General features: G+C 42.9%; 51 protein-coding genes, 5 pseudogenes and 1 riboswitch. Of the genes and pseudogenes, 33 read left to right on the top strand and 23 right to left on the bottom strand.

Going from position 1 to position 57,671, the window contains the following annotated elements; genetic code table 11:
• Positions 1–106: 106 nt before the first annotated feature.
• Entirely contained in the window at positions 107–1,051 is a 945-nt protein-coding gene (tsf, locus tag LC653_RS14275) for a translation elongation factor Ts (RefSeq protein ID WP_229495099.1), read from the bottom strand.
• A gap of 220 nt (positions 1,052–1,271) precedes the next feature.
• Positions 1,272–2,066 carry a 30S ribosomal protein S2 gene (rpsB, locus tag LC653_RS14270; protein WP_229495098.1) on the bottom strand — a complete coding sequence of 265 codons (795 nt, stop codon included), beginning with the start codon at positions 2,064–2,066 and terminating at the stop codon, positions 1,272–1,274.
• Between the two features lie 129 nt (positions 2,067–2,195).
• Between rpsB and LC653_RS14265 the strand changes: the two genes are divergently transcribed.
• From LC653_RS14265 to LC653_RS14230, 8 genes and pseudogenes are all read left to right on the top strand, one after another.
• Entirely contained in the window at positions 2,196–2,345 is a 150-nt protein-coding gene (locus LC653_RS14265; RefSeq protein ID WP_229495097.1) for an MAPEG family protein, read from the top strand.
• Entirely contained in the window at positions 2,312–2,626 is a 315-nt protein-coding gene (locus LC653_RS14260; RefSeq protein WP_229495096.1) for a hypothetical protein, read from the top strand. Before LC653_RS14265 ends, LC653_RS14260 begins: the two co-directional genes overlap by 34 nt.
• Positions 2,627–2,898: 272 nt before the next feature.
• Positions 2,899–3,411, top strand: a pseudogene (locus tag LC653_RS14255) (BMP family ABC transporter substrate-binding protein); the annotation flags it as partial.
• Positions 3,407–3,886 (top strand): annotated as a pseudogene (locus LC653_RS14250) (ATP-binding cassette domain-containing protein); the annotation flags it as partial. The pseudogenes LC653_RS14255 and LC653_RS14250, both read left to right, overlap by 5 nt.
• 1 nt (position 3,887) lies before the next feature.
• Complete coding sequence (locus LC653_RS14245) at positions 3,888–4,451, top strand: ATPase (protein WP_229495095.1); 564 nt, start codon at positions 3,888–3,890, stop codon at positions 4,449–4,451.
• 2 nt (positions 4,452–4,453) lie between these two features.
• On the top strand, positions 4,454–4,645 hold the full coding sequence (locus tag LC653_RS14240; RefSeq protein WP_229495094.1) for a hypothetical protein: 192 nt from the start codon (positions 4,454–4,456) through the stop codon (positions 4,643–4,645).
• A gap of 343 nt (positions 4,646–4,988) precedes the next feature.
• A pseudogene (locus LC653_RS14235) lies at positions 4,989–5,699 on the top strand (ABC transporter permease); the annotation flags it as partial.
• 136 nt (positions 5,700–5,835) lie between these two features.
• Positions 5,836–6,774, top strand: a complete 939-nt coding sequence (locus LC653_RS14230) for an ABC transporter permease (protein ID WP_229495093.1) — start codon at positions 5,836–5,838, stop codon at positions 6,772–6,774.
• A 237-nt stretch (positions 6,775–7,011) separates the two neighbouring features.
• On the opposite strand, the gene LC653_RS14225 is transcribed toward LC653_RS14230, so the two are convergent.
• The gene (locus LC653_RS14225; RefSeq protein ID WP_229495092.1) at positions 7,012–7,809 is read right to left on the bottom strand and encodes an HAD family hydrolase; all 798 of its coding nucleotides are present in this window, start codon (positions 7,807–7,809) and stop codon (positions 7,012–7,014) included.
• 104 nt (positions 7,810–7,913) lie between these two features.
• On the opposite strand from LC653_RS14225, the gene LC653_RS14220 reads away from it, so the two are divergent.
• Positions 7,914–8,732, top strand: coding sequence for a hypothetical protein (locus tag LC653_RS14220; protein WP_229495150.1), 819 nt, complete (start codon positions 7,914–7,916; stop codon positions 8,730–8,732).
• A 563-nt stretch (positions 8,733–9,295) separates the two neighbouring features.
• Here LC653_RS14220 and LC653_RS14215 read toward each other — a convergent pair.
• From LC653_RS14215 to LC653_RS14200, 4 genes are all read right to left on the bottom strand, one after another.
• Entirely contained in the window at positions 9,296–10,006 is a 711-nt protein-coding gene (locus tag LC653_RS14215) for a DevA family ABC transporter ATP-binding protein (RefSeq protein ID WP_196525879.1), read from the bottom strand.
• 125 nt (positions 10,007–10,131) lie between these two features.
• Positions 10,132–11,286, bottom strand: coding sequence for an ABC transporter permease DevC (gene devC / locus LC653_RS14210; RefSeq protein WP_229495091.1), 1,155 nt, complete (start codon positions 11,284–11,286; stop codon positions 10,132–10,134).
• A 107-nt stretch (positions 11,287–11,393) separates the two neighbouring features.
• Positions 11,394–12,818 carry an HlyD family efflux transporter periplasmic adaptor subunit gene (locus tag LC653_RS14205; RefSeq protein ID WP_229495090.1) on the bottom strand — a complete coding sequence of 475 codons (1,425 nt, stop codon included), beginning with the start codon at positions 12,816–12,818 and terminating at the stop codon, positions 11,394–11,396.
• 1,208 nt (positions 12,819–14,026) lie between these two features.
• On the bottom strand, positions 14,027–14,764 hold the full coding sequence (locus tag LC653_RS14200; protein WP_229495089.1) for a phycocyanobilin:ferredoxin oxidoreductase: 738 nt from the start codon (positions 14,762–14,764) through the stop codon (positions 14,027–14,029).
• Positions 14,765–15,769: 1,005 nt separating this feature from the next.
• Between LC653_RS14200 and LC653_RS14195 the strand changes: the two genes are divergently transcribed.
• On the top strand, positions 15,770–17,590 hold the full coding sequence (locus LC653_RS14195; RefSeq protein ID WP_229495088.1) for a beta strand repeat-containing protein: 1,821 nt from the start codon (positions 15,770–15,772) through the stop codon (positions 17,588–17,590).
• A 611-nt stretch (positions 17,591–18,201) separates the two neighbouring features.
• On the top strand, positions 18,202–18,498 hold the full coding sequence (locus LC653_RS14190; protein ID WP_229495087.1) for a hypothetical protein: 297 nt from the start codon (positions 18,202–18,204) through the stop codon (positions 18,496–18,498).
• A 281-nt stretch (positions 18,499–18,779) separates the two neighbouring features.
• Here the strand turns inward: LC653_RS14190 and LC653_RS14185 are convergent, their stop codons facing one another.
• Positions 18,780–19,373 carry a Maf family protein gene (locus LC653_RS14185; RefSeq protein ID WP_229495086.1) on the bottom strand — a complete coding sequence of 198 codons (594 nt, stop codon included), beginning with the start codon at positions 19,371–19,373 and terminating at the stop codon, positions 18,780–18,782.
• A gap of 124 nt (positions 19,374–19,497) precedes the next feature.
• On the bottom strand, positions 19,498–20,043 hold the full coding sequence (gene psbP / locus LC653_RS14180; RefSeq protein WP_229495085.1) for a photosystem II reaction center PsbP: 546 nt from the start codon (positions 20,041–20,043) through the stop codon (positions 19,498–19,500).
• 460 nt (positions 20,044–20,503) lie between these two features.
• On the opposite strand from psbP, the gene tnpA reads away from it, so the two are divergent.
• The 4 genes from tnpA (at position 20,504) to LC653_RS14160 (ending at position 24,513) form a co-directional block, all read left to right on the top strand.
• Positions 20,504–20,947, top strand: coding sequence for an IS200/IS605 family transposase (tnpA, locus tag LC653_RS14175; protein WP_229495084.1), 444 nt, complete (start codon positions 20,504–20,506; stop codon positions 20,945–20,947).
• Between the two features lie 816 nt (positions 20,948–21,763).
• On the top strand, positions 21,764–22,600 hold the full coding sequence (gene dapB / locus LC653_RS14170) for a 4-hydroxy-tetrahydrodipicolinate reductase (RefSeq protein WP_190943690.1): 837 nt from the start codon (positions 21,764–21,766) through the stop codon (positions 22,598–22,600).
• 32 nt (positions 22,601–22,632) lie between these two features.
• A complete protein-coding gene (locus LC653_RS14165; protein WP_229495083.1) occupies positions 22,633–23,319 on the top strand; it encodes a DUF8619 family protein in 687 nt (228 codons plus the stop codon).
• Between the two features lie 978 nt (positions 23,320–24,297).
• Complete coding sequence (locus LC653_RS14160) at positions 24,298–24,513, top strand: hypothetical protein (RefSeq protein WP_229495082.1); 216 nt, start codon at positions 24,298–24,300, stop codon at positions 24,511–24,513.
• Here LC653_RS14160 and LC653_RS14155 read toward each other — a convergent pair.
• From LC653_RS14155 to LC653_RS14125, 7 genes and pseudogenes are all read right to left on the bottom strand, one after another.
• Complete coding sequence (locus tag LC653_RS14155; RefSeq protein ID WP_229495081.1) at positions 24,507–26,561, bottom strand: serine/threonine-protein kinase; 2,055 nt, start codon at positions 26,559–26,561, stop codon at positions 24,507–24,509. The genes LC653_RS14160 and LC653_RS14155 overlap by 7 nt on opposite strands.
• A gap of 426 nt (positions 26,562–26,987) precedes the next feature.
• A complete protein-coding gene (locus LC653_RS14150) occupies positions 26,988–28,040 on the bottom strand; it encodes a serine/threonine-protein kinase (RefSeq protein WP_229495080.1) in 1,053 nt (350 codons plus the stop codon).
• A gap of 316 nt (positions 28,041–28,356) precedes the next feature.
• A pseudogene (locus LC653_RS14145) lies at positions 28,357–29,534 on the bottom strand (RNA-guided endonuclease InsQ/TnpB family protein).
• A 287-nt stretch (positions 29,535–29,821) separates the two neighbouring features.
• A complete protein-coding gene (locus LC653_RS14140) occupies positions 29,822–32,056 on the bottom strand; it encodes a glycoside hydrolase family 57 protein (protein WP_229495079.1) in 2,235 nt (744 codons plus the stop codon).
• A gap of 77 nt (positions 32,057–32,133) precedes the next feature.
• Entirely contained in the window at positions 32,134–32,364 is a 231-nt protein-coding gene (locus tag LC653_RS14135; protein WP_100897064.1) for a NifU family protein, read from the bottom strand.
• 1,136 nt (positions 32,365–33,500) lie between these two features.
• Entirely contained in the window at positions 33,501–35,264 is a 1,764-nt protein-coding gene (locus LC653_RS14130; RefSeq protein ID WP_229495078.1) for a sensor histidine kinase, read from the bottom strand.
• Positions 35,265–35,435: 171 nt separating this feature from the next.
• Positions 35,436–35,672 (bottom strand): hypothetical protein, encoded by a 237-nt coding sequence (locus LC653_RS14125; protein WP_229464388.1) that lies wholly within the window; start codon positions 35,670–35,672, stop codon positions 35,436–35,438.
• Positions 35,673–36,268: 596 nt separating this feature from the next.
• Here LC653_RS14125 and lepA point away from each other — a divergent pair.
• The 6 genes and pseudogenes from lepA to LC653_RS14100 all read left to right on the top strand — a co-directional run bounded on the left by lepA (position 36,269) and on the right by LC653_RS14100 (position 43,052).
• Positions 36,269–38,080 (top strand): translation elongation factor 4, encoded by a 1,812-nt coding sequence (lepA, locus tag LC653_RS14120; protein WP_229495077.1) that lies wholly within the window; start codon positions 36,269–36,271, stop codon positions 38,078–38,080.
• A gap of 296 nt (positions 38,081–38,376) precedes the next feature.
• Positions 38,377–38,583, top strand: a pseudogene (locus LC653_RS46220) (PAS domain-containing protein); the annotation flags it as partial.
• On the top strand, positions 38,563–39,183 hold the full coding sequence (locus LC653_RS14115; RefSeq protein ID WP_308189087.1) for a PAS domain-containing protein: 621 nt from the start codon (positions 38,563–38,565) through the stop codon (positions 39,181–39,183). The pseudogene LC653_RS46220 and the gene LC653_RS14115, both read left to right, overlap by 21 nt.
• Positions 39,184–39,243: 60 nt before the next feature.
• The gene (locus LC653_RS14110) at positions 39,244–39,615 is read left to right on the top strand and encodes a GGDEF domain-containing protein (protein WP_229495076.1); all 372 of its coding nucleotides are present in this window, start codon (positions 39,244–39,246) and stop codon (positions 39,613–39,615) included.
• A 394-nt stretch (positions 39,616–40,009) separates the two neighbouring features.
• A complete protein-coding gene (locus LC653_RS14105) occupies positions 40,010–41,197 on the top strand; it encodes a glycosyltransferase family 4 protein (RefSeq protein WP_229495075.1) in 1,188 nt (395 codons plus the stop codon).
• A 793-nt stretch (positions 41,198–41,990) separates the two neighbouring features.
• Positions 41,991–43,052: a cyanophycinase gene (locus tag LC653_RS14100; RefSeq protein WP_229495074.1), complete on the top strand. Its 1,062-nt coding sequence runs from the start codon at positions 41,991–41,993 to the stop codon at positions 43,050–43,052.
• A gap of 622 nt (positions 43,053–43,674) precedes the next feature.
• Here the strand turns inward: LC653_RS14100 and LC653_RS14095 are convergent.
• Positions 43,675–43,980 (bottom strand): SDR family NAD(P)-dependent oxidoreductase, encoded by a 306-nt coding sequence (locus LC653_RS14095; RefSeq protein WP_229495073.1) that lies wholly within the window; start codon positions 43,978–43,980, stop codon positions 43,675–43,677.
• Between the two features lie 560 nt (positions 43,981–44,540).
• On the opposite strand from LC653_RS14095, the gene LC653_RS14090 reads away from it, so the two are divergent.
• Positions 44,541–44,744: an aldo/keto reductase gene (locus LC653_RS14090; RefSeq protein WP_229495072.1), complete on the top strand. Its 204-nt coding sequence runs from the start codon at positions 44,541–44,543 to the stop codon at positions 44,742–44,744.
• Here the strand turns inward: LC653_RS14090 and LC653_RS14085 are convergent.
• The 6 genes from LC653_RS14085 to bcp form a co-directional block, all read right to left on the bottom strand.
• Positions 44,692–45,900 carry an IscS subfamily cysteine desulfurase gene (locus LC653_RS14085; protein WP_229495071.1) on the bottom strand — a complete coding sequence of 403 codons (1,209 nt, stop codon included), beginning with the start codon at positions 45,898–45,900 and terminating at the stop codon, positions 44,692–44,694. The genes LC653_RS14090 and LC653_RS14085 overlap by 53 nt on opposite strands.
• Before the next feature lie 5 nt (positions 45,901–45,905).
• Positions 45,906–46,532, bottom strand: a complete 627-nt coding sequence (locus LC653_RS14080) for a type I restriction enzyme HsdR N-terminal domain-containing protein (RefSeq protein WP_229495070.1) — start codon at positions 46,530–46,532, stop codon at positions 45,906–45,908.
• A gap of 72 nt (positions 46,533–46,604) precedes the next feature.
• Positions 46,605–47,261 (bottom strand): type I restriction endonuclease, encoded by a 657-nt coding sequence (locus LC653_RS14075; protein ID WP_229495069.1) that lies wholly within the window; start codon positions 47,259–47,261, stop codon positions 46,605–46,607.
• Between the two features lie 99 nt (positions 47,262–47,360).
• Positions 47,361–47,786, bottom strand: a complete 426-nt coding sequence (locus LC653_RS14070; protein WP_229495068.1) for a hypothetical protein — start codon at positions 47,784–47,786, stop codon at positions 47,361–47,363.
• Between the two features lie 3 nt (positions 47,787–47,789).
• Positions 47,790–48,179, bottom strand: coding sequence for a hypothetical protein (locus LC653_RS14065; RefSeq protein WP_229495067.1), 390 nt, complete (start codon positions 48,177–48,179; stop codon positions 47,790–47,792).
• A 73-nt stretch (positions 48,180–48,252) separates the two neighbouring features.
• Positions 48,253–48,744, bottom strand: a complete 492-nt coding sequence (gene bcp, locus LC653_RS14060; protein WP_229495066.1) for a thioredoxin-dependent thiol peroxidase — start codon at positions 48,742–48,744, stop codon at positions 48,253–48,255.
• Positions 48,745–49,256: 512 nt separating this feature from the next.
• Between bcp and LC653_RS14055 the strand changes: the two genes are divergently transcribed.
• The 11 genes from LC653_RS14055 to arsB all read left to right on the top strand — a co-directional run.
• Complete coding sequence (locus tag LC653_RS14055) at positions 49,257–50,144, top strand: FAD-binding domain-containing protein (protein ID WP_229495065.1); 888 nt, start codon at positions 49,257–49,259, stop codon at positions 50,142–50,144.
• 179 nt (positions 50,145–50,323) lie between these two features.
• Entirely contained in the window at positions 50,324–50,782 is a 459-nt protein-coding gene (locus LC653_RS14050; protein ID WP_229495064.1) for a putative universal stress family protein, read from the top strand.
• Positions 50,783–51,207: 425 nt separating this feature from the next.
• Positions 51,208–51,300, top strand: a riboswitch (adenosylcobalamin-variant (AdoCbl-variant) riboswitch).
• A gap of 1 nt (position 51,301) precedes the next feature.
• Positions 51,302–52,873, top strand: coding sequence for a precorrin-3B synthase (gene cobG, locus LC653_RS14045; protein WP_229495063.1), 1,572 nt, complete (start codon positions 51,302–51,304; stop codon positions 52,871–52,873).
• A gap of 201 nt (positions 52,874–53,074) precedes the next feature.
• The gene (locus LC653_RS14040; protein WP_229495062.1) at positions 53,075–53,701 is read left to right on the top strand and encodes a precorrin-8X methylmutase; all 627 of its coding nucleotides are present in this window, start codon (positions 53,075–53,077) and stop codon (positions 53,699–53,701) included.
• A 2-nt stretch (positions 53,702–53,703) separates the two neighbouring features.
• Positions 53,704–54,408, top strand: a complete 705-nt coding sequence (locus LC653_RS14035) for a precorrin-2 C(20)-methyltransferase (protein ID WP_229495061.1) — start codon at positions 53,704–53,706, stop codon at positions 54,406–54,408.
• Positions 54,409–54,738: 330 nt separating this feature from the next.
• Positions 54,739–54,864, top strand: a complete 126-nt coding sequence (locus tag LC653_RS46820; protein WP_308189086.1) for a type II toxin-antitoxin system HicA family toxin — start codon at positions 54,739–54,741, stop codon at positions 54,862–54,864.
• On the top strand, positions 54,854–55,174 hold the full coding sequence (locus LC653_RS14025; protein WP_229495060.1) for a type II toxin-antitoxin system HicB family antitoxin: 321 nt from the start codon (positions 54,854–54,856) through the stop codon (positions 55,172–55,174). The genes LC653_RS46820 and LC653_RS14025 overlap by 11 nt, the downstream gene beginning before the upstream one ends.
• A 203-nt stretch (positions 55,175–55,377) precedes the next feature.
• Positions 55,378–55,704 (top strand): ArsR/SmtB family transcription factor, encoded by a 327-nt coding sequence (locus LC653_RS14020; RefSeq protein WP_229487029.1) that lies wholly within the window; start codon positions 55,378–55,380, stop codon positions 55,702–55,704.
• 295 nt (positions 55,705–55,999) lie between these two features.
• Positions 56,000–56,203: a hypothetical protein gene (locus LC653_RS46215; protein WP_267923054.1), complete on the top strand. Its 204-nt coding sequence runs from the start codon at positions 56,000–56,002 to the stop codon at positions 56,201–56,203.
• A 124-nt stretch (positions 56,204–56,327) separates the two neighbouring features.
• The gene (locus tag LC653_RS14010) at positions 56,328–56,465 is read left to right on the top strand and encodes a hypothetical protein (RefSeq protein WP_229495059.1); all 138 of its coding nucleotides are present in this window, start codon (positions 56,328–56,330) and stop codon (positions 56,463–56,465) included.
• 42 nt (positions 56,466–56,507) lie between these two features.
• Positions 56,508–57,671: ACR3 family arsenite efflux transporter (arsB, locus tag LC653_RS14005; protein ID WP_308189085.1), on the top strand; the 1,164-nt coding region annotated here is incomplete at its 3' end.

Genomic DNA, 57,671 nt, shown 5'->3' with positions numbered 1-57,671 from the left:
GGAGTTAAGAATTATGAGTTATAAATTATGAAGCAACTTCCTATTAACTCCTAACTCCTGTACAGACGCGATTAATCGCGTCTCTACTCTTAACTCCTAACTAATATTACTTAGTACCCATTTGTGCAGCGACTTCATCAGCAAAGCTAATTTCTTGCTTTTCAATGCCTTCGCCCAGTATATAGCGGACAAAGCGGGTCACTTGAATCTCTTCGCCTAATTGCCCCTTCACTTGCTTGACCAAGTCTTCCACGGAAATACTCTGATCGCGAATGTAAGGCTGATCGAGCAAAGTCAATTCTTTCAGGCGTTTTTCAATTCGTCCCTGAACAATTTTTTCTTTGATGTTATCTGGCTTGTTCGCCAAATCATCCTTGCCCATTTCAATGTCTTTTTCTTTTTGGGCAATTTCGGCGGGGATTTGGTCTACGCTCACATACTCGACATTCGGACAAGCCGCAACTTGCATTGCAGTGTTCCGTGCCAAGCTTTGGAACTCTTGATTAGAAGCCACTGACTCAGTTTGAGAACCCAGTTCTACCAATACACCAACTCGACCGCCAGTATGAATGTAACTGTCTACTACACCTTGGGTGCCTTCTGCTAGTGCAAAATTGATAAAGCGACGCACTTGGATGTTTTCACCGAGCGTTGCAATAGTTTGCTTGATGAATTCTTCTACAGTTGCAGTTTCATGTTCAATATAGTGTTGAGCCAACAAAGACTCAACACTATCAGCAGTCGCTGCTTGCTTTGCTAGGTTCTTAACTAAAGCTTTAAAAGCCTCGTTACGAGCAACAAAATCGGTTTGGCAGTTGACTTCTATGAGTACACCCACCCGACCACCGGGCTGAATGTAAGTGTCCACTAGACCTTCTGCCGCAACGCGATCGCTTTTTGCGCCCGCCTTAGAGATGCCCTTTTTCCGTAGCCAGTCTACGGCTTCTTCTATGTTGCCATCAGTCTCTATCAGCGCCTTTTTGCAGTCCATCATGCCGGCACCAGTTTTTTGGCGTAGCTCTTGGACGAGTTTTGCAGATATTTCCGCCATGTTGCCTCAATTCCTAACTTGACCTCGAGTTGTAATCGCTCACGGGTGTTGAGTATTTATATCTTACTCAGGGCTGGGGTAGAAAAAATAATGAAGTTATGAGGTATGAGTTTTTTCGCCTCTACCTTAGCCTACGATTTGCCGCAGGCAAGGGCGGCTTGCTGCTACTCTGCCAGCCACCGCCCTCCTTCGGACACTACTTACTTCACCCCTGCTTTACTTATTCCTCTGTTTCCTCGTCGGGAATTACGGCGTCAGTATATTCGGTTTCTTCGTAGTCTTCGTCATACTCACCACCGTCGTAATCTTCGTAATCCTCTTCAGCATCCAGCTGACCGTGACGACCTTCATAAATGGCATCTGCCAATTTTCCGACTATCAGCTTAATTGACCTGATAGCATCGTCGTTTGCTGGGATGGGGATATCTACTACATCTGGGTCACAGTTTGTATCCAGCATGGACACAATCGGAATACTTAGCTTTTGGCATTCTTGAACTGCGTTATATTCCCGGCGTTGGTCTACAATCACCACGATATCGGGTACTTTCCGCATTGTTTTAATGCCGCCCAAGTATTTCTGAAGCTTCGTCATTTCCCGACGTAGCATTGATGCTTCTTTTTTCGGTAATAAATCTAGTGCGCCAGTTTCCTCACGGCGTTCTAAATCTTTGAGACGGTCTACCCGTGTTTTGATGGTTGCCCAGTTGGTCAACATTCCACCCAACCAGCGTTGGTTAATGTAGTGGGAACCACAACGGCTAGCTTCTTGGGCAATAATTCCAGCCGCTTGGCGCTTAGTGCCGACGAAAAGAAATTTCTTCCCTTGTTCAGCGTGCGATCGCATGTAATTGTAAGCATTATCCATCAACTGGGCAGTTTGCACCAAGTCGATAATATGCACACCATTGCGGGAAGTATAAATGTAAGGAGACATTTTTGGATTCCAACGCCGGGTCTGATGCCCAAAGTGAACCCCTGACTCCATCATTTGAGCCAATGAAACTACTGGCATATATTTTCTAACTCCGATTCGGGTTAAACCTCCATCCAAGTGCATTTCCAACTGGAAACACCCGAATTCTCAGATGTGCGAGATTAGTTAACCATACTAGGTTAGCATATTCCGAAGAGTTGTAGTTGGTTGACACTAGCTCGGGTTGCCCATGCCTGGGGATTAATACAGACCTATGGCCCATCACCGGGCAGGGCGATTGGTTTTTTCGGAACTTGGCTAGTTTATATCGTCGGCAGTCTGGCTTGTCTTTACTACAGCGTGCAGCAATTTTTATAGCCCAGCCAGCGATTTCATCTTTAAGTGAAACTGCTCAAGAAATAGCTGAACGAACCAGAGGATACTGGGGTGTTGAAAATAAAGTCTACTACGTTCAGGATGTGACTCAAGGTGAGGATGCATCGAGAATTCGCACTACTCCCCTGACTCAAGTTTTTGTGCTTGCTAGCAATTTTTCACTCAATTTATATCGGGACAATATCTTTAAAAACATGGCACAAGCTCAACGTTTATGTTCTTTTGGATTGGACATACCTAAGCGGCTTTTTAGAATGAAATAGCCCTGCTCATAATGGTCTTTCATTTGGAAGTACTAAGTGATAAACTTAGGAACCAATAAGGTTTGGATAAGACTTGATCCCCCCAACCCACGCCAGTCGCTCCACTTGGGGAGACCCCAAGACCGCGCTGGCTCCCCTTAAAAAAGGGGGCTAATAATGGCTCTATTTCCCCCAATTTATCGGGGGACTAAGGGGGATCTTTAAGGACTATGCACCTTAACCGAACCGTATTGACTTAGTAACTATAATGACTAAATATCGAAAAGCAGTAGATGATCCTAAATTTTAATAGACGTAAATTTATTTTGTATGGTTCAGCTACTTTTACTACTAGCCTATTGCTGAAAGCTTGCAGTAGTAATCAAAGCACGACACCAACAGTTAGTAGTAGTGGAGAAGGTTTTAAAATAGCGATCGCACTCCCTGGAGTCATCACTGATAAAGCTTGGAATCAGTCTGGTTACGAAGGCATAAACCTAGCTAAACAAAAGCTGGGTGCAGAAGTTGCATATCTGGAACAAGTCGCCCAAGCAGATCAAACGGAAGCATTAACAGATTTTGCCCGCCAGGGTTATAATCTTGTATTCGCCCACGGAGGACAATTTGATGCAGCAATAGAACAAGTTGCTGCACAATTTAAGAATACATTTTTTGTGGGTGTAAATGGTAATTCCAAGGGAGAAAATATTGCCTCTTTGCGTTTAGATCACTTGCAAGGTAGTTATTTATGTGGAATTATTGGCGCAGCGATTACTAAATCTAATAAATTAGCTTATATTGCTGGGGTTGCAATTTAGCATTGGCCAAAACTTGATTTTGAATGCTTTTAAAAACTTGCCATTCTGCCGCAATTTTTTATTACAATCACCAGCAATAAAAAATCATGCCCAAGTTGCAATGCAAGAGTTTGATATTCGGGCGACTGGGGAAGATATCAAGGTAAGCCAACTCTCAGGGGGAAATCAACAAAAGGTAGTTTTGGCGAGGGAACTGGCGGGAGAACCAGATTTAATTGTAGCGATGCAACCCACGCGGGGATTAGATGTAGGGGCGACAAGTGCAGTTCATTCTCGGTTATTAGCAGAACGCGATCGCGGTGCCGCAATCTTGTATATTTCTACTGAGTTAGAAGAAGTGATGGCTATGAGCGATCGCATTGCCGTAATCTACAGAGGTGAGTTTGTCGCTATTTTGGATGCACAGACAGCAACAGTAGAGGAGATTGGTTTGTTGATGGCTGGGGGGACACGCAGAGGATAAAATGCCAAGCCTTTATATCATCGGTGGTGCAAATGGTTCAGGAAAAACTACCGTTTCCATGAGTTTATTACCAAATTTTTTAGACTGCTTTGAGTATGTGAATGCAGATGCAATAGCTGCTGGTTTATCCCCATTAAATCCAGAGTCGATGGCTACAGAAGCAGGAAGATTAATGATTACACGCCTGCGGACGTTATCTAACTCTGGTAGTGATTTTGCTTTTGAAACCACATTAGCTGCGAGAACTTTTGCACCTTTTATAATTGAATGTAAAGCTAAAGGCTACATAATTAATTTAATTTATTTTTGGTTACAAAGTCCTGATTTGGCAGTAGAACGGGTAGCACAAAGGGTTGCTAGCGGCGGACATTCGATTCCAGAAGATGTGATCCGAAGACGCTACCACAGAGGGAGAGTAAATTTAATTTCTTTGTATTTACCGTTGTGCGATCGCTGGATTATTTATAATAACTCTAGTAATGATGCTAGCTTAGTAGCTGAGTATAGCTATAGTCAACAGCTTATTGTATATGAAAGTAGAATTTGGAATCAAATCAGAGGATAAAAATGGCTGATCAAGAATTAGAACTTTTATCGAGTAAAATTGATGCTGGAGTTAAAGCCGCAATTGCAGCAGCCATAGAACGACATCGCAAGCTAGGTCAATCAATTAGTATTATGCAAAATGGGAAGGTGGTAATTTTAACTGCTGATGAGATTTCAGCAACAAAGCCTCAACATAATAATATAAATCACTGATCAGTAAGAGCGATCGCATTGCCGTAATCTACAGAGGTGAGTTTGTCGCTATTTTGGATGCACAGACAGCGACGATAGAAGAAATTGGTTTATTGATGGCTGGCGGGACATGTAGAGGATAAAATGCCAAGTCTTTACATTATCTGTTGTTTGCTTTAATGCCCACTTAAACGTCGAAGCTGATCTCGAAAATAGCAAAAACTTGGTGATTGATTATTGTCAATGTCCATAAGGGGAGAGATGAGATCCTTTCTGCCCAAGTTGCCTTCTCCTTACCAATTCCCTGCCAACCAAGTTTAGACAATTTTTGAACACCACCGGAATATACTGCATCGGCTAACTTCTAGCACTGATTGCTGGGTTTGGGTTTGGTGCGGTTTGGGGTTGGATACCGGGTTATCTCAAAGCAATACGGGGAATCAATGAAGTTATCACTACCCTATTACTGAATTACATAGCAGTGAATTTAGTTAGTTACTTGGTGCAAAATCCCCTAAAAGCACCAGCCGCGCCTAGTCCTTATTCACCATTAATTGCTAAATCTGCACAGTTGCCGATTATTCTACTCCAAAGTCTTGCCCATGCTGGCATAATACTTGCGTTAATGGCTGCTGGAGTATTGTGGGTGTTATTGGTGCGATCGCCTCTAGGATACCAAATTGCCGCCGTTGGTTTTAACCCCACAGCAGCCCATTATGCAAGGATTTCAGTAAAAAATACCATTATGCTTGTCATGTCCTTAGCAGGTGGTTTAGCCGGGTTGGCGGGTGCATCTGAGGTAATGGGATTGAAGTACCGCTTATTTGAACAGGTTTCCCCTGGTTATGGATTTGATGCCATTGCGATCGCCTTTTTAAGTCGCGGTAGTATTAGCGGTGTAGTATTGACTTCTCTATTTTTTGCCGCCTTGCGTAGTGGTGCCAATGTCATGCAACGTAGTGCTGGTGTACCTGTGACTGTAGTTTATGCAATTCAAGGATTAACTGTCTTATTCATTGCCATCAGCCTCGCCGTAGAAAGACGAATAAAAACGCAAAGTAACGCTGAGGTTTAACGCGAAACTTTCTCTGCGATACTCTGCGCTTCCCTTAGCGTAGCCTTCTCCTTCGGAGACGCTACGCGAACGGCAAGCCGCTTCTCTACGAGACGCTCCGCGAACGCGTCTACCTCTGCGTTAAAAAAAAATAACTATGAATAACCTTAACTTCCTCTCTGATTACTTAATTGCTAGCTTAAACTTAGCCGTACCCCTAGCATTTGCTGCCCTTGGGGGAATGTACTCAGAACGTTCAGGAGTATTAAATATTGCCCTAGAAGGGATGTTATTAACTGGAGCTTTTACCAGTGCAGCCGCTACCTTTTATACAGGCAACCCTTGGCTTGGTGTTATCTGTGCGTTGATTGCTGGGGGATTAGTCGGTTTACTCCACGCTTTTTTATGTGTAACTTTATATGTTAATCAGTTGGTATCAGGGTTAGCGATTAATCTGGTCGCTGCGGGCTTAACATCATTTTTAGCGCGGTTAGTATTTAATGGCAGCAATACTCAAAGATTACCAGGAATTGAGCCTATAGTCATTCCTGGTGTTGCGAATATACCTATACTTGGAGCGATGTTGTTCCAGCAAGATATTTTTGTATATTTACTGATAACTCTAGTTGCTACAAGTATCTATTTCTTATTTCATACTAGCTTTGGGCTGACTTTGCGGGCGGTAGGGGAATATCCCCAAGCTGCTGCGACGGCTGGGGTTTCAGTATCAAGGGTGCGATATGGGGCTGTAGTACTCAGTGGCTGTCTTGCCAGTTTAGGAGGGGCTTATCTCACCTTGGTACAAATCAGATTTTTTACCGAAGGGATGAGTGCAGGTAAAGGATTTATTGCGATCGCAGCTTTAATTTTTGGTAGGTGGCATCCTTTAAGTACTACTCTAGCTTGTTTTTTATTTGGCGCTACGGAAGCTTTACAGTTACGAATTCAAGCTTTTGGTGCAAATATTCCTTATCAGTTTCTAGCCATGCTACCGTATGCGATCGCTTTATTTGCACTAGTGGGATTAGCTGGGAAATCTACACCCCCCCAAGGGTTAGGTGTTCCTTACTCGCCAGAAAATCGCCAAGACAATTAAATAATTCGTAATTCGTAATTCGTAATTCGTAATGGGCAACTCTTAGAGACGCTAAACGCGAACGCCCCGCAACGCTTTCGTAAATTTTGTTTTGTAATGGGGATTTAACCCCAACACAAAACTTGCGTGATTTTTGAACCGGGGGACTTAAACCCACGGAACTAGTTAAAATAATTCGTAATTCGTAAAAGGTAAAATCAGTGCTACGAGATTATTGTAGAACAACTCTACTTTTCCCTAACTTGAGATGTGCAAGCTTTTCAAAATATAACTAGATAACTCACAAAATCCTTCCCCTTCGGCAGCGTTAGTAATATAAGCAGGGTGATATTTCAACTGATTCACATATTCCAGCACATTTGCCACGCCTACAGAAATAGGAAAATAACGCCGATCAAATAAACTTTCATCATTGGGGCTATCGCCAACAGTGACAATTTGTTCTGGTGAATACTGGGGCAAATATTCGCCCAATACCTGCAACAATCCCACAGCTTTATCTTGCCCTTGGGGTTTAATGTGACATTGCACGTTGCTATAGGTAAATCCCCAACCCATTTGTTGACAGAGATTCTCTAGGGTTTGTAGTTCCTCTTGACGCAAACCAGCTACATCAAAAGTCCAGTCGGTGATGCGAAAGCGATTATCAGCAGATTTTTGGATTTGGGGAAATTTGGTTTGTAAATTCTCAAAAGTTGTAGCCAAGTGCTGGCGATGTTTTGCTAAATCGGGAATGGGTGTTAAAACTACTGGTTTCTGGTTCCCAGGTGGAAAGTACAAACCGCCATTTTCTGCTATAGCACCTGCCACTGGCATAATCGCACTCAATCCACTCACCCACCCAGCAGAACGTCCTGTGACAATCAGCACCTTAATATCAGCTGCCGCTAAATCCTCTAAAGCTTGCAGCAGTGCAGGAGTAAATTTTCCTCGTCTAGTCAGGGTGCCATCCATATCTGTGGCTATCAGACGAATATTGCTCAAGGTTGTAGATGAAAACTCAGACAGGGCAGGGATACTGTGGTGTCTGGACATAGGTGGTTTGTGAAAGGCTGTAAAAAATATTAATGATACAGCAAGATGACATTGAAGATTTGGGCATCCTAAACATCAGGAGTCAAGTTTTTCAGTTTCCAACCATGTTCACTTCGATATTTCTTGCCCAAACCCCAGGAAAGCCTAAAAAAGCATCCCAGGAAGTGCCAGCAAGTAATCCTCAAATACCACCGTTATTGTTGGTAACTTCAGGAGGGCTGGCTTTAGCGGTGATTGCAATGATAGTGTATAGTAAGCTCCAGATGAATAAGCTGGAGAAAAAACTTAAGTTTGAACAATTCCGTGCGCGAGAATTAGAGAAAAAGTTTAAGCTGGCGCTGGAAACGATTCGCAAAATGGAAACTAATCCCGATTTGGTCAACTCACGGGACTTTAACCTAGATTATCTGCGAATGCGGATGTCAGAGGAGGTGTTTCATTTTGCAATCCTTAATCAAATCAAGATTCAGATCAAAGAAAAAGTTACTCAAGCCCTGCGTCCAAATCAAGCACAACTTGGATCAGTCGGAATTGCTAATAGCGCTGGACGGCAAGTAGATGAAATTTTTGATGTAGAGTATGAAACTGGTACTCCAGGGAACTCTGCTAAACGAGTGCTGTTTCGCATTCAAGTCCGGTTAATGAAGTTACCAACGCAAGCAACTTCTGCGACTATTAGTCAAATTATTGACTGTATAGAAACTTACCTAAGCCCCATAGAATCCGAAGATAGTTGGCAACCAACAATTCAAGGTCGGATTGCTACTATGCATTGGGATCAAAAGGCTAAACCTACGCCTCTACTGGTGCTGGAGCAATCAAATGAAGGCGTGAATGTGACTTTTCGTACTAATCGCCAACCAAATGCTCCAACTCCACCAAACCAACCTGGAATGAAAAAATCAGGCTCGGCTAGACAATAAATTATGGCTGTCAAAATAATTCGTAATTTATAATTCGTAATTCGTAATTATTACCCCACGACTGAAGTCGCTTGCTCTGAAATAAGGAATAAATTTATTTGTCTCCATAAACTTTAGTTAATTGCTCTGTACCTTTAATTACGAATTACGTTAGCGTAGCGGTAGCGAGGAACGAGCGTCATTACGAATTAGTAATTATTTGGTCATTGGTCATTCATAGTCATTCAGAAAAAACAAATGACCACACACATTGCGGCGTGCAGAGCAACTAAATTTATTTATGGGGGTAGTACTAGTGCGAATTTATGACGCTCGTTCGCCCTTGGCGTGCCGTAGGCAAGACTCGCTAACGCTGCGCTATCGCCGTCCAAATCACTCGATTAATTCGCTAGCACTAATCCCACGAAAAGCCGCTTCGGTTTTAATATTTTGCCAAGCTGTAGGTGTTAACACTGCGGTTCTTTTTGTCTTCACTTCATCGTGTAAAACTGGTATATTTTTTAATCATTTTTTACTTGGAATCCCCCACCTAAAGGCGTGGGGAGTGTCAATAAGAACTAAAATCATGACTGAATAGCGGCATTGGGAGAATTACGGGTTAAAAGGCCATCTTCCATTTCTACGATGCGATCGGCTATATCTAAAATGCGGTTGTCGTGTGTCACTAATAAGATAGTAGTTCCCTGATTTTTGGCTAAACTCTGCATTATTTCCACGACATCGCGTCCTGATTGCTTGTCTAATGCAGCTGTCGGTTCGTCTGCTAACACTAGTGGGGGACGATTCACTAAGGCGCGAGCGATCGCAATTCTTTGTTTCTGTCCACCAGAAAGATTATCTGGGTAGTAATCAACTCGTTCTTCTAGCCCAACAGACCCCAGCATAGCTTTTGATTTAGCTACTGCTTCTGTTTGAGAAATATTATCATTCAATTCTACCGCCATTTGCACATTTTGCTTTGCTGTTAAGAACCCTAGCAAATTGTGAGCTTGGAAAATATAACCAATGTTGCGTCGCATCTGCACCAGTTTGTTTTGACTGACGCCAACGAGTTCTTCACCTAAAAATTTTAAACTTCCTTCTTGTACAGACCGCAAACCACCAATTAAGCTCAGTAATGTTGTTTTACCTGAACCTGATGGGCCGGTCATAATTACAATCTCACCTGGATAAATTTCTAGGTTGATGTCAAATAATATCTGTTTTCTCAGTGCCCCTTTGCCATAATAGTGGTTGAGATTTTTAATGGCAATTACAGGTTCTTTTTCTATCATATTCTTATTACTTCAAATTAACAGTTTTGAAACGTAACTGTAGTGCCTATCAAAAATCAAGCTTTCTTAATTATTGATTATAAACTATAGTTATCAATAATTTATTTTAATTAATATTGACTTAATTAAAATATATCTGCTGGATCGGCAGAACGTAATTTTCGGACTGCGATCGCACCAGAAATAATACACATTAGCATAGTCAAAATCAACACCATTACCGCCCGATCAAAACTCATGAAAACTGGTAAAAGTGTTGCTTCTCTGGCACTTTTATACATAAACAAAGCAAAAACTATCCCAGGAAAATATCCTAAAACTGCTAACAGCAAAGCCTCTTGAAGAATGACGGTTAATAAATAATTTTGTGTATAACCTATTGCCTTGAGAGTAGCGTACTCAGCTAAATGATCTGCAACTTCTGTGTAAAGGATTTGATAAACAATCACAGTTCCCACAATGAAGCCCATGACAGTCCCTAATGTGAAAATAAACCCGATAGCTGTACTATTTGCCCAATAATTCCGCTCAAAATCAATAAATTCTTGTTTAGTTAAAACATTTACTTCGTTAGGTAAATATTTTCGTAATTCTTGGGCAACAACGTTAGCATTGGCTCCGGGTTTTAATCTAATTAGCCCAATATCAATTAATCCTTTTTGACGATTGCTAAATATTCGCAGAAAGTTAATATCACTTGTAATTAAATTACCATCTGCGCCAAATGATGCACCTAATGTAAATAGTCCTTCGACTTTAATTCGCCGCCTTCGCACTTCTGCTGTTACAGTCTTTCTTTGGTCATAATTAGCAGCAATTGGGCCATATTCCACTCTAGAAGAACGATCAAATAGAACTACATCAGGCAGTTTAAGTTTATCTAAATTTTCCTGAACTCCAGGTAAGTTAACTATGTTAGTTTCTGGGTTCATTCCAAATATCAGGATACTACGAGGGCGGCCTGTTACAGGATTTTTCCAGATTGTAAAGTCCAAATATATCGGATGTACCGATTGTACTGCGGGTAACTCTAAAGCTTTATATAACCGTCTTTGAGAAAAACTCCTCATAGCCAGAACAGCACTGGATTGACTATTGATTAAAACAATATCGCCCTGCAAGCTGTTATGAAATCTAACGTTACTATAATATAAGGCATCTCGGAAACCGAGTTGCATAAACATTAAAATATCAGCAAAGGAAATTCCTGCTAAAGCCACAGCTAGGCGAGTTTTTTCTCTTGTCAGTTGTAGCCACGACAGAGGTATTTTTTGACTCATTTTATAGGCATCCAAGCACAGCTAAAATAATTCGTAATTCGTAATTCGTAATTCGTAATTCGTAATTCGTAATTCGTAATTCGTAATTCGTAATTCGTAATTCGTAGTTAGTTATTAATATCGACAACAACTTTGGCGTAAGTTAAACCAGAAACTTTCTGGCTATCTTCTGGGGACAGAGCAATTTTCACTTCTACGACTCTGGCATCCACATCTGCTGCTGGATCTGTATTCAGCACATCTTTTTTACCAATTTTTCTGCCAATTTCAGTGACAGTTCCCTTTAATTCGCCGCTAAATGCTCCATTATCGCTGCTGATAGTGGCGTTTTGACCAATACGCACTTTACCAATACTGTCTTCGGCGACTTCAGCAATTACAAACATTTGGCTAGTTTGTCCAATTTCAGCAATGCCATTTGCACCGATCGCTTCGCCTGATTTGGTGTAAACTTTTAAAATCTCTCCAGCGATTGGTGCTTGAACGTAGCTTAACCTTAGTTCTGCTTCGGCTTTTCTGATATTTGCGATCGCATTACTAACTTGGGCTTGCGCTATTTGCACATCGGTAGGACTAACATCTAAAATTCTGCTCAGTTTGGCCTTTTCTTCATCGATTTGTCTTTGCAAAGTTGCTACGGTTTTATCACGGTTAACTTTGGCTTCGATTAGCTGCTGTTGCAAAGTTGCTAAATTTTGTATTTGGGTAGCTCTGGCTTCGGCAAGTTGCTGTCGTAGAGTTGCCAATGTCTGTTTTAGGGTAGCTTGGCTTTCGGCCACCTGTTGATTAGAAGTTACTGCACTCAAGCGTCTTCTGTCCCGCTCTTGCTGAGAAATAGCACCTTCTCTGTATAAAAAATCATAGCGTCCGGCATCGACTTGAGCATTGCGCTGTTCGGCTTTAATACGTGCAAGCGTTGCTCTGAGAGCATCTCTTTGCCCACTGAGTTCAGCTTCTAAGCGATTCACGGTTGCTTGCTGGACAAGTTTATCACCACTTAACTGGGCTGCAATCCGCGCGATCGTGGCTTGCCCTGCATTCCTTTCGCCAATTAACTGCGCTTGTAGGCGAGCAATAACTGCTCTTTGGGCTTGAATATCTCTTGGAGATCCAGCCCTAACTTGCGCTAAATTCGCACGGGCTTCTTGCACTTTGGCTTTTGCCTCTTGTAGTCCGGCTATTTGGGTATCGCGGTTATCCAAAATTGCGATAATTTGGCCTTGCTTTACCTGTTCACCCTCTCTCACCAGAAGTTGCTGAATTCGTGACGATGGTGCTAATCCTGATGATGGGGCAGACAATTTAACAACTTCGCCTCGCGGTTCCAAACGCCCTACAGCACTAATGCTATTGGTAGATGGCATTACGGGGACGGATGTAGTTAGTTTTCTTAACTGCTCGATTTTAGCTGTACCTAGTATCCCAGCAGCGATTACTATTGGCACGGCTACAGCGATACCCCACCAAATCTTAGGTTGTTCTTGATTAAATGCCTGCTCACTTGGCTTTGGCTTTTCAGTCACCCTTGACATAGTATGTTGCCCATTTACCTGAATTGTGCTGATGGAAGTAAAAATAAAAAGGTTTTTAATTAACAGCCAGCCGCTTAGGACAAACAACAGTGGTTTAAAGCTGGGTATGGCTTAAAATCCATTGCGTGATGAACGCTTAACACTATGGCTTTACAAAATGGTGTTTTCTATAGTGCTTCTCGTTTGTATGCAATACATTTTGACCTCATTTCCATTCCTCTCTCCTTTTAGGAGAGAGGCTTTGAATATTACTCCCCTTCTTTTGCAGGGAAGGGGCTGTTCTTGTTAGGTCTGTATTGAAACTAAGAAACGCTATAGTAGCTGGCTATTCAATAACTCTGAGTATTATTGAGACATGAGTGCAATGGGAGTTAGCAGAATTCACAAGCAGTATGAATCTAGATGTAGAGACGCGATGTATAGTGTCTCTACACAAAATCTTAAATTGGTATGATGCGGTACTATACTGCTACATTCACTATGGCTACAGTTAGTCACAAAATTGAAAAGAAACATCAAAAATAGACTATTGCCTTTGTTGGATACCAGGGCTATTTCGTTCTAGACATAAACCGCCCAGAACTGAAGTTCCGGCCTAATAGTCCAAGTCCACTAAAGTGGACTAAAAGCCTTTCTTAGTCCACTTTAGTGGACTTTTGTTATTAGCCTCAGAATTCATTCTGAGGCGGGCTAGATGAGAATGAAATAGCCCTAGTTGGATACAATCTTGGTACAAAAGTTAGTCTTCCTTAAGTGAATCAGCTAAAAAATATCTGTCAACTTGAGCATTCCTAACATCAGAGTTTTCTTAACTTTCTGGTCAATGAGTTAGCAGGGCCACTTGCTTGCACCTACCAAGACAACAAACCATTTTGTCATATTCGCTTCAAAGACTTTATTATTCTCCCTGCTGCTGTTTTTGGACTCCATTAAACTCTCGTTGAATGAATTCTACATTTATCCATTACGCGAAAACGTAACAGAGCCTACAGATGGGGGAGATCGGGGAAATGGGGGTGTTTAAGTTAAGAGCAACTAACAAGCGGCAAGTTTTGTGGCGGAGTGTAAATCCCCATTACAAAACTTAATTACGTTAGCGATAGCGAGTCAGACGCTCCTACGTCGTTAACGCAACGCTTACGAGCGTCGGAACGAGTGTTATTACGAATTACGAATTACGAATTACGAATTACGAATTACGAATTATTTTAAGTTGGGAGGTCGAATAAAACTGTGGTCATGTAATGTTCTGCCCAAGCTGGGCCAAAGGCTTTTTCTAGTACGCGGCGGGTTTTATCGTTTTGCTGCTGTTTGGTGCAGTAGTTGTGTTGTCCGGCGAGATTTTGTGTAACTTGTTCAGCTGAAACAGGATGTGAGGCGATCGCTTGGGTGCAATGAATGTCTAAAAATTCTCGCACACGCGAGAGAAACATTGTTTCTTCTTCTGGGGAACTGGGGCGCACAAAGATGCAAAAATCCGAAAAAATATCTCCCCATTCAGGTAATTCACGGGGTTGGGAAAAGTTAAGCACTGTTAGCTGTGTCAGTGCATAAGTATAAGATTCTGGTAAGGTACGCTCTAATTGGATAGGAGAAAGGTCGGCGATCGCTGCACTAATTTGCCCTCTACCCCCAACTAAATCGCAACCAAACATCGGCAGGTTGTATTCTGGACGAGGAAACATGACGCAGTGCAAAATATCCAGCATATTTCCGATTTTTGCCAGTTCCAAATGCATTTTTCGGAACTGGGGGGTTTCATAGCAACGGTTTTCAATCGTCAGTTTTTCGCCTTCTAGTCTACCTTCCACATACCCCAACTCATCAGGCAAATGGTACGGCGATAGATCCAGGTGCTGATGCCAAGCTGCCTCAATACAATCAGCTAGCTGACGAATTAGGGGATGTTGTTGCTCACGCAGCGAGGGTATAGAAGTAAATGACATATTCTAGTTGGGAATGCGATCTAGTGGCCAGTCTACAACCTGTCGTGCCGTTTCAACAGATAAGTGGTTAGCCTGGGTTCCAGTTCATATTAGACTTTTCAAACAACCTCTTACTAAAGCTGTGGTTTAAGTCGTGTTGAAAAAGAAGCAGGGGAGCAGGGAGCTCTTAGCTGGGGGGATAGAAAAGAATTGGGATTCGACCCCACCCTCACTTGAACCACTGGTGGAGAAGTGGGGGACTCAGACCCCATTGGTGTCAACTTAACGTAAAAACCATGTCCCGCAAGGAACTGAAGTTCCTTGCTAATAGCGAAAGTCATCTAAAGATGACTAAATAATCCGAAAAATCTTTAGTCTACTTTAGTAGACTTTAGCTATTAGCCTTGAACTTTAGTTCGAGGCGGGTAAGGAAGCTAACAGTTAAGCTACTTTTAGCTTAAGTTGACACGTATGCTCAGACCCATGTTCCCCCCTTCATTCCACCGCAGGAGTCAGGGGTCATTTCCCCCTGCTCCCTGCCTCTTCGTTGAACTCAAGCTTTAGCCAACAAACGCGCAAATGTTGGGTTTTGTTCCTCAACACACTAAAATTGAGTCTCACTTTACCACAATAACGCCCAGTTTATTGACAATTTTAGATATTCATCAGAATATTTAGGTGGTTTAACGGTTATCAAAGTAATTTTTGTTTACAAAGTCAAATCAGTTGACTAGGTGACACCAAAAGACCGCTATCAATACAATTCGTAATTTTAAGCTTTGTAACTCATGATTAAATTTCCTAATTACGAATTACGAGTGCTTTAAATGGACGGTTAGAAACCATATCTGCACAAACAAAACCTGCGTTTCCTTGCCTATGGAACGCAGGTTTCAAAACTTTAATTTGTGAGTCCGCGCAAGCCCAAAGAGTTTGTGCAGTCGTCAATTCCATTTACCAAGGCTGTGGACTGACTCAATAGTACAGACGCGATTAATCGCGTCTCTATAAACATAGGAGAAAATCATGGTTATTTCATCATTTAATCTCTCTAACCTCGACGGCACTAACGGCTTCACCATCAACGGCATCGCAGCGGGTGACTACTTAGGCTATTCTGTCAGCAGTGCCGGAGATGTCAACAATGACGGCTTCGACGACTTGATTATCGGGGCAAGACTTGCCGACCCCAACGGCACAGATTCTGGGCAGAGCTACGTGGTGTTTGGCAGCAGCAACGGCTTTAGCTCCACTCTCAACCTCTCTAACCTCAACGGCACTAACGGCTTCACCATCAACGGCATCGCAGCGGTTGACTACTCAGGCTGGTCTGTCAGTAGTGCCGGAGATGTCAACAATGACGGCATCGCTGACCTGATTATCGGGGCACCCTATGCCTCCCCCAACGGCTTATATTCTGGGCAGAGCTACGTGGTGTTTGGCAAGAGCACAGGCTTTGACGCCACTCTCAACCTCTATAACCTCGATGGCACTAACGGCTTCACCATCAACGGCATCGCAGCGGGTGACGGTTCAGGCATTTCTGTCAGCAGTGCGGGAGATGTCAACGACGACGGCATCGCTGACCTGATTATCGGGGCATCCGGTGTCGACCCCAACGGCTCCGCTTCTGGGCAGAGCTACGTGGTATTTGGCAAAAGCACAGGCTTTGATGCCACTCTCAACCTCTCAGACCTCAACGGCGCTAACGGCTTCACCATCAACGGCATCGCAGCGAGTGACTACTCAGGCTATTCTGTCAGCAGTGCCGGAGATGTCAACAATGACGGCATCGCTGACCTGATTATCGGGGCACGCTATGCCGACTTCAACGGGTACTCTTCTTCTGGGCAGAGCTACGTGGTGTTTGGCAAGAACACAGGCTTTAGCGCCACTCTCAACCTCTCTAGCCTCAACGGCTATAACGGCTTCACCATCAACGGCATCGCAGCGTATGACGAATCAGGCGTGTCTGTCAGCAGTGCCGGAGATGTCAACAGTGATGGCTTCGACGACCTGATTATCGGGGCATATATAGCCGACCCCAACGGCTCAGGTTCTGGGCAAAGCTACGTGGTGTTTGGCAACACAGGCTTTAGCTCTACTCTCAACCTCTCCACCCTCAACGGCGCTAACGGCTTCACCATCAACGGCATCGCAGGGAATGACTTATCAGGCTATTCTGTCAGCAGTGCCGGAGATATCAACAGCGATGGCTTCGACGACCTGATTATTGGGGCACCCGGTGCCGACCCCAACGGCTCAGAATCTGGGCAAAGCTATGTGTTATTTGGCGGGACGAATATCGGCGGCACTCCTGAAGTCACAGGAACTCCCCGTGCAGACACTCTCCCAGGCACAATTAACAAGGATATCATCGACGGCAAAGCTGGCAATGACACCATCGACTGCAAAGCTGGCAACGACTTGCTGCAAGGGGGTGCTGGCAATGATATCCTCATTGGCGGTGCTGGCAATGATACCCTTGTCGGTGGCATCGGTGCTGACAAATTCCTTTACGATACCAATGCTCGCTTTGACAGTTCTGCTATTGGTTTAGATACCATCTCTGATTTCAAACAGTCCCAAGGTGACAAGATTGTACTGGATAAGACTACCTTTAGTGCAATTACTTCTGCTGTGGGAACCGGTTTTAGTAATGCTAATAATTTTGAAGTCACTTCTTTAGGGGCAGCCAGCACTGCTGCGATTGTCTACAACCCTGTAACTGGGCAGTTGTACTACAACTCTAATGGTAGCGTCGCTGGTTTTGGCATCGGTGGCCCATTTGCGGTTCTAACTGGTGCTACAACTCTGGCGGCATCAGATTTTGTGTTGCAAGCATAGTTCGCCTAAAATACCGATTTCCAAGCTTGGAACAGCTAATACCAATTCACAATACTTCATTCACAATACTTCGGCTACGCCCTTACTTCGACTGCGCCCTTACTTCGACGCCGCTCAGTACAAGTCGGCTACGCGGTAATCGAGCGAAGTCGAGATTCAGGACAAGCTCAGTACAAGTTCGCAATTAAAAACTTAGATGCAGCAAAGCTTTCAGGGGTTACATCTGTATCAGATTTTTCGTGAAATGGTAAGCTGTTCCACAAATAACCTTGCATATATTGGGCAGGGCTATTTCGTTCTAAACATAAACCGCCCAGAACTAAAGTTCACAGGCTTTTAGCTTAAGTCCACTAAAGTGGACTAAAAGCCTTTCTTACTCCCTTCTCGCCAGAAGAATACCTAATTTAACGAACCGCAAAGACGCGAAGAACACGAAGGAAGAAGAAAAAGAAGATAGGTAATCTTAGAGCGGGAAGGGAGTAGTCGTCTTTAGACGACTTTTGCTATTAGCCTCAGAATTTATTCTGAGGCGGGCTAGATGAGAATGAAATAGCCCTAATATATTGGGCGGGCGAGACGCCCACCCCACAAGAAATGTACAATTTTAGATTATGCAAACTAGATGTGGTTTAGCTTATAACGTTAAGCCGGGAACCACTAACGTTAAGTCGGGAGCCACTAACGTTAAGCCGGGAGCCACTAACGTCGAGCCGGGAGCCACTAACGTTAAGCCGGGAACCACTAACGTTAAACCGGGAGTCGCTAACGTTAAACCGGGAGTCGCTAACGTTAAACCGGGAACCACTAACGTTAAGCCGGGAGTCGCTAACGTTAAACCGGGAACCACTAACGTTGAGCCGGGAGCCACAAATGTCGAGCCGGGAGTAATGCCAATACGGTTCGGATAAGATCCCCCCGCCTGTGGCGACCCCCTTAGAAAGGGGGTAAAGGAGGAAAAAAGCCCCCCTTTTTAAGGGGGGTTGGGGGGATCTCCGAGAGCCAAACATATTAACTGAACTGTATTGCTTCGCGTAACGTTCCGCAAGGAAAGGTTAAGTCTCATGTAGTACTAATGAACTCCAAAACTATACCCATAGCTGGATAGCATATTACTTTTTTAGTAACACCCAATAATTAATTGTCAGTAGCAAAACAACTGACCACTGAAAACTAACAATCCACACAATAACTATTGCCAAAAATCAGTGACATCATATCCCAATTCCCCTAGCATCTGCCGCAGCAGGGGTAAACTGAGTCCAATTACATTGCTGTGACAGCCTTCAATTTTTTCGACAAAGAAACTACCAAAACCTTCAATTGCAAAGGCTCCAGCACACTTAAGGGGTTCGCCTGTGGCAACGTATGCTTCAATGGCCTTGTCGCTCATTTGAGCAAAGTAAACTCTTGTAACTTGTGACTTGACTATAGTACGGTTTTGAGCTATATCAATTAATGCGTGACCTGTGTACAAGTCGCCAAAGTTATCTTGCATTATCTGCCAACGAGCGATCGCTTCAGGGGTATCTGGTGGTTTGCCGTAAATTTCACCATTCATGGACAAAACCGAATCACAACCCATAATCAAAGCCGATTCAAACTGTGGGGCTACAGTTTCCGCCTTGTACTGGGCAAGAGTTTTGACCAATTGTGCTGGTTCACTTAATTCAATTTGCGACTCATCAAAATCACTTGGTTTAACTATCGGTTCAATACCAACAGTTTGCAGCAAGCGGCGTCGGGCTGGGGAAGCTGAGGCAAGTACAAAAGGTGGAATTTTCATGATATTTCTGACAAACTTCGTAATTGGGAATAGGGCATGGGGCACTGGGCATTGGGCATTAGTAATTCAGTTTCTTCTCTATTCCCCATTTCCCATTCCCCACTCCCCACTCCCCACTCCCCAATTAATAAACAGAAAAAGAATTTACAACCTCATCAATCATTCGTTTAACTTTCTGCCAGCGTTTTTCAGGAATTGAGGCGTTGAGGGTAAAAAGTTTACCACGGCTAACAGCAACGCTGGCGATGTTGTGTCGTTGCTGTTGATTAGCGAGTTTAACCTCATACTCTAAAAGGTAGTATATTTTACCATCTACTTCTCGCTGTGCAGCATTGACTAATTCAGCTGAACGACCAGAGTCAGGAGGCGCAAGAGCTGCCTTTCCTAACTTATATCCCACTTCTGTTGGGGTTCCTAATTCTGCCAAAGTTTTGCCTTCTGGAACTGGGCTAATCACAACAGAAACATTTTCAGACACCTCAATCAAATCGTGGAAAACTACATCTGGGCCGTTGGCAACTTTAACTTGCAGCCAGCCGTTAGGATATAAAAACTGATAGCCATCATTAGTGTCTACAAAGCTTTTGAGTCCAGCCGCAGCCGCTACATCAGAATTACTCAGGCTGAAGCTCAACACCAATAGCAAAATTAATATAATTCGTTTCCACATTTTTACAGATTCCTTTAGGCTGGAGACAACACCAGGCTTGCATCATTTCTCGTTATTATTCTCCCACCAACCGGCACGCTTCGGATGAGGCATTCAGGACTTAGGCAAAATACCTCTCAAACTCTTATTTCTCCGTGTTCTCTGTGTCTCTGTGGTAGCCTGCGGCAAGCCGCTTCTCTACGAGACGCTCCGCGAATGCGTCTACGATTTTCCGTTATCTGCGCGTAAGTATTAGCATTATATCGGGAGGGATAAATGCTCAAATATCGGCAGATACTCCTTGACTCCCTGGTGTATCGCAAGTGGTGTGAAATGCGTAAGCGTAGGTTGTCGTAGATATCGCCTACCCGCCTCGGAATAAATTCCAAGGCTAATAGCTCAAGTCATCTCAAAGATGACTGGAAGATTTTTAACGATCGCGGGAATACTAGACACAGTATCCATCAAAAACAGCACGTAAATGGCTCTGTGGCGACTTTACTATCATCTTGTTTGGGCGACAAAAGAGCGCCAGCCATTAATTACCCCCGAACGCGAAACCCAACTTTATAGTTACATCATTGGCAAAGCCAATGCACTTGGTAGCATTATCCATGCTGTGGGCGGAATAGAAAACCACATCCATTTAGTGGCTTCTATACCACCGAGACTTTCTATCTCTGATTTTGTCCAAAATCTTAAAGGCAGTAGCGCTCATCATCTCAATCATCTCTCGCCCTCGCAAGATTTGTTTGGCTGGCAACGCGGATATGGCGTTTTTTCAATGGGAAGCAAACAACTTGAGCAAGCTGTTGTGTATGTAGAGAATCAGAAAGCGCATCATTTCAATGGAACTACAATTTCGTCTTTGGAACGGCATAATCATGAAGATGATGGGCCAAAACTCACGCAGCTAAACCAATGAATTCCATTAATCTTCACGTTCATTAAACCGTAGTCAGCTTAAGCTGACTTGAGCTATTAGCCTCAGAATTCATTCTGAGGCGGACTTGTTGTCAAGCCAATATTCCAGAATTATTCAAATACGTAATTTCCAATCTCGCGCCGCAACCATCACCCGCTATAAGCCAATATTCCAGAATTATTCAAATACGTAATTTCCAATCTCGCGCCGCAACCATCACCCGCTATAAGCCAATATTCCAGAATTATTCAAATACGTAATTTCCAATCTCGCGCCTGAACCATTACCCGCCATAGGTTAGAAACCTACGGCTAATAGCGAAAGTCATCTCAAAGATGACTAAATCAATTAATAGTAACTACGAAAGAAAAAATAAGGGGCTAATTGAAAACACAAAAAACCCCGACTTGATAGCCGAGGTAGATGGGAGAAGTCCAAATGTCGATGGGATATACCGATGCCGAAATCTTTTTTTCTTAGCTAACACCAGTTAGATAGTTAAGTTTGATTTTTGCCAAGTTATGTAAATAAGTTTAACTAAAATATTACAAATAGTAAACTATACTTGACAAAAAAAGACTAATTGTTTTTATAAAGACTACTTATCAAGGCAGTATGATCGGAAAATAAAACGGGTTACTGGCTAAGATAGTCAGATGAAAATGAGAAGCGATCTACTGTAGATAGTAGAAAAACTGAGCGATTAGCTGCATAAATCAGGGTAGTCGGAATGAAGCCAGAGATTTGAGAAGCTAGCTACTAGATCACCAAAGTCTTTACAATTCCTTTGTTAGCTCAAAAAGTATTTCTCGACCTATGACGAATCAAGCTCCTATCCCGGTTATTGTCAACGGTGCTGCTGGTAAAATGGGCCGTGAGGTGATTAAGGCGGTGGCGCAAGCGCCAGACTTAAACCTAGTGGGTGCAATTGACCACAGTTTAGAACATCAAGATAAAGACGCTGGAGAGTTGGCGGGTTTAAGCGAACCCCTGGAAGTACCAATCACCAATCAATTAGAACCGATGTTGGGGTATGTGGCTGGTGACAGACAGTCTCCTCCAGGAGTGATTGTAGACTTTACCCATCCCGATTCAGTTTATGACAATATTCGTAGTGCGATCGCCTACGGTATTCGTCCAGTAGTCGGCACCACTGGGTTAAGTCCAGAACAAATTCAAGACTTGGCTGATTTTGCCGACAAAGCTAGCACTGGTTGTCTAATTATTCCTAATTTTTCCATTGGCATGGTGCTATTGCAACAAGCCGCGATCGCAGCCTCTAAATATTTTGACCATGTGGAAATTATCGAACTACATCACAACCAAAAAGCCGATGCTCCCAGTGGTACTGCCATTCAAACGGCGCAGTTATTAGGAGAATTGGGTAAAACTTTTAACCCTGCTCTTGTAGAAGAAACGGAGAAATTACCGGGAGCCAGAGGTAGTATAGCAGATGAAGGGATTAGAATTCATAGCGTGCGCTTGCCAGGATTGATTGCTCATCAAGAAGTTATTTTTGGTGCAGCAGGACAGATTTATACTTTACGACATGATACGAGCGATCGCGCTTGTTATATGCCAGGAGTGCTACTAGCGATTCGCAAAATCTTAGCGCTAAAGTCGTTAGTATATGGATTAGAAAAGATACTTTAAACGCACTATTGCTCATTCATCACTCAGCACTCATGTTAGTACCACTGACTCGCCAGAAATTTGAACAAGTTATCCCCCTAATCGCCACTGGTTTGCAGTACAAGTACTATTGGGGGAAATTTTCAAATTTTTTGCAACGGCTGTTAATTTCTGTAGTTGCCGTAGTTGTTATTTTGCTTGTGACAGTCATTTTTAAGCTTGAGTTTGCTTCAATAGTATTTGTGCTGGGAGTAATTAGCGCTTTTTTTTGGCTGTGGTATCCAGTGTTTCAAGCAAGTATGCGGAATTTGCAATGCCGCCGTTATAAGTATGGCGGCTTTTTCCGTGGTCGAGTGCTAGATTGGTGGATTACAGACCAGTTGATGGGTAAAACCGAAACAGTCAACAGCAAAGGCGAATTGGTAATTATAGAAAATCGAGAAAAACAGATTAACTTAGAGGTGGGTGATGAAACAGGATTTAGCATTGAATTTGTAGCACCATTACGTCCTGCCCACAAAGTTATAACTCGCGGTCAAATTGCAGAAATGGTAGTAATGTCAAATCGCCCAGATTTGAGCAGTATTGAAGAATTCAGCGATATATACTTTCCTAGCCGTGACCTATGGGTTAGCGATTATCCTTATTTACGGCGAGACTTCTTTAACGAAGTTGGTCGCCGCTTGCGTGAAGACCAACAACAAAGGCCGCGTCGGCGGCGTCGTAGCACAGAAGAGTAAACTAGTCAGCCCCTTCTCTGCAAGACGCTGTGTTTCGACTCCGCTCAACATAAATTCGCGTTCGGGGAAGTCAAAAATCAATAATTTTGAACCCCATAAATAAATTTAGGGCTGCTGTAGCAGAGACGCATTTACCTGGTGAGCTATGCATCTCGGTTCAAATATTTTTATTGTTTCATAAATAAATTTAGGGCTGCTGATAGAGTGGGATACTTTGAGTAGATCGAAAACTTTTGTAAGTTGACGAAATAATCAGGGTTTCAGCCGACACCACCAAAAATTGCATATCCCTTTGTGAAAATTACCTACGCGATCGCTGTGGTGAATAGTCTTGTTGGGTGAACAGGTTGTGTCAGTACAAAACCACAGGAATCATTTTCCAAAATTGGGAATTATCATTGGTTTTTACAAACCCTTAAAAGCCTCAGAAACTACCTCTGCAATAGCTTGAGGTAGATTTGTCAGGTTTGATAAAAGTTCGATAGTTTAAGAATTAGTATATAAACTTTTGTAATAAATTTAAATTACTGCGTAAAATTTGAGTTTTGGGCTGATGTTAATTAGCGGTCACAACCTACTTATTAACATATATCAATGATGAAACCTGCCCCAGTACCCCCTAAGCTTCTCTAAGCTTCCCCAACCCTTCCCAATCTTCCCAATGTTCTACAACGCCCAATGCAAGGCAAAGAATAGCCATTAGCAAAACATTGGGCGTTGTAGGCGATTGTGGGGTGTGGAGTGGGAGCGTAGTTTGCCGCCTTCTCTACGGAGACGCTCCGCGAACGGCATGCCTCATTGCCCCATTCCTCTCTCCCCATTCCCCTCTCCCAACACCCAATACTTGATCCCCAAGACTTCAGATTTAGATTAAAAGCTAGAGAATAATTTGATCACACACGCACGCTATATCTATAAGAATAGAAGGGACTGTGTAGACTAGCCAAAAAGCCAGTGACAGCAAACCCTTGAGCGATTTTGGGTGGGCATGGGTACTGGGGAAACGCGGCAACGGAGCAATCAGAAGATAAAATTGGCGGTTTTGGACGCTTCATTGCCCGGATATTGCCTTATCGTAACCTTCTAATTCAGGCGATCGCGATCGTGCCAAATTTGAGCCGTGACAACAGGAAAGCCTTGGTCGATAATTCTGGTAGGGGAGCGATCGCAGCTTTCATCTCCTCTCTTCACTGAGACAATTGCCAAACCTTAATAGTATTGTCTTCACTACCACTGACAAGGGTCTTGCCATCAGGGCTGAAGGTTACGGATGTCACAGTGTTAGTGTGCCCCGTCAATGTCAGAATTTTTTCTCCTGTGGCTGAATTCCACAGTTTGATGGTGCGATCGCGGCTACCACTAGCAACAATTTTACCATCGGCGCTGAAGGCTACGGATGTGACTGTGTTGGCATGTCCCGCAAGTGTGCGAATTTCTTTTCCCGTAGCTAGATTCCAAAGTTTGATGGTGCGTAGGCGTAGCCCGTCGTAGACATCGCGACTAGCACTGGCTAAAGTCTTACCATCTGGGCTTATAGCCACGGCTGTTACTGTTTGATAATTTCCCTCCAGTGTGCGGATTGAGTACCCTTTTGTCAGATTCCAGATTTTGATAGTCTTGTCAAAACTGCCACTGGCAAGAATCACACCATTAGGGTTAATAGCTAGCGATCGCACCCAGAATGTATGCCCTACCAGTGTCCGAATTTGCTCTCCTGTTGCTAAATCCCAGATTTTAATAGTGTTGTCATCACTACCACTAACCAAAGTCTCGCTATCAGCACTGATGGCTAGGGCATGAACTGAGTCAGAATGCCCTGTAAGAGTGCGAATTTGCTTTCGCGTTGCCATATTCCAGATTTTGATGGTGTTATCATCACTACCACTAACCAGAGTTTTGCCATCTGGACTGATCGCTACCACATTCACCTGCTGAGAATAGGCGTTGAGTGAAGAGATTTGTTTTCCGGTTGCGAGATTCCAAAGTTTGATTGTTCGCTCGCCGCCACTGCTGACAATGGTTTTGCCATCGGGGCTGATTGCAACAGACAAAACCGAGTTTTCATGCCCTTGCAAAGTATTAGCTAAAGAAACTTTACCCAAAGTAATCTTTAGTGGTTGACTTAAAAACGCTTCATCTTTGCCAGAATTATTGTGCTGAGTCAGCCTAGAGACTAAACTGGTCTGAATCCGGCGAAAATGTTTATACCAAGATTCTTGGAATCCAAACAACAGAATCAAAGCACTTACCAAGATTAAAGTTCTTAGTAAGGGATAACTTTTTGGTAAATCTGGTGCTTTAGTTGGTGGTATTTTTCCAGAGGATTTCCCGGCTGGTGGTAGCGCGAGGAGTTGTTTCGGACTCAAATCTCTAAGAACTTCATCGGCTGACTGGTAACGTTCATGGATATCTTTTTTCAAAAGCTTGTCGATGACAAAATCCAACTCAGGATTTAATGGATTTCGCAAATATTCCCGCCAATTATTCACCCAAGCGTACCCAGATTCCATCCACAACTCAAAGGGGGAATTTCCCGTTAGCAGATGAAAGCAGGTAGCCCCCAAACCGAACAAGTCACTGGCGGGGAAAGCTTTACCATCTCTAATTTGTTCCAGGGGTGAATAACCATGTGAACCAATGGATGTACCAGATTTCTGCTGAATGGCTGTAAATTGCTTTGAGGAACCAAAATCAATCAGACTTAATCGCCCATCACTTTTATTGCGGATAATATTTTCTGGCTTGATATCTCGATGAATGACTTTGCGATCGTGGATAAATTTGAGGATGGGCAGTAAATCTAGCAAAATAGATTGGATTTCCCTAGCGTTATAAGCCTTGCGCTGTTGCAACTCCTTTAATAAATTCTCTCCATTGATAAACTGCTGCACTAAATATAGGCAGCCGTCTTGCTCAAAGTAAGCAAGCAAAGTCGGAATTTGGGGATGTTCCCCAAGGTCTTGTAGTCGCTGCGCTTCTTCACCAAACAACTCCATCGCTTTTTTTTGCGACCAAGTTCCTTGGAATTTTGGAGCTAATTGCTTGATAACACAGCGTTCATTGAGTTTATCTACATCTTCTGATAGATAGGTTCTGCCAAATCCCCCCTCATCTGAAAGGACTCGGATGACACGAAAGCGATTTCTTAAAAGTGACACCAATGAGGTGCTACAACTTTGGCAAAACTTCTTTCCATTGGGATTCAGGGGATTTGAGCAATCGGGATTTAAGCAGCAGATCATGATCTGACAGGCGCGACTGCATGACAACTTAGGCTAAGTTTGCCCCGAACTTTCCCTTAAGAAAATTGACTCTCGCTTACTCGTGGTAGAAAACCCTGTTCTGGGGATTGGGGAATTACTTAATATAATTAGCGTTTGTAAATAGTGTCAGTTTTCCTCATCTGTGGAAAACTACGAGAGCCATAAGATTAATTATTCTTTCGATTATATAATAATTTGAATAAAAATTTTTTCGGAGCTTTTAAACCTAGTAATTTTGCTTGTATATTGGCAAGCGACAACCTACTAAGTATTCAAGAAAAACCCTGATTAATTAACCATCATGACTATTAAATGTAGTTAAAATGCTTACCAAATTTGTTTTTTATATTTTAAATCACCCATGCTTAATTGTTAATTTGATACTTTAGGCAATTGCGACCTTGTTTACTTCGACCTTGCTCTCCATTTCCGAATAGCACTAGCAGTTCTGGCGACAGGTGGGATGTATACATCAGAAGTTTCGTGAAAATTTCCGTGTTGTGCAATACTTTTATTATTTAATTTTTGGGTAGTTAGACAGTCAGTCAAAGTAGTCAAATAGCTTTCATTACCTAAAGCTTTCATCACTTCATCGGCATTCTTAAACCGATCATTTAATGAAATTTTCACCATTTTCCCTAAAATCTGGGCGAAACTATTGCTAATATTTACTTCTTTTCGCCAGCATATTTCACCAGTATTTGCGTCGTAGTCAAATTCTAAAGGACTTTTAGCAGTCAACATATAAATACAAGTAATACCCAGTGCATAAATATCACTGGCATAAACTGGATGTAGAGAAAACTGTTCTGGTGGTGCAAATCCCCTAGTTCCGATAAAGTTGGTATTTGCAGCTTGATTGCGAGAGTTTTCACAAGCATCAGCTAATTGCTCTTTCACCGCCCCAAAATCAATCAGCACTATTCGCCGATCATACTCACACCGCAATAAATTCTGGGGCTTAATATCCCGATGAATCACACGATGTTTATGAAGATACTGTAATACAGGTAATAATTCTTGCAAAAACTGTTTAACTGAGGCTTCACTTTTGGGCCCAGTTTGCCGCACTTCTTGTGCCAAAGTCAAACCCGGTACGTATTCTTGAATTAAAAAAAACTCTCCATTTGCCTGAAAGTAGTCTAATAGCATGGGAATTTGCGAATGACTACCGAGTTGCCCCAAAGTTCTTGCTTCTTTTTCAAAGCGCCTACATGCCCTTTGCCAACTTTGAGGATTAGTCACTTTCGGACAAAGCTGTTTAATAACACACAAAGGATTCCCAGGTAACACAGCATTTTTGGCTAAAAAGGTGATCCCAAATCCACCTCTACCTAAAATTTGCAATATTTCATAGCGATCGCGAAATAGCTGCTTGGAACCACACATCTGGCCAAGTTGAGTTTGCTGTAAAATGCTCTCTTGAGAATTCGTTATTTTTTGAGAAAAGCGATCCATTAGTATAGAATATCTGTTCTGAAATGTCTCTAATCTTACGACAAATATTCTTGGGCGACAGTAACATTACTGTAACTTTGCCAAATCATCAAAGTTTTTCAAAAAATAAAAATAAATTTTCGTAGAAATTACAGATTGACAAAAAATATTAAATATGAATTACAACCTCTTTGCCACACATGAATCGGCTGTAGGGGCGTACATCTGTCATTTGTGTAAACTTAAGGTAAAAGCCAGTCCTTGACATCCACCCCGCCCTATAAGTGCGGGGATTCCTAAGACTCACGACTTAGGTTTCTGCTTCTTTCCCTTTCGACTACGCTTTTCGGCTTGCCTTACGGGTTTTTTGCAACTGCCCTTTAACCTCATGGCTATCAGGTCTTATGTTCGCTCCACAGACTGACACTGCGAGTCCCGCAGCCAAAATATTCTTACTTGCGTTAACATCTCTGTCGTGATGCGTATCGCACTTAGGACAGTCCCACTCTCTGATATTTAGAGGCAACTTATCAACGATATGTCCACAGTGTATACAGCGTTTCGAGCTAGGAAACCATCTGTCAATTTTGACGAGTGTACGACCATACCAGTTGCACTTATATTCAAGTTGCCTGACCAATTCACCCCAACTAGCATCACTAATCGAGAGAGCAAGTTTTTCGTTTTTGACCATATTCTTCACAGACAAATCCTCGACTGAAATCAATTGGTTTTCTCGAACCAATCGGGTTGTCAACTTGTGAAGAAAATCATTCCGCGCATCGCTAATTTCTGCGTGAACAATAGCTACTTTTACTGAGGCTTTATGGCGATTGTTAGACCCTTTCTGCTTACGACTCAATGCTTTTTGGGCTTTACGCAATTTTGCTTTTTTTCCCTTAAAGCTTTTGGTAGGTGCAACCTTCTCTCCTGTACTCAAGGTAACTAAGCTAGTGATACCCAAGTCAATGCCAACTTGATTAGAAGATTCAGGCAATCTTTCAATCTCGACATCTACCAATATTGAAACAGTCCAGCGTCCAGAGGGCGAAAGTTTTACCGTAATTATAGATGGTTCAACACCTTGGGGTAACTGTCTGCTCCAACGAATAGCTAAGGCTTGTGGACTTTTAGCAAGAAATATTTCCCCATCTTTAAATCTAAAGGCAGCTTTCGTAAATTCAGCATTACCACCGTGATGCTTTTTCTTGAAGTTGGGATATTTCGCCCTTCCTGCAAAGAAATTAGTAAACGCGGTTTGCAGATGCCTCAAGCTTTGTTGTAATGGCACAGAGCTAACTTCATTTAGAAATTGCAAGTCTTCTTGCTTTTTCCAACTAGTCAGCATTGTTGAAGTTTCAGCGTAACCGACCCGCTCTTGATCTTCATACCATGCTTCTGTCCTTGCGGATAGGGCGCGGTTGTAAACTAATCGAGCGCAACCATCGTTCTTCTGAGAAGAGTTTCTTGTTCAGGAGTTGGATAAAATCGGTACTTGAAAGCTTTTTGAGTCATGCTTACATTATATCTGATTCTCTGTAAGAAGTAGAAATCAATTAAAGCCGTGCTAGAAGCACGGGGTTTTAAACCCATTTTTCTGATAACAAGCTTTTAGGATTGTCTCTTTCTCTCTGTGTTCTCTGTGCCTCTGCGGTTAAATAAAAGACTTTTTAACCGCAGAGACGCAAAGAAGCCAGTGCGTTGGGCGGGTTCCCCGACTTGAAGCAACTGGCGCGGCGCAGAGAGAAAAATGAGATTTTACAAGTCACCTTGAAAGGGCTAAACACTAAACCTATTGAGTTCTAAGGCACCTCAATGGGAATCAAAGCATTTTCTGGCAAATAGTTGCAAAAACGCCCTTCATCTGCAAGCACCAAAATCAGGCGCAAAGGATAATCTGGTGGAACTTGCAAATCTGCCCACGGTACTGCCAACTCTAAACAACTATTTATTGCTACTTGAGCGCGACTGAAACGGGGATGCCATTGATAATTGTCTCCAGCTTCCCGAAACTGAATCGATTGTGTGAGCAAGTTAACTTCCAGAAGATGATGGAAAAGGTAATTAAGTGGGGCTGCATCTGGTACATCTGCCAAGGGAACTGGGCTGTTAACCATTGTTTTTTCTGGATAAAACCACAGCAAATTCAACTCTGCTGGCAAATCTTGCCCTGGTGCAGCGCCACTTTTAAAGTCCAGCCGCAAATAGAAATTGAGGTGATCCACCCCATACCAAAGTCGCTGGATGACACTGCTATTGTGCATCGTCCCCCGCGCCCCGCCGATTTCTATGCGTCCAGCTTTGTCCCAATCTTGTTCATCACCTCTACCATCAATGACGGGATGAATAAACCCTTGGGGGGTGTGGTTTCCCTGCGCTTGGTGGACTTCCACTGGTTGCTTGAGATAGGGCGGTACAGGTTCATTTAATGCCTTGTAAATGCCAAACAAATGTTCTCGAAACAATTGATCAAAGATGGCATCCTGATTTGAGGAGTGTCCTGCACCAAACCACCAAAACCAGTCGGAACCTTCTGCGGCATACAACGCTTCCCATGCTTCGGGGTTGTTTTCTTCTGTCGCTTCAGGATGACTTGCCAGCATTTCCCTTGCTTCTGTCAAGTAATCCCAAGCACGATTTTTGGCGGGATCGCCGATCCAAGTGGTAAAACTACCATCTACCCAAGAACCACTATGTAGTTGTCCTCCGGGAATGGTGGCTGTGGCTGGAAATTCTTCGAGAAATTCGGAGACGGTGACGAGTTTGAGGCGGGGTTCATCGCTCAAGCTTTGATATAAAGCTTCTAGAAAGGGTTTGCCATCTTGGGGATAAAATTCCCAGCAATTCTCCCCATCCAAGGCGATTGTAACTAGCCAAGGTTGCTCACTTTGACTTTCTCTTTGCATTTTAGCGATCGCTTGCAAATGTCCCACTAAATCTGCTGCTGCCTGTTTTGCTGGCATCGCACTATAAGTAAAGCCAATCAAATCTGATAATCTGTGGTCACGAAACACAATTGACAAGTCACCCTCTGCGGTTTGCAGGCGATAGGGTCGATACAGCAGTTCTGGTTGCTGCACATTCCCCGCCCCATCCCGATGAAAAAGGTGTTTCAGCGTCCATCCTAAGACGGCTTCATCTGAGCATATCCACTTAAAGCCTTGGTTAATAATATCTGGAAGTATTGCCGGACTTACTGATTGCTCCGAAGGCCACAAACCACGAGGTATCTGTCCAAAGCGGTCTTTATAAAAGTTCCAAGCTTTCCGCAAGTGGCGGGGAATATCTTCTGACCACTGAAAACGCTGCTTAGGCAGTGTCATATTGGACACAGCTACCCGACCAGAGTTAGTATCAGCTAGCAAGGGCAAAATCGGGTGAGTGTAAGGCGTGGTGGTAACTTCTAGCTGCCCCGCCTCCTGCATTTTGCGATGTTGGGGGATAATGCGGCTGAGGATTTCTCGCTGTTTGGAATAAATGCGCTGGCGATCGCTTAAAGTAAAATTTCGACCCTGTTTTAACCAAGTAGCAATTTCCGGGTCATCCCAAAACAGCGGATCGATCCAAGCTAAATTGTGCCAAGCTAACAAATCACCATAATCTGGCAATTCCCAATTTGCTAAACACCAGGCTTGCCCCTTCTCCTGCCTTTGCTGGTACAACTCGGCATAACGGGGATGAGGGTCAATCAGAGTATGGTGATTGGCATCGAAAAAGTGTTGGATAATAAATTCGCGCTGTTGCTGCGTGAGTTGTTCATCCGGTGTCAAGCTGGCTGTGAGGTAAGGGTCAAAAGCAGTGCCAGCAATATAATCTTCTAGTTGCAATATCAGCGATGGAACTAAATTCACCGTTTGGTGTAACTTAGGATACCGCTCTAAGAGCAATACCAAATCCAAATAATCTTTAGTGCCATGCAAACGTACCCAAGGAAGCCGGTAGTGCTGACTAGAAGATAGCGAAACGCCGCTGCCAGGAGATTTGTACAGAGGCTGATGTTGATGCCAGATAAAAGCAATGTAGAGAGGATGGGACATAGGAATAGTTAGGAGTTAAGAATGAGGAGTTAGGAGTTGATTCAAACTCATAACTCCTAACTTCTAACTCCTAACTTTTACACCACTTGCTCAATTTCTGCAATTTCGGGAATCATTTCCTTGAGGCGGCGTTCAATACCCATTCTCAGAGTCATTGCAGAACTGGGACAAGAACCACACGCACCTTGTAGGCGCAGTTTTACAATAGGCCCTTCGAGTTCTACGAGTTCCACATTGCCGCCATCAGACATGAGATAAGGGCGCATTTCATCTAAGACTGTTTCAACGTTGTCAATTGTGAGTTCCATAGTTTTAGACCTGCTAAGTTAATGATGGGGATTGGGAATGGGGCATTGGGCATGGGGCATGTGGCATTAGGCATTGAATAATAATGATCTCTGTGCCCTATGCGCGGTTACTCATTAACCATTATCCAAAATTTTATTTTCCAGCTTTGTTAAATCGATCCTAAATCTAATTGCCGCTAGATTGTCAGGTGTCAGTTTTAATGACTTTTGACTAAACCACTGCTGGTTTTAGCAACTTGATATTAGATTAGCTGAACAATTTGTCGTGCAAGCCCTCCTACTCTACTTTAGCGGTTAAAGTCCTGAAGAGAACGCCACGAGGTGGGGACAAGGAAAGTTTTTTCCCAATACCCCATCAGGGCCATTTCGTTCTAGACATAAACCGCCCAGAACTAAAGTTCCGCGGCTCATAGCCCAAGTCCACTTTAGTGGACTAAAAGCCTTTATTAGTCGTCTTTAGACGAATGAGTGCTATTAGCCTCAGAATTTATTCTGAAGCGGACTAGATGAGAATGAAATAGCCCTGATACCCCAATACGGTTCAGTTAAGGATAATCGTAACCTGAGTTCGGGATAAGAAATCCTCAAAACCCTTGATTTATCATTGTTCGATCTGAAGCTCTGTTTTAATCTATTCTCAATAAGGCATATTGTTGATATTAGACTTATTTGTGAGCCTTATTGACAAAATGATTACACTTTAATCGCTTCCTTTATCACTTAGAGTTTTGTTCAATCCTTACAGAATAAGCTTTTTAGCTTCTGGCTTAACCCGAACTCAGGTAATCGTAGGTTGGGTGGAACTTAAGTGTTACCCAACAAACCCGCGAAAATGTTGGGTTTCGTTCCTCCACCCAACCTACGCAGTTTATGGTTTTTGGCGCTAACTGAACTGTATTGCCTGATACCCCATATTTCTCTTCTTAGGCTGCGCCCTAAGCGTAGCTATGTCGCAGGCTTTACGGCAACGCTCAGTACAAGTGCCCAATATGCTTATTAAATAATAACTACTAAAAAAATTTAAAGTTAAAAACTCAAAACCCAATACTGGTAATCTTCCAAATGACTAATGACTAATGACTAATGACCAATGACTAATGACTAATGACTAATGACCAATGACTAATGACCAATGACTAACATTCAGCACTGTTTGTTGAGTCGCCATCATTAGATGAAACCATGACTGGTTGTTGATATAGTGGCACGGTGAATGTGACTGTTGAACCAAGTCCTTCGCCCAGACTATAAAAATGTACCTCGCCGCCCATTGCCTCCACTAGCTTTTGGGATATTGCCAATCCTAAACCTGTACCGCCGTAGTGGCGAGTGCGGGAACCATCCACCTGAGAGAATAATTGAAACAGTTTATCTTGTTTGTCTAAAGAAACACCAATACCAGTGTCTGCTACACGTACTTTCACCATGCCAGGAAACTGCTGATCTTGAAAGTTCGCCTTTTTGATTACTAAATCGGCGCTGACGGTGACACCACCCTCATGGGTAAATTTGATGGCATTACCTACCAAATTGAGCATAACTTGTAGCAACCGTTGATAGTTGCTTTGGACAATAATTTCATCGGAGGTAGGAGGCATTTGCATTTGGAAGCTGAGGTTTCTCATTTCTGCTTGGGGACGCATGAAATTTTCGACATCACTGAATAGCTCATCTAGCTTGACTGGAGCGTAAGCTAGCTCCATTTTGCCAGCTTCGATTTTAGCGATGTCCAAAATATCGTTGATAATATTTAGCAGATGTATCGATAACTGGTGAGCTTCTGACAAAAACTGGTTTTGTTCTTCTGGATCATCTGCCATCCCTTCCAAGATCAGCTTCAAGAAGCCAATCATGCCGTTGAGGGGAGTCCGAATTTCATGGGATACATTAGCCAGAAACTCGCTTTTGAGGCGGGAAGCTTCTTCGGCTTTTTGACGCGCTACTTCTAATTCTTCATATAAAGTAGCATGAGCGATCGCAGTTCCCAATTGATCTGCTGCTTCTTTTGCCAGTTCTAATTCTGATTCTGTTAATGTGTAGCATTCATCTTGCCAACTCAAGGCAACCAATCCATTGGCCTGGTCTTGATAACAAGTTGCAATCACTAAAGTTTTCTGCCGCCCAGACTGTGCGTATCCAGGCACTTCCATTACAATTGGTTCTAGGGTTGTCAAAGCTTGAGCAAAGGCAGGCTCTGAAGCTATATCTATTTCTAAGCCAAGCATTGATTTGAGTGCTGCCTGGTGATACTCAGCCTTCACCTCCACTTTTGAGCTAGAGAGCTGATAAGGACAAATAATACAGCGCTCTAGCCGTAGTGCTTTCCCCAAACTATCAACTGTTTGCTGCCAAATAATATCTAAATCCAACGTCCGGCGGATATTTCTGGTAATGCGATTTACCAGTTTTTGGTGTTGCTGCGATCGTATTGCCACCTCTATTTGTGTGGGCGTTTTTGATGCCACAGGCACTTGTTTTTTGTTGAGTGTCGCTTGCACTAACCGTCCCATCACTAAAACTGTAGTAGCAGTTGTTCCCAAACTCGGCATAATTGGACTAATCACCAATTCCAACTCAAATAATTCCTGGTGGTAGCTAAACCAACAATGAAACCTTTCTGGCACCAAACTTGTCAAAATTCGGTGCAATCGTTCCAAATAAGTAACCTTATCTACCGGGGCAAAGGTTTGGGTCTGGTTCAGTTCATCAACTATTTTTTCGGTATTTAACCCCAAGAGTTCGATGTGCTGCCAACAAAAGGTCAGATAGCGCCCTGCTCCATCTTGCGTATACAGCAACTCGGCTCCTAGAGTTGCTAATGAGCCATCAGTCTTACTGGTAATAGGTTCCAGATTTTGGGAAAATACATTTGACAATTGGGAATTGGCAGTAATAGTCATTAATTGAGTTGGATAGACAAAGGGTATCCGACCGTAATTTTACTAAAGCTGCTCAAATTTTTGCATAAATTCTTACAGCTTTTTCGTTTCTTATTGAGTATTTCTTGGTAATCTGAAATCCAAATTGGCAAACTTCACTTTTTAACTTGCATTGACAGCCAATTAATAGCGTCAATCATTCCATTCACCCCGAGGAGGAACGGGTTTACGAACAGGGGTGCGGGTCAGTTCGTCATCTCTAAGGATTTCACCCCGCAACCACTGGCGAATCGCCACCTCAATCACTTTACTTGGGTCATTGGTGAGATGCTGAATTTGCTCTAGTAGCTCGGAGTCCAGGCGGATAGCAATTTCTACCTTATCGGCTCGTGTGTTTTCCGCTTCGGTAGTTTTCTCTTGCATATTCATAGGTTTGATATACTCTGAATTGGTTTTGTCTAAAGCTTTGTAAAGTAGTTATATTCATAATTTGGGCTAATTCACTGAAAAATCTTCAAGGGGACATTTACATAGTTCCCCGAAATAGCACCAAAGTAACAGCTTTAAGTTTCAAATCGCATTTTTCATATAACTTACTAGACAATGGCTTTAAAAGTTTTGCGGAGAAATCAGTGATTATGGGTAATTACGGGTGGTAATTATCCATGATCCCTACATGATCCCTACATGTACTTATTTACATTTATTGTACGCTCCTAGCTGTTGAATACTAGCAGCGACAAATAGACTTTCATAATATTCTTAAAAGTCCACCTATTTAGATCGAAAGTTAAAGATGGGGTGAAGAGGGGAAGAGGGCAAGGGGCAGGGTGCAGGGGAAACAGGGGAAGCAGGGGAGGTAGGGGGAGAATAATAACTCCTAACTCCTAACTCCTAACTCCTGACTCCCCACTCCCCACTCCCCACTCCCCACTAAAAACGGAGCGTCTTGGCTAAGAAAGCATTAAAATACATTAAGTAAATTGCTCTTTTAACTTTGGTTGCTGCTAAGGCAAAGATAGTATATGACTGACGTTCCCGCAGTTCGCATTCGCAATTTTTGTATTATTGCTCACATCGACCACGGGAAATCAACCCTCGCCGATCGCTTGCTACAAGCTACTGGCACTGTTGAAGACCGACAGATGAAGGAACAGTTTCTCGACAATATGGATTTGGAACGGGAGCGCGGCATTACAATTAAGCTGCAAGCTGCCCGGATGAACTACACAGCTAAGGATGGTCAGCAGTATGTGCTGAACTTAATTGATACTCCGGGACATGTGGATTTTTCGTATGAAGTTTCCCGCTCTCTTGTTGCTTGTGAAGGAGCGCTATTGGTGGTAGATGCGTCCCAAGGTGTGGAGGCGCAAACTTTGGCGAATGTATATTTAGCGTTAGAGAGTAATCTGGAAATTATACCGGTTTTGAATAAAATCGATTTGCCTGGGGCTGAACCAGAACGGGTAATTGGCGAAATTGAAGAAATTATCGGTCTAGATTGCAGTGGTGCGATTCTTGCCTCTGCTAAAGAAGGAATTGGTATTGATGAGATTTTAGAAGCAGTTGTTGAGCGGATACCGCCACCGCCCAATACCATAAATGAGCGCTTACGAGCGTTAATATTTGATAGCTATTACGACAGCTACCGGGGAGTAATTGTGTATTTCCGGGTGATGGATGGCACTCTGAAAAAAGGCGATCGCATCCATTTAATGGCATCTGGTAAAGAATTTGAAATTGATGAGTTAGGCGTTCTTTCTCCGACTCAAAAGCAAGTTGATGAACTACACGCTGGGGAAGTAGGCTATTTGGGAGCGGCAATTAAAGCTGTAGCTGATGCACGGGTAGGAGACACAATTACTCTCAGTAAGGCGAAAGCAGAGTCACCCTTACCAGGTTATGCAGAAGCGAACCCAATGGTTTTTTGTGGGATGTTCCCCATTGATGCAGACCAATTTGAAGATTTGCGGGAAGCCTTGGAAAAGCTCGAACTCAACGACGCAGCGCTACATTACGAACCAGAAACTTCTAGCGCGATGGGGTTTGGCTTCCGTTGCGGGTTTTTGGGCTTGCTGCACATGGAAATTGTTCAGGAACGTCTAGAGCGAGAGTATAACTTAGATTTAATCATTACAGCCCCCTCGGTGGTTTATAAGGTGATTACCCTCAAAGGTGAGGAACTGTACATCGATAATCCTAGCCGCTTACCTTCTCCCAACGATCGCGAAAGAATTGAAGAACCCTACGTCCAAGTAGAGATGATTACCCCGGAAACTTATGTTGGCAGCTTGATGGAGTTGTCACAAAACCGCCGTGGCATCTTCAAAGATATGAAATATCTCACCCAAGGACGAACTACACTTACTTATGAACTACCCTTAGCGGAAGTTGTGACTGACTTTTTTGACCAGATGAAGTCGCGATCACGCGGTTACGCCAGTATGGAATATCACATCATCGGCTACCGTGAAAATCCTCTGGTGAAGTTGGATATCATGATTAACGGCGATCCTGTGGATTCCTTGGCGATGATTGTCCATCGGGATAAAGCTTACAACGTCGGGCGGGCAATGGCAGAGAAACTCAAGGAACTAATTCCCCGCCATCAATTTAAAGTGCCAATTCAGGCATCTATTGGCAGTAAAGTTATCGCCAGCGAACACATCCCCGCCTTGCGGAAAGATGTGTTAGCCAAGTGCTACGGTGGTGACATCAGCCGGAAGAAGAAACTATTACAGAAGCAAGCAAAAGGTAAAAAGCGGATGAAATCTGTGGGTACTGTGGATGTACCGCAAGAAGCCTTTATGGCAGTACTGCGCTTGGATCAAAGCTAATAGAATTCAGGAGTCAGGAGTCAGAATTCAGAATGAATTGGAGTCCGAGTGGCGGATAGCGCAGTGATAGCAATTTTGCGAGTATCTGAATGTGGTATTTTTAGTCCCCCACCACAGTTTTCTTGTTCTAAATTCTGAATTCTGAATTCTGTATTCTTCTTCAACATCCATTAATTTTAATTACAAAAGCTGTCAACAGCAGCCTCAAGTGTAGTAGTTTCAGCCTGCTGGTAGGTTTAGCTTTCAGAAAGCCAGTCTGACGGGAGCATCCCAAATGTGTAAAAACGTCAGATTATACTCATCCAGACGATCGCGACCGCTATTGGCAAGCTGTAAATACTACGATCGCTACCGGTGAGCTTTTGAGCGTCGAGTATCGGATGATTAGGCGCGATGGTAAAACAATTTGGGTACGAAACCAAGCTAATCTCGTTCTCTGTGCCGATGGACAAACTCAGGTACTTCAGGGTTTAGTATCTGAGATTAGCGATCGCAAACAGGCAGAAGCCGCACTGCAAAAAAGCGAAGCGCGTTATCGTGCCATCCTCGAAGACCAAACGGAACTAATTGCTAGGGGCTTGCCAAATGGTACTGTTTCATTCGTTAATGAAGCTTTCTGTCGATTTTTTGGACTGAAGCGGGAAGAGATTATCGGCCACCACTATGAACCTGTTGTGTTTGATGAAGACCGGGAACGTGTGGTTAATCTGGTAAATTCCATCAGCTTAGAAAATCCCGTTATCACTATTGAAAATCGGGCCCTAGCTTACCAAGGGGTGCGGTGGACGCAATGGATTATTCGAGGGATATTTGATGACCAGGGTACTATTGTAGAACTTCAATCGGTTGGACGAGATATTACCGATGTCTACGACGAGCTTCGCTTACGCAAACGGGTAGAACAAGCTTTAAGTGAAAATGAGCAAAAATTCCGTGCCATCTTCAATCAAACCATTCAGTTTATCGGATTGCTTCAGCCGAATGGAGTTGTGTTAGAGGCCAACCAAACAGCACTGGACTTTGCAGGAATTACTCGAGAAGAAGTAGTTGGTAAACCATTTTGGGAAGCAAAATGGTGGACAATTTCCTTAGAGGTTGTTTGAAAAGTGATTTGCTGTATCTTTGCACTTATTGATCCCCCCTAACCCCCCTTAAAAAGCAGGGTGGTTTCATACAACCACAGAAAAACTAAAACTGGGTTTCAAAGCCTCTCTCCGCTTCGGGGAGAGGAATGGAAGTGGGGTAAAAAGCTATGTCACAAAACGAGAAATCAAGACTTATTGCCTAATACAGAGATTAAAGGCGCAATCTATGTAGCTCAAACTATTCGACAAGCAGTCCGCGATTTGGAGATCCCCCATGCTCAGTCTAGTGTGTGCGATCGCGTTACTATCAGTCTAGGCGTTGTCAGCATTGTGCCAAATTCCGAAAATTCACCGCAAGACTTGATTAATGCTGCGGACAAAGCACTTTATATAGCCAAACAGGAAGGGCGCGATCGAGTTCATGCTGTTGGCATCGTTAGCCCTCCTTAAAGTCTGAATTGCCAAGGGGATGGTAAATTGTTTTAATTACGTACACCTTGCTTTTTATCAGGGCTATTTCGTTCTAAACAGAAACCGCCCAGAACTGAAGTTCACAGGCTTTTAGCTAAAGTCCGTTAAAACGGACTATAACCTTTTCTCAGTCGTCTAAAGACGACTGAGTGCTATTAGACTCAGAATTCATTCTGAGGCGGTCTAGATGAGAATGAAACAGCCCTTGCTTTTTATCCCTAGCCCGCAGTTGATAACCTTTGATAAGCTTTAACAAAATAACTGTTAAAAAATCTCAAAATTTTAGTAAACATACTCACTGCATTTGCCACCCTTGTATTTTTAGGTGAATGTAATTTTTTAGATATTTGTAAAGTGTCGGGGAGTCTAGCAGATGAAGATACTGGTACTGAGTTGGGAGTTTCCGCCGAGGATTGTTGGGGGAATTGCGCGGCATGTAGCGGAGTTGTACCCGGAACTGGTAAAGCTGGGGCATGAAGTCTACCTAATTACAGCAGAGTTTGGTCAGGCGTCAATGTATGAGGTGGTTGAGGGAGTAAAGGTGCATCGAGTGCCAGTGGCACATAGTAACGACTTTTTCCACTGGGTAGTCAATCTCAACCTGAGTATGGGAGATCACGGTGGTAAGTTGATTTTAGAGGAAGGGCCTTTTGATTTAATTCATGCCCATGATTGGTTGGTAGGAGATGCTGCGATCGCTCTCAAGCATAATTTCAAAATACCACTTATTGCCACAATTCACGCTACAGAATACGGGCGTTATAACGGTATTCACACAGATATTCAAGGTTATATAAATGGCAAAGAAACCTTGCTGGCTTACAACGCTTGGCGGATTATTGTTTGTAGCGACTATATGCGCCAAGAAGTAGAACGAGCGCTATACAGTCCTTGGGACAAAATCGATGTCATTTATAACGGTATCCGAGCCGAAAAGAAACAGCATCACGTAGATTTTCATGCTCTGGATTTTCGCCGCCAATTCGCCACAGACGATGAGCAAATCGTTTACTACCTTGGTCGCATGACCTATGAAAAGGGTGTACCTATATTGCTCAATGCCGCACCTAAGATCCTTTCCCAAATGGCAGGTAACGTTAAATTTGTCATTGTTGGTGGCGGCAATACCGACCATCTCAAGCACCAAGCCTGGAATTTGGGAATTTGGCATCATTGCTATTTTACAGGTTTTCTCTCTGATAGATACTTAGATAGATTTCAAACTGTCGCTGACTGTGCAGTATTTCCTAGTCTTTACGAACCTTTTGGGATTGTGGCTTTAGAAAGCTTTGCTTCTCGGGTTCCTGTAGTAGTTTCTGATACTGGTGGTTTTCCAGAAGTAGTGCAACATACCAAAACAGGGATTGTAACTTGGGTGAATAATCCCGATTCTTTAGCTTGGGGAATTTTGGAGGTTTTGAAAAATCCAGGATATCGGCAATGGCTGGTGGATAACGCTTATGAGGATTTAAAGCGACGCTTCAGCTGGTCGAAATTAGCCAAGCAAACTGAAGAAGTATATCAGCGAGTTGTGCAAGAGCGATCGCAAATTGCCTGGTAAGAATAGATCCCCGATTTTGTGAAGAAGTCGGGGATTTAAAATTTTATTTGTAGGACTTACGCACGAGTTACGGAATAACGTAGACACGAAGTGGCTTGCCGCAGGCTACCGCAGAGGCGCAGAGGACACGGAGAAATCAGAGTTTGAGAGAGTTTTTGCGTAAGTCCTAATTTGAACAAATTTAATCGGGTTTCGGATATCATTTTTTGAGCGATCGTAGGGGCACAGCATTGCTTATTGGTGTCAACTTAAGCTCAAACGCCTATCCCACAGCCGTTTTACCCCACCCCCAACCCCTCCCCTTGCTAAGGGGAGGGGCGGTTTTGACTTTAGACAAAACCGGGGTGGGGTGACGCGGATCGTGATGGTAAGTGAATGAACTCAAGATCACGTCTTGACAAAGGTTTCACGTTAAGTTGACACGCATGAGCATTGCTGTGCCCCTACCGTGTATGGTGGTGTATTGCTTCCATTGGAGAAGCAGTATAAACAACACAAGCAATATGGAGATTTTCGTAGAGTAGAGCAGAGAATAAATGATTACTTTGCGTTATTTTGAGTTAACAAACAGTACAAGCCCTGTACGCTGGAAATTCTACCCTCTCTAGTGCCAGAGTTAAGCTAGTACGCGTTTAAGTTGCAGATTTTTTCGTTAAAACTGTCATTTGTCATTGATTATTCACAAAAGGCAACTGATAAATGACTGATGACAAAGGACGAATTTCACGGAAAAATAAGCAATTAAAGTGCGTAACAGCCTAGCAATAATTGCAGTTTGCTCCAGAAGCTTAGTATGACAAAGGCATTCCCAAGCATAGCAAGGCGCTTGAAAAGTACAGGAATCAAGTTGTTGAAGATGGGAACCTTCCTAATAACCCGTTTTATTGCAAGCTGGAAACGCTACTTCCTGGGTGACACTGTTGATGTCCGCCCCTCTCCCTCCCCCTCTGGCTCTGGTTTCGACAATGCTAGACCCTCCTTAGCAGGCCCAGTCCTTAGCTTAGGTGGGGGTGGCCCCGATGTCGATGATGCAATCCAGTGGATGATCAACCAAGTTAGGGGAAGTAGTAACTCCGGCACTAAAGTTAATGTTGTAGTTCTCCGCACGAATGGTAATCACGATTACAATCGGCTAATTTATGCCATGAAGGGCGTAAACTTTGTGGAAACTCTTCTGATTCGCAATAGAGAAGAAGCAAACAAAGCTGAGATTTATGAAAAAATCAGAAATGCTGATGTAATTTTCTTTGCTGGCGGCGACCAATGTCAATACATCCGCAACTGGAAGGATACCAAGGTTGAGGCTGCCGTTAAGTCAGTTTATCTTAAGGGAGGTGGTATTGGTGGCACTAGTGCGGGTGCGATGATCCAAAGTGATTGTGTCTATGATGCTTGTGCTTCTTCTGAAAAAGGCATTGAAACTAGAGATGCACTGGATGATCCTTACCGGGACATTACTTTTACTTACAACTTTTTCAATTGGAGTAATTTGAAGGGAACCATCGTAGATACGCACTTTGACAGGCGGCAAAGAATGGGTCGAATTATGGCTTTCATTGCCCGTCAAATTAAAGACGGTGTATGTAGCAGTGTTTTAGGCATAGCGGTTAGTGAAAGTACATCGGTTCTTGTGGATAAAAACGGTTTGGTGAAAGTTATGGGTAGGGGTGACGCGTACTTTGTACTTGGCAATCATCTGCCGGAAGTATGCGAACCCCGAACGCCTTTGACCTTTTCCAATTACAAAATTTGGAAAGTTCGCAGTGGCGACACCTTTAATTTGAGAAACAGACCAACCTCTGGGTACTATCTCAGAAGTGTTAAAAGGGGACGGATTGATTCAAATCCATATTAAATGGGGAGTGGGGAGTGGGGAGTGGAAGAGGACAAGGAGACAAGCTGGATGAACGGAGTTCTGAGGTGGATTCATCCAGTTCAGAGACTCGTTAGGGACTTCCAAATAAAAAAATACTCAAAAAACTGGCGAAAAAACTCTCTCCTCCTTATTCCTCTGTGTCTCTGTGGTTCGTTTATTTGGATAATTTATTTCTTGGAAATCCCTTAATGAGTATAAAAGGTGGATTCATCCAGTTCAAAGACTCATTAATGAGTATAAAAGGTGGATTCATCCAGTTCAAAGACTCATTAATGAGTATAAAAGGTGGATTCATCCAGTTCAGAGACTCGTTAATGAGTATAAAAGGTGGATTCATCCAGTTCAGAGACTCGTTAATGAGTATAAAAGGTGGATTCATCCAGTTCAGAGACTCGTTAATGAGTATAAAAGGTGGATTCATCCAGTTCAAAGACTCGTTAACGAGTATCAAAGCTGGATGAACCGAGTTTTCTAATTCCTGCTCAATGCCCCATGCTCCCTTACTTTCTACCAGGGAACCACGCCATTGTCATCAAAAAACCCTCCGCTAGAACCATCATCAGGTAGAGTGGCAAGTCTCACTGCTACGATCGCTCCTTGCTCAACAGTGCGGTATCCTTGGTATTATCCCAGCATTATTCACAAGGATGTCAAGTTTTCCGAATTCGCTCTCGATTTGTTTAACCGCAGAATCGATTGTTTTTTGCTCGATGACATCAAGTTGAACTGTTCGGGCATCGATCTCATTTAAACGAAGTTTATTCGCCGCTTCTTCACCACGTTTGATATTTCTTGCAGCAACAAGAACAGTAGCGCCTCTAGAACCTAGTTGGCGTGCAATCTCATACCCGATACCTTTGTTTGCACCAGTGATTAGCGCAACTTTGCCTTTTAAATCTTCTGACATATTACTTCTGTATTTTGATAAACACTGACAACTGTTACTATCTTCGAGTAAGTCTAGTGGTCTGTTTCATTAATTTTGAGGGGTGAACAAGTTCGTAGTAAGGACTTTAGTCCTAGATAGGACTTACGCAAGAGTTACGGAATAACGAACCTTATTAGGCGCAGAGTACACGGAGAAATCAGAGTTTGAGAGATATTTTGCGTAAGTCCTACTAGATTTTTAAGCACTTCAGTGCCTACTACGAACCCAGCAAATTTAATGAGACAAACCACTAGTGTATAAGCAGTATGTATCAACACAACATTCATCCTACATAAGTAGTGATTGACTGTCGTATTTCCACCAGGGCTATTTCGTTCTAGACAGAAACCGCCCAGAACTGAAGTTTTGCGGCTCATAGCTAAAGTCCGTTTTAACGGACTGTAACCTTTTCTCAGTCGTCTTTAGACGAATGAGTGCTATTAGACTCAGAATTCATTCTGAGGCGGACTAGATGAGAATGAAATAGCCTTGGTGAATTTCAAGAGCCACGTTTATCTCGTAACCTGAAGTTGGTGGAGGTGTTACAAGATATTGGTAAGCAACACGATCGCTCCCCCGGTGAAGTAGCGATCGCTTGGACTTTAAACAATCCGGCGGTGACAGCTGCGATCGTTGGCGCGCGCAATCCCAAGCAGGTGGAAGGGATCATCGCTGCTGGGGAATTTCGCCTCAATCAGCAGGAGCTAGATCAGATTGGCGCAATCCTTTGCGAGAATCCATAAAAGAGGTCTTGCGTAAGCTTTGAATAGTAGCGATCACATGTTTCGCCACAATATCAATCTCCTCTTGGGTATTAAACCGTCCAATCCCAAACCGCACTGAGGCATAAGCTAGCTGTTGGGAGTTTCCCAGTGCTGTCAGAACATGGGAGGGTGCAGTATTTGCCGATGAGCAAGCAGAACCAGAAGAAATCGCCATTACTGGCTGCAATCCTAGCAAAAGTGCGGCTCCATCCACCCCCTCAACGCTGATATTCAAGTTTCCCGCCAATCGGTCTTGAGGGTGTCCGTTGAGATGAATTCCTTCAAGTTGGGAAAGCTGTTCCCACAAGCTTTGTCTTAACTGGGTGAGGCGTTGGGTTTCTGTTGCTTGTTCTATCAAAGCGATTTCTACAGCTTTCCCAAAGCCGACAATTTGCGGTGTATACAATGTCCCAGACCGCATCCCTCGTTCATGTCCGCCGCCGTGCTGCTGGGGAGCTAGTTGCACTCTAGGGTTGCGCCTACGGACGTACAGCGCCCCAATGCCCTTTGGCCCATATACTTTGTGTGCGGTTAGCGACATCAAGTCAATTTTCATCGCTTGCACATCTAGGGGAATTTTACCAATAGCTTGGGCTGCATCGGTGTGGAAAATGATGTTGTGTTCATGGCACATTTCCCCAATTTCTGCCAAAGGCTGCAACACACCAATTTCATTATTTGCAGCCATTACCGACACCAAAATCGTCTCAGGACGGAAAGCTTTTTTTAACTCAGTTAAATCAATCAATCCATCTTTTTGGACAGGGAGAATAGTAATTTCAAAACCGAGAGTTTTTAAATAATTACAAGGGTCAATAACTGCACTATGTTCAGTGGCAACAGTAATAATATGCTGACCTTTTTTAAAATAAGCTTCGGCAACACCTTTAATAGCTAAATTATTCGCTTCTGTTGCACCACTGGTAAAAACAATTTCTTCGGGAGTGGCGTTAATTGCTGCTGCTAAAATCTCTCGCGTTTGCTTAACAGCAGCTTCTGCTTCCCAACCGTAAACATGACCGATACTTGCTGGGTTGCCAAATTTTTCTGTGAAGTAGGGGAGCATTGCTGCTAATACCCGTTCATCTACAGGTGTAGTAGCGTGGCAATCAAGGTATATAGGAAGAATAGACATAATTATTAACTCAAAATTTGACTCAATTTTTTTAATACACTTAGAACCTGATACAGTTCACTTTTTCGTTTCAAAAGTGTAAATTGGTCAGACATAGCATACTTTGGCTGATTTTCTTTGGTAAGTTTCAAGAAAATAAAATCACTACCATTTGTTACTAATCCAAAAGTAGGTTTGTCTTGACTTGGATTAGCCAACATGTAAACAAGTGCTTGAGGTATGGTTTCTAAAAGAGAAAAGCTAAACCTTTTAGATTCAATTACTAACAACCAGAATTGTTCTTGAATAACTAAAATATCAATTCTACCTCTAATAACTTCTCCTTCATCTTCCGCAGAAATTTCTATTGATTGTTCGCCTCTCATATAAAAAGGCTCATCATAAAATCCAGCTAAATTGAGTAAAGGAGATAAAACTACTAATTTCACCGTTTCTTCTGACAAAGGAGGACGCTTGACTAAACGGAGAAAATTAAGTTTTATTCTGTCTAAATCTGGCTTTTCTAAATCTGTAATTTCCGGTAAATTTTCAAACCATTCTGTGAAGAATGCATCATCTTCGGCTAGCTGTAGACTAAATTTTTCTTCCAAATAAGCAAGCCCGACATTTTGTGCTTGGATAAATTGAACCATAATTCATTTTAAAGATGCAGTATAAATATTATAACAATTTTCTATTACCATAAATAGGAATATCAAAGATAATTAACTTAAAACTTGACCTATTTTTTTTAATATATTCAAAACTTTATACAATTCATTTTCGCGTCTATATAAAGTGAATCTATCAGATAAAGCATATATTGGTTTATCTTGTTTTATCAACTTCATAAATTGGAAATCTTCTCCATTCATTACTAAGGAATATGCAGGATTTTCCGGGTGGGGATTTGCCAGCATATAAGTTAGTGCTTGAGGAATCGCCTTTGCCAAGGAAAAACTAGACCTCTTAGATTCAATGATTAGTAACCATAGCTGATTTTGAAGAACTAAGACATCAATTTTGCCTTTGATAATTTCTTTAGTATCTTCTGTGTTTACTTCATTATCAATGATAACTTCTTCGCTAATTTCTACACTTTGTTCTGTAGTGATGTAAAAAGGATGACGATAAAAACCAGCTAAATCTAGCAACGGAGATAATACTACCAATTTTACTGCTTCTTCTAAAAGAGGAGCATTTTCAAGCACATTGAGATAGTTATTTTTAACTCTGTCTAAGGATTGCTTTTCTAATTCGGAAATTTTAGGTATGTAGTCAAACCACTCTGTAAAAAATTGCTCATTTTCAGATTTATATAGAGCAAATTTTTCCTTTAAGTAGGCAAGAGTGACATTTTGGGCTTGGATGACTTGAATCATGTTTATTTAAAATTGCGAAAAGTCTAATTCCTTGCTTCAATCATCACGCTGGCAGTTTCTAGAGCAACTTCACCAGACTTTAAGATATTTTAATCGAGTCTATATGGGATTAACTTTTGAATCTACTCCCAAAACAAAGCCTGCTTCTGCTGGGCATAACTCCAATAATTCTTGTGGTGAGTAGATTTTATAATTTGAGTTGTAAACAATACAAGACCATTTTTTAGCAAACTTACATGCAAACTCTAGCGCTAGTTGCTCACTTCCTGAAGTTTTGCTGACATCAAGCAGAATGTGAGTCTGAGGTTTAGCTGTAAGTTTCTGGGTTATGAGTTCAATTTCATCAGGATTAAAATTTTTTAATTCAGTGTTATCTAAAACAATCCAAACATGAGTATTATCTCTAGAAATACGTCCATCATATACATTATCTGGATGTAGTAATACTCCAGAATATTGCAGAAAACTCAAAAATTCTCCTGGTTTAATCTCAGCACTAGAAATTAGGGAAATGGGTTCTGGCATCACTTATACTCCTAGTATGGATAATAATTCTAATAATTCATCTTGACTATAAACTACATAACTGCCAGTAGCGATGATATCTTGAGCCGGAGTAAATTTATAATTGGGTGCATAGAGAATAACTGGCTTGTTCAAGGGATTCAAGTCAAAGTTTGATATCAACTTTTGAACTTGCTTCAACTTTCGAGCAGTTTGGGTTGTTACTTCGATGATAGCGTTACTGGTTTCCACATCGATTTCACCCACTTCGCCATTTAGACCCACTGTTTTATTAAAACTAACTAAATCAAACCCTGCCTGGATGATAGCATTAGCGACTTTGCCTTCCAGAACTTTTTGAGGATTGACTGAGTTCAGTGCATCGGCGATCGCTTGCTCAAATAAGCTGCTCACATCGTGCTTTATTACTATATGATTGACGTAGCATTGCTGTAACTATACCTGCATCCAATTGTGTTTGCCTAACTCATTTAGGACTTTGCGTTGCTGCTAATTCCCGTAATTTAGTTAAAACTGCCAGAGCATGACCTTTGGTTTTCACATTCGGCCAAGCATAAACAATAATTTTATCAGGTGAAATTAGGAAAGTTGAGCGAGCAACACCCATATATTCTTTGCCCATAAATTTTTTTAAGCGCCAAGCACCGTAGGCTTCTGTCAAAATATGTTCTGAGTCACTCAAGAGGGTGATTAACAGGTTATGTTTGCTGATAAATTTACAATGGGATTTACCCAAATCTGGACTCACGCCTAAGATTTTCGCTCCTAGTTCGCTGAAGTCTTGATACAATTCGGTGAAATCTTTCGCTTCGGTGGTACAACCGGGTGTATCATCTTTTGGGTAGAAGTAAAGGACAACCCATTGACTGCTGAGGTCGTCGAGAGTGACTGAATTGCCATTTTGGTCAGGAGTGGAGAAATCTGGTGCTGGTTGTCCGACTTGGGGAATATTGCTCATGATAGGGTGTGAGAGATTGGAATCGCTTTAGAATTGTACATATAACTGTTGACTGTTCACTGATTTAATGTAGGGGCACGCATTAAGATTGTATCGGGATGCATTGGCATTGCAGAGGGACGCATTAAGATTGTATCGGGATGCATTGGCATTGCAGAGAGACACATTAAGATTGTATCGGGATGCATTGGCATTGCAGAGGGACGCATTAAGATTGTATTGGGATGCATTGGCATTGCAAGCTATTGCCAAATTTAATTCGCTACGAATTAATGAAATGCTGTATTAAGTCAAATCACTTTCAACAAATGTTTTAGCAAGTTACTCTGAATCTAGCAGAAGATATATTCTTGAGTTAGTGTTATGACTTAACCTACAAGTATTTTTGGCGTTGCATAAATTCGGGATGAATTTGCGGTTGAAACCATTGAAAACTCGTTCCAAATTGAGCTAAATCATCCCATGATTCAGCAACGCCGTATTTTTATTTATTCTCACCCTTCAAAGTTCACATGACTAAAGATATGCAACGCGAATTTACCAACCGCGATGAATTGGTAGCCTACCTGCGTGAACAATTCCCAGATGCAGCACAACGCGATGACCACATCAGTCAAACCGTAGGGGGACGCAAAGCTGCACAAAAAGCACTGCAAAAAATTGATGCAGTAAACTACGCACAAACACGTAATTTTTTCACAGGTGCAGTCACGCGACTTTCGCCTTACATCCGCTATGGCGTTTTGAGTTTGCGAGAAATTCGAGATTATGTCCTGGAACGAGTACAGCACCAAGATGATGCTACGAAATTAATTAACGAGTTAGGTTGGCGCGACTACTGGCAACGGTTATATGTCAACTTAGGAGATGGAATCTGGAAAGACCAGGAAGAGTACAAAACTGGTTACACTGTGGCTGAATATGCACCCGAATTGCCGCAAGATATCAGACAAGGAACCACAGGTAGAGTTTGCATCGACAGTTTTAGCCGTGACTTGAAAGAAACTGGCTATCTACATAACCACGCCCGGATGTGGCTAGCAGCTTACATTGTCCATTGGTGGCGTATTCGTTGGCAAGCTGGAGCTAAATGGTTTCTTGAACACCTTTTAGATGGAGATCCTGCTAGTAATAATATGTCATGGCAGTGGGTTGCCAGCACTTTTAGTCAGAAACCGTATTTTTTCAATCGTGAAAACTTAGAACGCTACACCAAAGGCGTTTATTGCCAAAAATGTCCCCTTTATGGTCATTGTGATTTTGAAGGCAGCTATGAAGAATTAGAACAGCGACTTTTTCCTAAAGGAAAATTTAGCAAACAAGCCAATAGCCAAAGTTGGCAGCGTGGAAAGAAAGGGAAGGGGAGCAACGGGAGTAGGGAAAGACAAGGAAGAGAATAATAAATAACTCTTGACTATTGACCATTGATATCGTGTCCGGTTAAAGACTTATCATTAAGACCGCAGTTCTTGCTGTTCTTGCTATTCTTGCTGGGGGAAAGAGGGTTTTCCGATTTTTGCACAGATGTGGTAACTGTAACTAATTAGCCGGACATGATATGACTAATGACTAATGACTAATGACTAAACCAATTGTTTGGGTACATGGAGATTGCCTCAGTCCATACAACCCTGTACTACAAAAATACCCGGATGCCCCAGCTATCTGGGTTTGGGACGAGGCTTTGATAGAGGAATGGCAACTGAGTCTCAAACGCATCGCTTTTATCTACGAATGTTTGCTAGAGTTACCCGTTGTTATCCGTCGTGGTAATGTGGCACAAGAAATTTTAGCTTTTGCTCAAGAACATGATGCGAATTTAGTTGTCACAGCTAACAGTCCGAGTCCCCGATTTGATGATATCTGCAATCAAATGGACGGTTCTATAGCAGTGGAAGTGCTAGAAGTAGAACCATTTTTTGACTATGATGGCTATATTGACCTCAAGCGGTTCTCGCGCTATTGGAAAGTGGCTCAAAATTATGTTTTTCGTTCAAATCTGTCCCTCTCCGACTCGGAGAGGGACGGTTTTGCGTAGTAAAACCAGGGAGAGGTTTTTTTATTAAGCTAATTAGGCGGTTACTACATGAGCCGTCGAACTCACGTCTTTGGGCGTGGAGACGATACACGGTAAGGGCACAGCATTGCTCACAAGTGTCAACTTAACTAGAAATAGCTTAACTGTTGGCTTCCTCGCCCGCCTCGAACTAAAGTTCTTTGGCTTTTAGCTAAAGTCTACTGAAGTAGACTAAAGATTTTTGGCTATATTTAGTCATTAAAAGAAGACTTTCGCTAAAAGCCAAGGAACTTCAGTTCCTTGCGGGACATGACTTTTACGTTAAGTTGACACTAATGAGCAAAGCTTAGCCCCTACGATCACCTGTATTTGACGCAAGCGAGAACTGCTATAGGTTGATTCAAAATATGAAGCATTAAATTTTATGACTACGTTCTCGTGCTAAATTACTAAAGCTTGGAGTTGGGAAACTCCGGTGAAATTCCGGGACTGTGCCGCAGCTGTGATGGGATCGCCCAAGTCAGAATGCCAACTCTCAAGATGTCTTCAAGACACACTCACCGTCTACTCCCTGCGTTGCACGGGGAAGGAGTTACAAGTTTGCTTTCTGGATTTGCCGCTTGTCCTGGCTTGTTTTATGCGACACCCGCCGCCGATGGTATATTATCTCGAATTAGAATACCAGGTGGAATTATTAGTAGTCAGCAGTGCCGTGCGATCGCAGATATAGCAGAACAGCACGGTGGCGGCTATGTAGATGTGACTAATCGAGCTAATCTACAAGTCCGCGAAATCCGCACGGGGATAAATGCTGAGGTTCTGAAACATCTACAGAATATAGGATTGGGTTCTCGCAATCCTGTTGTAGACCACATCCGCAATGTTATGACCAGCCCAACTGCTGGTATCGACCCGCTAGAATTAATCGACACCCGCCCTTTTGTCCAAGGTTGGGATGATTATATTGCTGCACATCCGGCGCTTTCGGGACTGTCGGCAAAATTTAGCGTTTGCTTTGATGGTGGTGGGATAATTCGGGTGTGCGATCGCTTGAATGATATCTTATTTGCTGCTGTCTTAGTTAACGGTAATGTTTACTTCCGCCTTTATCTCAGTGTAGGTGCAAAAGGTCAACCGCCCAGCGATATGGGAATTTTGTTATCACCAGAGAAATGTTTGCCCGTCTTGGCAGCTTTGGCAGAGGTCTATCTAGCTCATAGTAATACTACAAGTAAGCGTCGGCTACGGCTCTTAGAGTTATTGAATACTTTGGGTTGTGAAAATTATCTCCAGCAAGTTGAACAGCGTCTACCTTTCCCTCTTTTGTACAGTGACCTAACCCCCCAACCCCCTTCCCTATTAGGGAAGGGGGAGAAATTCTCCCCTCTCCTTGCAGGAGAGGGGTTGGGGGAGAGGTCAGATGCTAAGTATCAGCATATTGGCATCCACCCCCAACGTCAGAAAGGCTTATTTTATCTTGGTGTCGTCTTACCCCTTGGGCGACTGGAGAGTAGCCAAATGCGGGGTTTGGCAGATTTAGCAACAAAATACGCTAGCGGCACTCTTCGGTTAACCCCCTGGCAAAATTTGCTGATAACAGATATTTCTCAGCAATGGGTTGCTGATGTCCAAAGTGAAATTGCTTTCTTAGGATTAGATTCCTCAGCAACTAACATCAAGAGTGCATTAGTTGCCTGTTCTGGAAAAAAGGGTTGCGCCGCTTCTGCCACGGATACCAAAACTCATGCATTAGCATTAGCAAAGTATCTTGAAACTCGCCTCACTCTGGATTGCCCTGTTAATATCCACTTTAGCGGGTGCGAAAAATCCTGCGCCCAGCATAGCAAGAGTGATATTACTCTGCTTGGTGTCAGCATTGAGGCTGATAATGGAACTGTGGAGGGCTATCACGTTTATGTTGGTGACAGCAACCAGAAATTCGGACGTGAACTGTATCAAAATGTAACTTTTGCCGAGCTACCGGCATTAATAGAGCGGATGCTATATGTACATAAAATTCAACGCCTAAATTCTGATGAGTCTTTTGGGGAATTTGCTAATCGATATGCAGAAAAATTGAACCACAGAGGCACAGAGAACACGGAGAAATAAAAGTTTGAGAGGTAGTTTGCGTAAATCCTGAATTTAATCAATACTTAGAAATCTGTTTCTCTTTCTCTGTGTTGCGCCAGTTGCTTCTCCCAAGGGGAGACGCTGCGCGAACAAGTCGGGGAACCCGCCCAACGCACTGGCAACTCTATTGCCTCTGCGGTTAATTAACAAATCAATCCAAAATCCCAAATCCCAAATCGAATGCCCGACTACATCCGAGATGCCAACGAAATTTACCGTAATTCTTTTGCAATCATCCGGTCAGAAGCGAACCTAGATGTGCTGCCGCCAGATGTAGCAAAAGTTGCTGTGCGTCTCATTCATGCCTGTGGAATGACGGATATTGTCACTGACTTGGGATATTCACCAACAGCAGTACAATCTGCAAGGGCAGCACTAGCAGCAGGAGCGCCAATTCTGTGCGATTGCCGGATGGTTGCCGATGGCGTTACCAGGCGGCGGTTATCGGCAAATAATCAAGTTATCTGTACCCTCAACGAGCCGGAAGTGCCAGAAATTGCCCAGCGTCTAAATACTACAAGGTCGGCGGCAGCCCTAGAATTATGGCGATCGCACCTTGAAGGATCAGTGATCGCAATTGGCAATGCGCCCACAGCACTGTTTAGGCTATTAGAAATGCTCGATGAAGGAGCGTCGAAACCTGCTATTATCTTAGGCTTTCCAGTTGGTTTTGTCGGTGCAGCCGAATCGAAAGCCGCGTTGGCAGCAGACAGCAGAAATGTACCATTTTTAACCTTACATGGTCGGCGCGGTGGAAGTGCGATCGCAGCCGCAGCAGTTAACGCCTTGGCAACGGAGGAAGAATGAATATGAAAACCAAAGGTCGTCTTTATGGAATTGGTGTCGGCCCAGGCGATCCCGAACTATTGACTCTGAAAGCACTGCGGTTATTACGTGCGGCTCCTGTGGTAGCCTATCAATCAGCCACAGATAAAGAAAGTATTGCTAGAGCGATCGTGGCGCAGTATCTTCCTGGCAATCAAATTGAGGTGTTATTTCATCTCCCCCGCGCTTTGGAACCAGAAAAGGCAAAATCTATTTATGACAAGGAAATTGAACCAATCGCCGACCATTTAGCAGCCGGTCGAGATGTCGTGGTGCTATGCGAGGGTGATCCATTTTTTTATGGCTCATTCATGTACCTGTTCACCCGGTTATGTGACCAGTATGAAACAGAAGTTGTCCCCGGAGTTTCTTCGCTGATGGCTTGTCCGGTAGCCTTGGGTGTACCTTTCACCTACTACACCGATATTCTCACAGTCTTACCCGCACCATTGCCAGCAGAAGAATTGACTACACATCTGCTGATGACCGACGCAGCAGCAATTATGAAGCTAGGTCGTCACTTTACCAAAGTACGAGATATCTTGCATAAATTAGGGCTAGCATCACGGGCAAGATATATTGAGCGGGCATCAACATCACAGCAACGCATCATACCTCTGGATGAAGTTGATCCAGCCGAAGTACCCTATTTCTCGATGATTGTGATTCCAACTAAAAATCGACTATAAACCTTAAAATAATTCGTAATTTGTAATTCGTAAGTAGGCGAGAAGAAATCAAAGTAGGTTAAAGAAGTCGGAAGTCGGAAGTACAGTTTTGTAACTGTTACCTTAATCTTTAAGATTTTGCAAAGTGTAACAATTTTCGGAAATCATAGTATCAGTATATGATACTATCAAAATGGAACTTAACAGTAAACACCAAAAAACTCTTGATGCCCTTTTTCAAAACCCCATCAGATCAAATATTTTCTGGAGTGATATAGAGTCTTTATTAGTTGCTCTTGGTGCAGAGGTATCAGATGTTGAGGGTCAAGAGTCAGATTTGCTCTTAATGATATAAGAGCTACATTTCACAGACCACACCCTGAAAAAGAAACTGACAAAGGTGCTGTTAAGTCGATGCGGCGGTTCTTGACAGAAGCGGGGATTAAAGAAGCGGGGACTGAAAACGATGAAATATAAAGGATATGAAGCATCTGTAGAATTTGATGCTGAGGCAGAAATTTTTCACGGTGAAGTAATTAATATTCGGGACGTGATTACTTTTCAAGGTAGTAGCGTAGACGAACTAAAACAAGCTTTTTCTGATTCAGTGGATGATTATTTAGATTTTTGTAGAGAACGTGGAGAGGAGGCTGATAAGCCATTCTCAGGTAAATTCATGGTGAGAATTGACCCTGATTTACACAAAAAAATTGTATTTCTTGCAAAGAAAGAGGGACAAAGCCTTAACTCCTTGGTCGAAAAAAGCTTGCGCCTGTACGCTAGTTAAGTTAGTTAGTTAACTAATAGCAATTACAGGACGAATACCAAAAAAACTCGGTCAAGCAATTATCATTATCAATAAATCTTCAAAAACAAGACACTACTCCAATTACTGCTGGTGGACTTTTTTGATCAGACACTTCGGGTCTTTTTAAGTACTAATACTATTCAATTAGACTTTACCATAAAGAAATACTTCAAAAAAAGTTGATGGCTTCTAATAGCACCTTCACTCCTGATACGATCGCTGCTGGCTTTCATGCCCTGTCTGACCCCCTACGGATTAAGGTATTAGAACTGCTGCGCTCTCAAGAACTATGCGTGTGTGACCTGTGCGACCATCTGGGAACCACTCAGTCTAAACTGTCTTTTCACCTCAAAACCCTGAAAGAAGCGGGTTTAGTTCGCGCTCGTCAAGAAGGGCGCTGGATTTACTACAGCCTCAATCTGCCGCAGTTTGTTGCCTTAGAACAGTATCTAGCAGAATTCCGCCGCTTTAGCCCAATATTACCGATTCGTCCCCCCTGCGAGACTTAAATAATTCGTAATACTCGCCAAAGGCGAGAAGCAAGCTACGTAATTCGTAATTCGTAATTAAGTTTTGCATTAGCGAACGCGAGTGCGTCTGGTAAAGAGCGTTTGGGGATTTGAACCCCACCGTAAAACATACTGCCCTTCTTAGGCAGGGGAATTAAACCCATAAACTTTGTTAAAAATTCATCAATTTTTTTTGTAATGTTTTGTTTCCTTCTAGTTGTCTAAGGATTGACAAATCAATTTTTTTTGAAATGATAGAGATATACTTTTGATATAACTCACAGGGGTGGGGTCAATGAACACAGCAGCAAAGGAATTGGCTCTTGCACTCGGAATGTTGGCTTTGACGACCAGTTGTACAGCAGCATCCAACACATCTACTCAAACTCAGCAGTCACAGAAGGTTACTGAGGTAAGAGATTCTGGTAAGGCTGCAACAGCAAGGGAGCATCCCAAATGTGTAAAAACATATTTTGTCATTGCGAGCGTAATGAAATGAAGCGAAGCAATCGCAAAGTCTAGATGCTGCGATTGCTACCCTTCGGGAACGCCTTGGGCGAACATTCCGCTTCTCTTACGAGACGCTACCGCGAACGCTCCATTCGCAATGACTACCTGCTAACTTGGTAAATTTGCTTGCATTGGGATGCTCCCCAACAGCAACAATTAAAATTGATGGTTCCAGCACGGTCTATCCCATTACAGAGGCGATGCCTGCGGCGGGCTACGCCTACGCTAAAGACTATCACGTTATTCCGTAACTCGTGCGTAAGTCCTAATAATGTAAGGTGTATGGAGGCTGTATGAACAAAAAGACTTTAAAACGCCTCTCCTTTATTGACCGCTTCCTAACCTTGTGGATTTTTTTAGCAATGGCTATCGGTGTTGCTCTGGGCTATTTCTTTCCGGGAGTAGAAGCCTTTATCAACCAGTTCCAAGTAGGAACAACCAATATACCGATCGCCATTGGATTAATTTTGATGATGTACCCACCTCTAGCTAAGGTGCGGTATGAAGAATTAGGGGATGTATTTCGCAACGGCAAAATTCTCGGTATATCGCTAATTCAGAATTGGATCATTGGGCCAATTCTGATGTTTGCTCTGGCGGCTACCTTTTTACATGGTTATCCAGAATACATGACAGGATTGATTCTGATTGGATTAGCCCGTTGTATTGCAATGGTAGTTGTGTGGAGTGACTTGGCACGAGGCAATACAGAATACACGGCTGGATTGGTTGCCTTCAACAGTATCTTTCAAGTCATTTTTTATAGTCCTTATACATGGTTTTTCATCACTGTACTGCCGCCACTGTTTGGGTTACAAGGCAGTGTTGTTAATGTAAGCATTGCCGAGATTGCCCAAAGTGTGTTTATTTATCTTGGTATTCCTTTTTTAGGGGGATTTTTGACTCGTTTCTTCCTAGTGAAGGTGAAAAGCAAGCAGTGGTATCATGAGAAATTTGTGACTAAAATTAGCCCGATCACGCTGATTGCTCTGTTATTTACAATCGTGGTTATGTTCAGTTTGAAAGGGAATTTGATCGTTCAAATACCCCTGGATGTGGTGAAGATTGCAATTCCGATGATCATTTACTTCGTGATCATGTTTCTGGTTAGCTTTTACATGGCTTGGCGGATTAAGACAGACTATTCTAGAGCCGCAAGTGTAGCTTTTACAGCCGCCGGAAATAATTTTGAACTAGCGATCGCAGTTGCGATCGCAGTATTTGGCATTAATTCGGGTGTTGCTTTTGCTGCCGTCGTCGGGCCTCTGGTGGAAGTGCCTGTATTGATTGGTCTTGTTAATGTTGCTTTCTGGTTTGAGAAACGTTATTTATTAAACTCAACGAGGTTGTCACCAACCCCGTTGGTCTTCAAAACCGTGCATGAAGGTTTCCCTTCACACGGCTCCTCAATGACTTGGTGCTTGTCACGCATACCTCATTACCCATTTATCCGCGAC

Origin of the sequence: Nostoc mirabile CHAB5784, assembly GCF_020829645.1 — a bacterium.
GTDB lineage: Bacteria > Cyanobacteriota > Cyanobacteriia > Cyanobacteriales > Nostocaceae > Nostoc > Nostoc mirabile.
The sequence above is the reverse complement of the archived record's forward strand: the minus strand, read 5'-3'. Positions and strand labels throughout refer to the sequence as shown.

Bases quoted from the DNA above. Each gene is read 5' to 3' on its own strand.
- LC653_RS14025 (WP_229495060.1), top strand. From the start codon at position 54,854: ATGAAATATAAAGGATATGAAGCATCTGTAGAATTTGATGCTGAGGCA.
- LC653_RS14100 (WP_229495074.1), top strand. From the start codon at position 41,991: ATGACAAAGGCATTCCCAAGCATAGCAAGGCGCTTGAAAAGTACAGGA.
- LC653_RS14185 (WP_229495086.1), bottom strand. From the start codon at position 19,373: ATGAAAATTCCACCTTTTGTACTTGCCTCAGCTTCCCCAGCCCGACGC.
- LC653_RS14020 (WP_229487029.1), top strand. From the start codon at position 55,378: ATGGCTTCTAATAGCACCTTCACTCCTGATACGATCGCTGCTGGCTTT.
- LC653_RS14035 (WP_229495061.1), top strand. From the start codon at position 53,704: ATGAAAACCAAAGGTCGTCTTTATGGAATTGGTGTCGGCCCAGGCGAT.
- LC653_RS14220 (WP_229495150.1), top strand. From the start codon at position 7,914: ATGTTCACTTCGATATTTCTTGCCCAAACCCCAGGAAAGCCTAAAAAA.
- devC (WP_229495091.1), bottom strand. From the start codon at position 11,286: ATGAGTCAAAAAATACCTCTGTCGTGGCTACAACTGACAAGAGAAAAA.
- LC653_RS14095 (WP_229495073.1), bottom strand. From the start codon at position 43,980: ATGTCAGAAGATTTAAAAGGCAAAGTTGCGCTAATCACTGGTGCAAAC.
- LC653_RS14125 (WP_229464388.1), bottom strand. From the start codon at position 35,672: ATGAATATGCAAGAGAAAACTACCGAAGCGGAAAACACACGAGCCGAT.
- LC653_RS14085 (WP_229495071.1), bottom strand. From the start codon at position 45,900: ATGTCTATTCTTCCTATATACCTTGATTGCCACGCTACTACACCTGTA.
- LC653_RS14190 (WP_229495087.1), top strand. From the start codon at position 18,202: ATGCAAACTAGATGTGGTTTAGCTTATAACGTTAAGCCGGGAACCACT.
- LC653_RS14130 (WP_229495078.1), bottom strand. From the start codon at position 35,264: ATGACTATTACTGCCAATTCCCAATTGTCAAATGTATTTTCCCAAAAT.
- LC653_RS14205 (WP_229495090.1), bottom strand. From the start codon at position 12,818: ATGTCAAGGGTGACTGAAAAGCCAAAGCCAAGTGAGCAGGCATTTAAT.
- psbP (WP_229495085.1), bottom strand. From the start codon at position 20,043: ATGTGGAAACGAATTATATTAATTTTGCTATTGGTGTTGAGCTTCAGC.
- LC653_RS14155 (WP_229495081.1), bottom strand. From the start codon at position 26,561: ATGATCTGCTGCTTAAATCCCGATTGCTCAAATCCCCTGAATCCCAAT.
- LC653_RS14135 (WP_100897064.1), bottom strand. From the start codon at position 32,364: ATGGAACTCACAATTGACAACGTTGAAACAGTCTTAGATGAAATGCGC.
- LC653_RS14200 (WP_229495089.1), bottom strand. From the start codon at position 14,764: ATGTCATTTACTTCTATACCCTCGCTGCGTGAGCAACAACATCCCCTA.
- LC653_RS14050 (WP_229495064.1), top strand. From the start codon at position 50,324: ATGACTAAACCAATTGTTTGGGTACATGGAGATTGCCTCAGTCCATAC.
- rpsB (WP_229495098.1), bottom strand. From the start codon at position 2,066: ATGCCAGTAGTTTCATTGGCTCAAATGATGGAGTCAGGGGTTCACTTT.
- bcp (WP_229495066.1), bottom strand. From the start codon at position 48,744: ATGAGCAATATTCCCCAAGTCGGACAACCAGCACCAGATTTCTCCACT.
- LC653_RS14070 (WP_229495068.1), bottom strand. From the start codon at position 47,786: ATGCCAGAACCCATTTCCCTAATTTCTAGTGCTGAGATTAAACCAGGA.
- LC653_RS14230 (WP_229495093.1), top strand. From the start codon at position 5,836: ATGAATAACCTTAACTTCCTCTCTGATTACTTAATTGCTAGCTTAAAC.
- tsf (WP_229495099.1), bottom strand. From the start codon at position 1,051: ATGGCGGAAATATCTGCAAAACTCGTCCAAGAGCTACGCCAAAAAACT.
- lepA (WP_229495077.1), top strand. From the start codon at position 36,269: ATGACTGACGTTCCCGCAGTTCGCATTCGCAATTTTTGTATTATTGCT.
- cobG (WP_229495063.1), top strand. From the start codon at position 51,302: ATGTCTTCAAGACACACTCACCGTCTACTCCCTGCGTTGCACGGGGAA.
- LC653_RS14055 (WP_229495065.1), top strand. From the start codon at position 49,257: ATGACTAAAGATATGCAACGCGAATTTACCAACCGCGATGAATTGGTA.
- LC653_RS14140 (WP_229495079.1), bottom strand. From the start codon at position 32,056: ATGTCCCATCCTCTCTACATTGCTTTTATCTGGCATCAACATCAGCCT.
- dapB (WP_190943690.1), top strand. From the start codon at position 21,764: ATGACGAATCAAGCTCCTATCCCGGTTATTGTCAACGGTGCTGCTGGT.
- LC653_RS14225 (WP_229495092.1), bottom strand. From the start codon at position 7,809: ATGTCCAGACACCACAGTATCCCTGCCCTGTCTGAGTTTTCATCTACA.
- LC653_RS46215 (WP_267923054.1), top strand. From the start codon at position 56,000: ATGAACACAGCAGCAAAGGAATTGGCTCTTGCACTCGGAATGTTGGCT.
- LC653_RS14195 (WP_229495088.1), top strand. From the start codon at position 15,770: ATGGTTATTTCATCATTTAATCTCTCTAACCTCGACGGCACTAACGGC.
- LC653_RS14075 (WP_229495069.1), bottom strand. From the start codon at position 47,261: ATGATTCAAGTCATCCAAGCCCAAAATGTCACTCTTGCCTACTTAAAG.
- LC653_RS14080 (WP_229495070.1), bottom strand. From the start codon at position 46,532: ATGGTTCAATTTATCCAAGCACAAAATGTCGGGCTTGCTTATTTGGAA.
- LC653_RS14215 (WP_196525879.1), bottom strand. From the start codon at position 10,006: ATGATAGAAAAAGAACCTGTAATTGCCATTAAAAATCTCAACCACTAT.
- LC653_RS14040 (WP_229495062.1), top strand. From the start codon at position 53,075: ATGCCCGACTACATCCGAGATGCCAACGAAATTTACCGTAATTCTTTT.
- LC653_RS14165 (WP_229495083.1), top strand. From the start codon at position 22,633: ATGTTAGTACCACTGACTCGCCAGAAATTTGAACAAGTTATCCCCCTA.
- LC653_RS14245 (WP_229495095.1), top strand. From the start codon at position 3,888: ATGCCAAGCCTTTATATCATCGGTGGTGCAAATGGTTCAGGAAAAACT.
- LC653_RS14105 (WP_229495075.1), top strand. From the start codon at position 40,010: ATGAAGATACTGGTACTGAGTTGGGAGTTTCCGCCGAGGATTGTTGGG.
- LC653_RS14240 (WP_229495094.1), top strand. From the start codon at position 4,454: ATGGCTGATCAAGAATTAGAACTTTTATCGAGTAAAATTGATGCTGGA.
- tnpA (WP_229495084.1), top strand. From the start codon at position 20,504: ATGGCTCTGTGGCGACTTTACTATCATCTTGTTTGGGCGACAAAAGAG.
- LC653_RS14150 (WP_229495080.1), bottom strand. From the start codon at position 28,040: ATGGATCGCTTTTCTCAAAAAATAACGAATTCTCAAGAGAGCATTTTA.